Consider the following 56,395-nt stretch of genomic DNA (forward strand, 5'->3'; position numbering starts at 1 on the left):
CTTGCGATGAATTGACCACCAGCGAGCCGTCTTTGAGCGCCACGCGGGTGAGGCCGCCCGGCACCATCTGCACTTCCTTGCCGCTCAGCACAAAGGGCCGCAGGTCGATATGGCGCGGCGCGATGCCGCTCTCCACATAAGTCGGGCAGGTGGAAAGGCTCAGCGTGGGCTGGGCGATGTAGCCTGACGGGTTGGCCAGCAAGGCCGCGCGGAAGTCCTCAATCTCGGCCTTGGTGGCAGCCGGGCCGACCAGCATGCCGTAGCCGCCTGCGCCGTGCACTTCCTTGACGACCAGGTCCTTCAGGTTGGCCAGCGTGTACTGCAGGTCTTCGTTGTTGCGGCACATATAGGTCGGCACGTTTTTCAGGATGGGCTTTTCGCCCAGATAGAACTCGATCATCTTGGGCACATAGGGGTAGATCGACTTGTCGTCGGCCACGCCGGTGCCGATGGCGTTGCATAGCGAAACATTGCCGCTACGGTACACATTGAGCAGGCCCGCGCAGCCCAGGGTGGAGTTGGGCCGGAAGGCCAGCGGGTCGAGGAAGTCGTCATCAACGCGGCGGTAAATCACATCGACGCGTTTGGGGCCGCGCGTGGTGCGCATGTAGACGAAGTTGTCTTTGACAAAAAGGTCCTGGCCTTCGACCAGCTCAACACCCATCTGCTGCGCAAGAAACGCGTGCTCAAAGTACGCCGAGTTGTACATGCCGGGCGTGAGCACCACCACCGTGGGCTCGGCCGTGGCGGGCGGCGCCATGCCGCGCAGGGTTTCCAGCAACAGGTCGGGGTAATGCGCGACGGGCGCCACGCGGTTCTGGCTGAAGAGCTCGGGGAAGAGCCGCATCATCATCTTGCGGTCTTCCAGCATGTAGCTCACGCCGCTGGGCACACGCAGGTTGTCTTCCAGCACGTAGTACTCGCCCTCGCCCTGCGCATTGGGCGCACGCACGATGTCGATGCCGCTGATGTGCGAATAGATATTGCCGGGCACGTCCACGCCCATCATCTCGGGGCGGAACTGCGCGTTCTGGAAAATCTGCTCGGAGGGGACAACGCCAGCCTTGATGATGTCCTGGCCGTGGTACACGTCGTGGATAAAGCGGTTGAGCGCCGTAACACGCTGGATCAGGCCTTTTTCCATGCTGGCCCATTCGTGGGCCGGGATGATGCGGGGGATCAGGTCAAAGGGAATCAGCCGTTCGGTACCGGCGCCGTCTTCGTCTTTGGCGCCATAGACGGCAAAGGTGATGCCGACGCGGCGGAAAATCATCTCGGCTTCGGCGCGGCGCGCCTCCATCACATCGGCCGGCTGCTTGGCCAGCCAGCGCTGGTAGCCCTGATAGTGCTCACGGACGCTGGATTCCGTGGCGTTCATTTCGTCAAACATCGGTCGGCTCATTGGCTCGTTCTCCAGCAAGTGATGCGCATGGCATTGTTTTAACGTAGCTTAGCAAGTAATGCGCCAATATTGCGCCAAGGCGGTGTGCCCTGCTTTATTTTCAGCGCACAAGTACATGATGCCAGTAGCGCATACCCTCCTCCCGCTGGCAGCGAAAAATTTCCGGCTGCTGGCTTTGCCATGAAGCCGCCCCGCATTGCGGCGACTTCACCAGACGTATGCCGCGCTCTTCATAGCGCGCCACCACGGAATCCACCGGGTGGCCGAAGCGGTTGCGGTAGCCCGCCTGCGCCACCGCCCACTGCGGCTTCACGGCGTCCAGAAACACCGGGCTGGACGAAGTCTTGCTGCCGTGGTGAGGCACCAGCAGTACGTCCGCCTTCAGGCTGGCCGGGTTGGCTGTGGCCAAAGCCAGCTCTTGCGGCGACTCGATGTCGCCCACCAGCAAGGCGGTGCGCCGGCCATTGCTGATGCGCAGCACGCAGCTCATGGCATTGGGTTTGTTGCCGGCAATTCCATAGTCTGCCGCGGCCGGATGCAGCACCTCAAAGACCACACCATCCCACTCCCAGCGCTGGCCGGCCATGCAGCGGCTGGCCTTGCGCAAAGCCTGCAAGGGATGTGTTTCTTCGATCGAACTCATCAGGCGGGCCTGGGCTTGCATGGCCAGCACGGTGGCGGCCCCGCCAATGTGGTCGGTGTCGCGGTGGCTGATCATGAGCACATCCAGGCGGTCGCCCAGCGCCCGCAGCAGCGGCACCAGCACGCGGTGGCCGGCATCGCTTTCGCGCGAAAAGCGCGGCCCCGCGTCATAAAGCAGGCTGTGGCTTGCCGTATGCACCAGCACCGCATTGCCCTGGCCAATGTCGGCCGCCAGCAGCGCAAACTCGCCGGGCGGCACGCGCGCGGGCTGCCACAGCAGCACCGGCAGCAGCAGCGGAAGGCCCAGCGCGCGCCAGCTCCAGGGCAGCCGGGTGGCCAGCAAAGCGCCACCCGCCACGCCGGCCACGGCACACCACAGCGGGGCCGCGGCCACACTGATGGACGCCAAAGGCCAACTCGCCAGCCACTGAAGAAAGAGCGTCAGCACGCCCACCGCCCAGGCCGCCGCCTGCCAAACCGGCGCCCACAGCACGCCCAGCAAAGCCAGGGGCGTTACCACCAGCGTCACCAGAGGGATCGCCACGGCATTGGCCAGCAGGCCGACCAGCGACACCTGGTTGAACAGCAGCAGCGACAGGGGCGTGAGCGCCAGCGTGACCACCCATTGCTCCCGCAGGGCGCCGGCCAGGCCAGCCAGCCAGCCGGGCAGGCGCTGCCGCCAATAACCTTTTTTTACTGAATTCTGGCTGCCAAATTGCTCTTCAGCCCTTTGCTGATGAGCGTAAGCCGCTCCTGAATCTGTAGCAAACAAAACACCGACCGCCACAAAGGAAAGCCAGAACCCGGCCTGCATCAGGGCCCACGGGTCCAGCGCCACCACCACCGCCATGGCGAGCAGCCAGGTCTGCCCCCATGGCCACTGCCGCCCGCCCTGCCGCAGCAGGATCACGGTGGCCAGCATCCAGATGGTGCGCTGCGCGGGCACGCCCCAGCCGGAAAACAGCGCGTACAAGGTGGCGAGCAAAAGCCCGCCCACAGCCCCCGCGCCGCCGGCCGGCACAGCCAGGCACAAGCGGGGCGTGAAGCGCGCCGACCTTCGCCAGAGCCCGCTGATCAGCAGCGATGCCGCCCAGGCAAACATCGTGATGTGCAGGCCGGAAATGCTCATCAAATGCGCTACACCCGTCGCGCGGAACACATCCCAGTCGGCACGCTCAATCGCGTTCTGGTCGCCCACCACCAGCGCGGCAATAACACCCGCCATTTGCCGGTTCTCAATCCGCTGGTAGATCGCTTCACGCACCGCCTGCCGGGCGAGCTCAATCGGGTGCCGCCAGCTGCTGGAAAGCCTGACGGGGGGCGCGTCATGCACACCGGCGCGCACATAGCCGGTGGCTTGCAGGCCCTGCTCCCAGAGCCAGAGTTCGTAGTCAAAACCATGCGGGTTGCTGTTGCCGTGTGGCGCCTTGAGCCGAACCGTCATCCGCCAGCGCTCCCCGGCACGCAGGGTTTGCGGCTGGCGCTGCAGGGCCAACGCCGCCTCGAAGGGGTCGGCGTCCTGCGCGGGCGCGGCGGCTTCACGCCCGGCAAAACCCGAATACCAGCCAAGCAGGATTTGCGGCGGCAAGGTGACGGCCCGGCCATCCAGCCGCGCAGACTCAATGCCCAGACGAAAGCGCACGCCGTCTTCGCCGTGCTGTGGCATCGCCAGCACGCGACCGGTCACCTCGATGTCACGGCCTTCGAGGGCCGGGTTCAACGCGGCAGACTGGAAAACCCCGGCCCGCCAGCCTGCCATGCCAAAACCCAGCAAGGCGGTAACGGTGAACATCAGGCAAACACGGCGCCAGGACGCCGTTCGGCCACCAGCAGAGAACAGAAATACCCCTATGGGCATCCAAGCCAGCAGGGCCACAGCCACGTACCAGGCGGCGGGCCATAGCGCCGGTTGCTGAAGTTGCAGGGCGACGCCCGCGATGAAACCGGCACAGGCCGGCCCCGGGCTCATGGCGCTTTGCCACGGCCCGCTTGATGTTGGTCGCGCCAAGGCGGCCTCCCTTTTTTCGAGGTTGTTTATCCGGCCGCAACCCTGCCCGCAAGCGCCTTAAAGCGCCAGAGAAATATGCGTGGCGCAGCTCTTGCTTTCAGAACATCACCAAATGCGGGTAAGCTGCTCGCATCGTGTTTCCCCAGGCCGCAAGATGTGGCGGCCGTGTTGTCATTTTTTAAAGCGAGGCTGCCTTGTCCATCCACGTTGCCCTGAGCCACATCACGCATTACAAGTACGACCGGCTGGTCAAGCTCGGCCCACAGGTTGTCCGGCTGCGGCCCGCGCCGCACAGCCGCACCCAGGTGCTTTCGTATTCGCTCAAGGTCGAGCCCGCGGGGCATTTCATCAACTGGCAGCAGGACCCGTTTGCCAACTACCAGGCCCGGCTGGTGTTTCCGGAGCCGACGCGCGAGTTCAAGGTCACGGTGGACCTGGTGGTCGAGATGGCGGTGTTCAACCCCTTCGACTTCTTTCTCGAACCCGCCGCCGAGGAGTTTCCCTTTGCCTACAACGCGCTGCAGGCCCGTGAGCTGGCGCCTTACCTGGCCACCCAGCCGGCCACGCCGCTCTTCAAGCGCTACCTCGAAAAAATCGACCGCACGCCCAAGCGCACCATCGACTTCCTGGTGGGCCTGAACCAAAGCCTGCAGTCGGACATCAAATACTCCATCCGCATGGAGCCCGGCGTGCAGACGCCTGAAGAAACCTTGCGCCTGGCCTGCGGCTCCTGCCGCGACACTGGCTGGCTGCTGGTGCAATTGCTGCGGCACATGGGTTTGGCGGCGCGCTTTGTGTCGGGCTATTTGATCCAGCTCAAGGCCGACGTCAAATCGATCGACGGCCCCAGCGGCGCCGAAACTGACTTCACCGACCTGCACGCCTGGTGCGAGGTGTTTTTGCCTGGCGCAGGCTGGGTGGGGCTGGACCCGACCTCGGGCCTGATGGCGGGCGAAGGCCACATTCCGCTGGCCTGCACGCCCGAGCCTTCGAGCGCCGCGCCTGTAGAAGGCGGTGTCGACAAATCCGAAGTCGAGTTTGAACACCACATGGCGGTGCAGCGCATTTACGAGTCACCACGCGTGACCAAGCCCTATACCGAGGAGCAATGGCAAGAGGTGCTGGCGCTCGGCGAAAAAGTCGACAAAGACCTGGCCGCCGGTGACGTGCGCCTGACCATGGGCGGCGAGCCGACCTTTGTGGCCACCACCGACCGCGACGCGGCCGAATGGAACATCGATGCGCTGGGGCCCACCAAGCGCGGCTACGCCACCGAGCTGGTGCAAAAGCTGCGCGCCGAATACGGCGAAGGCGGCTTCCTGCATTTCGGCCAGGGCAAGTGGTACCCCGGCGAGCAATTGCCGCGCTGGGCGCTCAGCATTTTCTGGCGCAAGGACGGCCAGCCGATCTGGCAGAACCCGGACCTGTTTGCCGACGAACGCCAGCCCTGCAACTACACCAGTGCCGACGCACAGCGCTTTGTGCAAACGCTGGCGGGCAAGCTGGGCCTGGCCACGACTTACATCACGCCGGGGTATGAAGACACCTGGTACTACCTCTGGCGTGAACGCCGGCTGCCGGTCAACGTTGACCCCTTTGATTCGAAGCTGGATGACGCCATGGAGCGCGAGCGCCTGCGCCGTGTCTTCATGCAGGGCCTGGATTCGGTGGTGGGCTATGTGCTGCCGCTGCAGACCAAAGAGCAGCTCAAGCAACGCAACGCCGGCGCCTCGCCTTCGCTGGCCGGCCCGAAGTGGACGACCGGCCCCTGGTTCTTCCGCGATGAGCGCATGTACCTGATGCCGGGCGATTCGCCCATGGGCTACCGCCTGCCGCTGGATTCGGTGCCCTGGGTGTCGAAGACAGACTACCCCTACATGATCGAGGCCGACCCGTTTGCGCCGCGGCAGGAGCTGCCGTCGGCCTCGGCGATGGCTGCGCGCTACAACGGCAGCTTTACCGCAGCCCAGGGCGCCGCACCGGCAGCCCCGTCCGCCGGCGGCAGCGCCAGCTCACTGGCGCAGTACATGGCGCGCTACCTGACGGGCAATACCGCACTGTCGCAAGCCAGCCGAATCCTGCAGTTCCGCCCGCTGGGCAATGCTGGTGCGGATGGAAAGCCGGCAAGCGCCGCGGCAGAGACAGCCATGCCCAACAACGACCGCGCGCCCCAGCCTTTCGAGTCAGCCGCCTGGCTCACACGCACCGCGCTCTGCGTCGAAGTGCGTGACCCCTCCCGCGCCAACGGCCCCAAAGACAAACCCAAGGCCGACCCGGACAGCAAGGCCAACAAATCCGGCCGAGGCGAAGTGGGCGCGATTTATGTCTTTATGCCGCCCATGGAGCGGCTGGAAGACTACCTGGACCTGCTGGCCGCGGTGGAGGCCACGGCGCAATCACTGGGCGTGAGCATCGTGCTCGAAGGCTACCCGCCGCCGCGCGACCCGCGCCTGAAAATGCTGCAGGTCACGCCGGACCCGGGTGTCATTGAAGTCAACATCCACCCCGCCTACAACTGGGGCGAGCTGGTGGAGCACACCGAGTTCCTCTACAAGATCGCACATGAGACGCGCCTGTCAGCCGAGAAGTTCATGACCGACGGCCGCCACACCGGCACCGGTGGCGGCAATCACTTTGTGCTAGGCGGCGCCACGCCGGCCGACAGCCCCTTCCTGCGCAAGCCCGAGGTGCTGGGCAGCCTGATCGCCTATTGGCACAACCATCCTTCGCTGAGCTATTTGTTCTCGGGCATGTTCATAGGCCCAACCAGCCAGGCGCCGCGTGTGGACGAAGCCCGCAACGACCAGCTGTATGAACTCGAAATCGCCCTGCGCGAGATAGAAAACAACCGCAAAAAATACGGCGCCGACATGCCGCCATGGCTGGTGGACCGCACGCTGCGCAACATCCTGGTCGATGTGACCGGCAACACGCACCGCAGCGAGTTCTGCATCGACAAGATGTATTCACCCGACTCGACCACGGGCCGCCTGGGCCTGCTGGAGCTGCGCGCCTTTGAGATGCCGCCGCATGCGCGCATGAGCATTGCCCAGCAACTGCTGCTGCGCGCGCTGGTGGCGCGCTTCTGGAACAAGCCCTACCACGGGCGCGTCACGCGCTGGGGCACCGAGCTGCATGACCGCTTCCTGCTGCCCGGCTTTATCCGCATGGATTTTGAAGACGTGCTGACCGAGCTGCGCGAAGCCGGCTACGCCTTTGACATGGCCTGGTTTGAACCGCACTTCGAATTCCGCTTCCCGCTGATCGGGCAGGTCAAGTCCAACAGCATCGAGCTCACACTGCGCAGCGCGCTGGAGCCCTGGCATGTGATGGGCGAGGAAGGCTCGGCCGGCGGCACAGTACGTTATGTGGATTCGTCGCTGGAACGCATCGAGGTGCATGTGACGGGCCTGAACGACAACCGCTACGTGATCACCGTCAACGGCCGCGCGCTGCCGCTGCAAAGCACGGGGCGCGTTGGTGAATATGTGGCGGGCGTTCGCTACAAGGCCTGGAACCCGCCTTCGGCGCTGCACCCCTCCATCGGCGTGCATGCACCGCTCACGTTTGACATCGTCGACACCTGGATGGAGCGCTCGCTGGGCGGCTGCCAATACCATGTGGCGCACCCGGGCGGGCGCAACTACGACACGCTGCCGGTCAACTCATACGAGGCCGAAAGCCGCCGCCTGACCCGCTTTTTCCGCATGGGCCACACGCCCGGCAAGATGCGCGTGGCGCCGGCGCAGCCAAGCCGGGAGTTCCCGTTTACGCTGGATTTACGCTGAAGCTCAATCGGGGCGGGTTCTGCCCTGATTGCCTTCTACATTGCACTCATCTGCTTTAACCGTAAGGAATGCCATGAGTGCCGCCGCCCAACCCGTCATAGCCTCCGATCAAGGTCAGCATGACTTTGATTTTTTGCACGGCCACTGGCAGGTCCACAACCGCCGCCTGCGCCAGCGTTTGCTCGGCAGCACCGACTGGGAAAGTTTTGACGCCACGCAGTATTGCCAGCCCCTGCTAGGCGGTCTGGGCAACACCGACGAGTTGCGCCATGGCGCCGGGCCGGTTGGCATGTCGCTGCGATTTTTTGACCTGCAGGCGCGACAGTGGCAGATTTATTGGGTCGACCCGCGCGACGGCTTGCTGCAACCGCCGGTCCGAGGCACCTTTGCCGACGGCACGGGCGTGTTTGAAGGCGTGGACACGCACGAAGGCCAGCCGGTGCGGGTGCGCTTTACCTGGTCGGGCACACGAAGCGGCACACCGCAATGGGAGCAGGCTTTTTCGGCCGATGAGGGCAAAAGCTGGGAGACCAACTGGGTGATGTCTTTCACGCGCCTTGACGCCCCGCCGCCGGCGTACGAGCCGCTGCCCTCGGCCGATCACGGTTTTGATTTCTTTTTCGGGCGCTGGAAGGTCCGCAACCGCCGCCTGCTCACGTCACCGCTGAACGGAAATGACTGGGAAGTTTTTGAGGGCCGGCAAACCTGCGAACCGCTGCTTGGCGGCCTGGCCAACTACGACGAGTTGCATGATGCGCAAGGCGTGCCCTTGGGCCTGTCCATCCACCTGTTTGACCTGGCAGCCGGGCGCTGGATCGCCCGCTGGGTCTCGGCGCGCGACGGCCTGCTGCAGCCTCCTGTCACCGGTGGTTTTGACAAGGCCGGCGGCGTGTTTGAAGGCACGGACGCGGTCAATGGCCAGTCTGTGCGTCTGCGCTATATCTGGTCGTGCCTGGACACGCCTGAGCCGCGCTGGGAACAAGCCCATTCGGCCGACGCAGGCCAAACCTGGACCACCAACTGGGTCATGGACTACTCACGCGCAGGTTGAAGGATAGGAAGAGGCCTTCCGGGGCCCCGCCGGCAGCCCCTATCAGTCTGTCTTATGGGTGCAACATTTGCATGCCGAGGCGGCATAAATAGCGCTTTGCCAAGGCATTCGCCCTGCGCTGCGCCTTGAGAGGCGCGGGCCGCAGGCATACTTGCAAGACGTGGAAAATAACACCGAGTCACTTTTTGCCGCCCAGGCGCTTGAATCCCCCTGCGCCCTGGCCGCCGCGCTGGCGCCGCATGCGTCGGCGGGGCATTTCGACGAGTTGCGGGGCAGGGTTTCCGAAGGCCCTGCGGAAGCAGCCGCGCCGGCGCAACAACCCGTGCTGCGTGCGGCCGGCAGCGCGCCCGAAGCCCCCTCTCAGCAAGCCCATGCGCCATCCGCCGACGACGACACCCTGTCGCCCGAATGGACGCGCTTTTTTAACTTCCTGGGCGCCGACGGTTTTTATGACCTGAACCACCGCACCGCCAACCTGCGCCGCCAGATCCGCGACAACGGCGTGACCTACAACGTCTACGCCGACGCCAACGGCCCGCAGCGGCCCTGGGCGCTGGATCTCTTCCCGATGATGGTGTCGGCCGGCGACTGGGCGCACATCGAGGCCGGCATCCAGCAACGCGCCCGCCTGCTGGACCGTGTGATGGCTGACATTTACGGCCCGCAGGAGCTGCTCTCCAAAGGCCTGTTGCCCAGTGCACTGGTGCATGCCCACCCCGGCTATTTGCGCGGCATGCAGGGTGTGCAGCCTGCGGGCGGCACCTACCTGCACATTGCCGCTTTCGACATCGCCCACGGCCCTGACGGCCGCTGGTCGGTGGTGTCGCAGCGCACGCAGGCGCCTTCGGGCCTGGGTTACCTGCTGGAAAACCGCCTGACCATCTCCCTGCTGTTCCCTGAAGCCTTCCGTGAAATGAAAGTGGAGCGGCTGGCTGCGTCGTACAAGGCGCTGGTCGACGGCCTCAAGGCCATGAGCCCGGGCGACAGCCACGAAGAAAGCCGCGTGGTGCTGCTGACCCCGGGGCCCTACAACGAAACCTATTTCGAACACGCCTACCTCGCGCGCTTTTTGGGCCTGACGCTGGTCGAAGGCAGCGACCTGCTGGTGCGCGACGACAAGCTGTACCTGAAAACCCTGCGTGGCCTGGAACGGGTGCACGGGCTGCTCAAGCGGCTGGACGATGAATTCCTCGACCCGCTGGAGTTGCGCTCGGACTCCACCCTGGGCGTGCCCGGCCTGCTGCAGGTCATACGCGCCGGCAATGTGCTGGTGGTCAACACACCGGGCTCGGCCTTTCTTGAATCCAGCGCGCTGCTGGGCTTTTTGCCTGCGCTGTCGGAACATCTGCTCGGTGAAACACTGGCCCTGCCCTCGCTGGCCACCTGGTGGTGCGGCGAGCAGGCCGTCATGCAGGACGTGCTGGGCCAGCTCAAGAACTCGGTGATCAAGCCGACTTACCCCGGCTCCGGCATGGAGTCCGTCATTGGCCACACGCTGTCGCGCCGCGCGCTGGACGAGTGGGCCGGCCGCATCGTGCGCCGCGGCGAGGACTACACCGTGCAGTCCTACCTGCCGCTGCCGCAGACGCCCACCTGGCAGGGCGAGCGGATTTCGCCGCGCTCGGCCATGCTGCGCGTGTTTGCCGTGGCCGACGGCAATGGCTCCTGGCAGGTATTGCCCGGCGGCCTGGCACGGCTGGCCGGCAAGAACGAAAACATGTCGTCGATGCAGCACGGCGGCAGCAGCGCCGATGTGTGGGTGCTGGGTGACCCGTCTGAAAACAGGGCCGCCACATCCACACGTACTGAGCAACCCGCGCCCGGCTGGGCGGCGGCGCCGCTGCGCCATCGCCCGCCCGTCACCAGCCGCGCGGCCGAAAATCTTTTCTGGCTGGGCCGTTACACCGAGCGCTCTGAAAACTCCACGCGCCTGGCGCAAATCACGCTGCAATGCCTGGGCGGTGAAGACCAGACCTCACAACCCCTGCTCGCCTGGCTGACCAGCATGGCGGTCGGCAATGCACTGGTGCTGGACACCGTGCCGCCGGCCACGCAGGCGCGCCGTGTGTTCGAACGCGCCCTGATCGCCAACCTGGCGGATACCGAGCAGGCGGCCAGCGTGGGCTTTAACCTGCGGGCGCTCAAGAGCGCGGCCTCGGCCGTGCGTGAGCGCCTGTCGCAAGAGCAGTGGCACATGATCGTGCGCACCGAGGCCGACTTCTTTCAGCGCTGCGCGATTTTCAGCGCGGTCACTCCAGCCGGTGCGGCCAGTGCAGCCGGCCATAGCCAGCACCAGAGCCAGCATCAGGGCCACACACAAAGCCAGAGTCAAAGCCAGAGCCCGCTCGCCGCCTACCCGCTCGAATACTCGTCCGTTGAAGCCCTGCGCGCACTTGAATCGGCCAGCGGCTTTCTCTCGGCCATGACGGGCGCGCAAACCGACCGCATGACCCGCGACGACGGCTGGCGCCTCTTGAGCGTGGGCCGTCTCATCGAGCGGCTCAACACCCTGGCCGGTGCGCTGGTGCGCGGCTTTGAAACCGGATCGGTTTTTGAAGAAGGCGGTTTCAACGCCATGGTGGCGCTGTTCGACAGCACCATCACCTTCCATGCGCAATACCAGCAACGCCGCGACATCCCGGCGCTGCTCGATTTGCTGGTGCTGGACCGCGACAACCCGCGCTCACTGGGCTGGGTGGTGCAAACCTTGCGCGGGCGCCTGGCCAAACTCGCAGGCAGTGCACCCGGCGACCTGCCCGACCTGGCCATGGAACTGCCGGACCCCGGTAGCTGGGCGCTGGCGGACCTGTGCCAGGGTTCGTCCGCCTGCGAAGACGATAAGGGCGGTGAAGGCGATGAAGACTCCGCAAGCGGCAGCCGCCACTATGTGCATTTGATCCAGCTGCTCGACCAATGCTGCGACGCGGCGCTAGACCTGTCGGACACCCTGAGCCGCCGCTACTTCAGCCACGCGGCATCGGGCAGCCAGAGCCTGGGCGCTTAAGCACCCGGCCGGCGGAGTCATTCATGCTGCTTCATGTCGTCCACGAAACCCATTACCGCTATGCGCCGGCGGTGGAAAACGCGCACCATGTGGTGCACCTCAAACCCGCCAACCGCAACGGCCAAAGCCTCTTGAGCTACGACCTGCGCATTGACCCCGCGCCCGTGCAGTTGCGCGAAACCGTGGATGTGTACGGCAACACACGCAGCTATTTTTCGCTGCAAGCTGCGCATGAAAGCCTGACGGTGGTGGCCGACAGCGTTGTCTCCACCTCGGTGGCCAACCCGCTGCAATCAGAGGCATCGCTTTCTACCGGCAAGTCCGCGCCGCCGCCCTGGGAGCAGGTGCGGGAGCAGTTTCGCTACCGCGCAGGCGCGGCGTACGACAGCGCCTCCGAATTTCTTTTCGCCTCACCCTATGTGCCGCGCGACGAAGCTTTTGTCGAGTTTGCCCGGCCCAGTTTTTTACCCGGCAGGCCGCTGCCGGACGCGGCGCGTGACCTGATGGAGCGCATCCACAGCACGATGACGTACGAGAGCGAGAGCACCGAAGTCAACACACCGGCGCTTGAAGCACTCCAGCAAGGCAAAGGCGTGTGCCAGGATTTCGCCCACATCATGGTGGCCTGCTGCCGCGCAATGGGTTTGCCGGCGCGTTATGTCAGCGGCTATCTGCTGACCAGCCCGCCGCCCGGCCAGCCCCGCCTGGTGGGCAGCGACGCCTCGCATGCCTGGGCCTCGGTGTACTGCCCGGGCGTGGGCACCTGGCTGGACTTCGACCCCACCAACAACCGCGCGCCGGGCGAAGACTATGTGACGCTGGCCACCGGCCGCGACTTCCTGGATGTATCGCCGATGCGCGGCGTGATTCGCGGCGGGGCGCAGCACATCCTCGACGTAGCTGTGACAGTCGAGCCTCTGCCCGCCACTACGGGGAATTGAGCGCCGGCTCGCCGAGCAGCGAGCCTTCGGGCAGGCCGCGCGCCAGCCAGCGCCGGCACAGCCCCACAAACTCCTGTGCCGCCCCCGATTGCGCCTGCTTCGGCTTGAAAGCCAGCAAGGCACGAAACCACACATCAGCCGCCAGCGGCACGCTGCGCAGGCCCAGCGCCAGGTATTCACGCGCCACCAGCGGATTGGTCACCGCCAGCCCGGCGCCGGCCAGCACCAGCGCGCACTGCGTCGCGCTGTAAGGGGTTTCAATCACAAAGCGTGGCTGCACACCGGCCTGCGCCAGCGCGGCCTCCAGCCGTCGCTGTGCCGGATCGGTTGCCGACAGCCCCACCAGCGGCGCCTCCTGCAGATCCTGTGGGTGCAGCAGCTGCTTGCGTGCCAGCGGGTGGGTGGCGGGCATCACACAAACGGCGGGCGCCTGGTAGAACATTGAAGACACCAGCCCGCTGGTGTCGGCCTCGTCCCCCAGAAAAGCCAGGTCCACCGCGCCCTGGAACAAGGCCTCTCGCAGCACCTTGGAGCTGTCGACCATGAGCAGGCAGCGCGTGCGCGGGTAGCTGCGCTGAAACTCCGCCAGCGCCCAGGGCATGACGCTGGCCGCCATGGCGTGCAGCGAACCGATGCGCAGCACCGTGTCTTCATGCGATTGCAGGGCGACGATTTTGCGCTGCACGGCTTCCAGCCCTTCGTAGACCCGCTCAACCTCTTCCATCAGCGCATGCGCCTCGGGCGTGGGCGTGAGCTTGCCCTTGGGCCGGTCAAACAGCTTGAGCCCGGCGCGGGCCTCGAGCTGCTGCAGCAGCTGCGTCACCGCCGGCTGGCTGACATGCAGGGCAGCCGCCGCACGGTTGGCCGTGCCCAGCCGCATCACCATGCGAAACACCTCGATCTGGCGTGCGCTTGCGTCTGCCATGGCCGTCTCCTATAAGTTTTACTTATTTTAAATCGCGAACTGGGCACACACGGCGGCCCTTGGCCTTCATACCATCTGCCTCATGAATTCCGCTTCTTTCGAATCCCCTAAAAGCCCGGCCTCGGTCAGCCGCAACCCCCGGCTGGCGCAGCTGCGCTGCATCCACTGCGCCCGTGAATACCCGCTGCAGGACCTGCCCGCCGGCTGCCCGAATTGCGCGGCAGAAGGCACGCCGGCCAGCCTGGAAGCCGTTTACACCCGACTGCCCACAAGCCTGAAAACCGCCAGCGAAGGTTATAAGTGGGGCGACTGGCTGCCTTACTCAAAAGGCGCTTCCCTGGGCGAAGGCAGCACGCCCTGCCTGGACCTGCCGCGCCTGGCGCGTGAACTGGGCGTGCGCCAGCTTTCAGCCAAACATGAGGGCATGAACCCCACCGGCTCGCACAAGGACCGCATGTCGTCACAGGCCGTCAGCCGCGCGCTGGATGTGGGCGCGCAGACGGTGGTGCTGGCCTCCAGCGGCAATGCGGCGGTGTCGGCGGCGGCCTATTGCGCGGCCGCCGGGCTGCGCTGCGAGATTGCGACCTATCACGACATGCCGGTGCCCTATGCGCGGGCGCTGCATTACCTGGGCGCGCAACGTGTGGTGTTCGACCGCGGCTTCGGCCGCTGGGACCATGTGCGCCGCCGGGTGGAGCAGGACGGCGCTTTCGCGCTGACCAACTACACCGTGCCCGCCGTCGGCAGCCCGGTGTTTGGCGTGGAAGGCTACCGCGCCGTGGCGTTTGAATGTGTGGCCGACGGCTGTGTGCCCGACCACGTGCTGGTGCCCACCGCGCGCGGTGATCTGCTTTGGGGCCTGTACAGCGGCTTTCGCGACCTGCTGCACGGCGGCCTGATCGAGCGCATGCCGCGCCTCTGGGCAGTGGAGCCCTTTGCACGCCTTTCCAGGGTGCTGGAGGGCGCACCGCTGCAGTCCGAATTCAGCGGACAGACGGCGCAGTTCTCCATCAGCGGCAGCACCGTCACGCTGCAGCAGCAACGCGCGGTGCGGCAATCGGGCGGCGGCGCTGTTGTGGTGGATGACGCCGGCGCCATTGAAGGTTTGTCAAAGCTCGCCGCGCAGGGCCTGTGGGTAGAGCTTTGCGCCGGCGCCTGCGTGACCGCGCTGGCCCGGCTGCGCGAGCGGGGCGAGGTTGAGCCCGCGCACCACGCCTTGCTGCTGCTGACCGCCAAGGGCGACCGCGACGCGTTTGAAGCCCTCGCCTGATTTCATCCATCCCCTCCCGCCTGCGAAGGAATTTCCCATGATCTCCCTGAAGACCCGATTGCTCACCCTCCTCTTTGCCTCTACCTGCCTGATCGCCGGCGGCGCCCACGCGGCTTACCCTGACAAGCCCCTGCGCCTGATCGTGCCCTGGGCGCCGGGCGGCAGCACCGACGCGATTGCACGCGCCGTCGCGCAGCGCATGAGCGAGACCATGGGCCAGACCGTGGTGGTGGACAACCGCTCCGGCGCCTCCGGCCGCATCGGCACTGAGGCTGCCGCCAAGGCGCCGCCTGACGGCTATACCTTTGCCATCGTTGAGTTGCCGCATGCGATTGCGCCGGCAGTCTTCAACAAAATGCCCTATGACCTGCTGCGCGACTTCACGCCGATTTCCATGGTCGGCACCTCGCCGCTGCTGCTGTTTGCCAGCGGCGCGCAGTACAAGAACGGCGACATCAAAGGCTTCCTGAAAAACTACCGCGGCAGCAAGGTGCCGCTGACGCTGGCCCACAGCGGCAACGGCTCCATCAGCCACCTGTCGGGCGAGCTGTTCTCCAGCGCCGCCGGCATCCAGGTCAACGCCATCCCCTATCGCGGCTCCGCCCCCGCGCTCACCGACGTGGCGGCCGGCCAGGTCGATGGCCACTTCGCCACGATGGCCAGCGGCAGCGCGCTGCTGGGCGCAGGCAAGATCTCCGCGCTGATGGTGACGGGCAGCGCCCGCCTGGCCGGCTTGCCCGGCGTGCCAACGGCGCGGGAAGCCGGCATGGAGGGCATGCAGTTCAACCAGTGGTGGGCCCTGGTGGCGCCCGCCACCACGCCCATCGAGATCGTCGAGCGGCTGCGCGCCGAAGCCGTGGCGGCGCTGGCCCATGCGTCGACGCGTGAGCGGCTCACCACACTGGGCATTGATCTGAAGGGCTCGACCCGCGACGAACTGCGCGCCTTTATGCGCAGCGAAGTCGACCGCTGGGGTGCGGTGGTTCGCAAGGCCGGCATCAAACCCGAATAAACGCGCTGGCAGCGAAGCGCCTTCCATCACTTCCTTTCATGCCGCTACAGGCCCCGCAAGCCGGGGGCCTGTCCTACAATTCCCTGCACCGCCGGCCTTCTCTGCCCCGCAACCGCTATAAAAGCTATAGCTGATTGCGCAGGTGGTTACCGGGCTGACAGCCTTTTTCATCATCAAGGGAACCCTCATGAGCGCCTATGACAAGCTGAAAGCACTGAACATCACCCTGCCCCCCGTGGCCATCCCCGTCGCCGCCTACCTGCCCTTTGTGCAGACCGGCAAGCTGGTGTTCCTGAGCGGCCACATCGCCAAGAAAGACGGCAAGCCCCTCGTCGGCCAGCTGGGCAAAAACATGACGACCGAAGAAGGCAAGGCAGCGGCACGCTCCATCGCCATCGACCTGATGGGCACGCTCGAAGCCGCAGTAGGCCTGGGCAAGGTCAAGCGCATCGTCAAGCTGATGAGCCTGGTCAATTCCACCGGCGACTACACCGAGCAGCACCTGGTGACCAACGGCGCGAGCGAGTTGTTTGCCGAAGTCTTCGGCGATGCCGGCAAGCATGCGCGCAGCGCCTTCGGCGTGTCGCAGGTCCCGATGGGCGCTTGTGTTGAGATCGACCTGATCGCCGAAGTCGAGTAAGCGTGAGCACCCTGCCCCGCCCCGCTCACATCACGCGCCGGGCCGTGGGTCTTGCCCTTGCCTCGGCGAGCTTCATTGGCGCGTCGTACGCGCAGTCGCCCTCGCCGTCGCCCTCGCAGGAAAGCGTTGCCGGCGACTACATGCTGCAAGGCGTGATGGAAACCGGCTCCGGCCTGCGCTTGAGCACCGACGGCAGCTACCGGTTTTTCCTGATGGTTGGTTCGGTGGACGAAATCGACCAGGGCCGCTGGTACATCGAAAATTCGAATGTGGTGCTGGAGTCCACGGCGCCACCGCAAGTCCCCACATTTACCTTTCTGCGCTCCAGCAGGGAGCCCGGCGGCGCCGCCAAAGTGAGCTTTGAAGGCCCGGATGCGGAAAAGGTGCCCGGGCTGGCGCAAGTCGATTTCACGGTCAACGGACTTGCCGTCCCGGCACGCAGGGCGCGCTCTGCCAGCCTGGAGGCGGAGATCTTCGATGTGCCGATCAGCAAAGTCAGCCTGTTTTACCTGGGCGTGATGCGCAACTACGCCGTGGTGGTGCATCGCCCCCAGGATCCCAGCCACAACCATTTTGTGTTTGGCGCCGTTTTGGGCAACTACGGTTTCGTGCGTTTCGACAAACAGAGCCTGGCCATTGACGGCGACAGGCTGCGGATGAAGCCGCCGGGCATGGCGTTTGGGCCAGACCGCGAGTTTCGTTATGCCAAGGTGAAGCCCAAATCGCCTTGACGTCCTTGAGGCTCTTCACCGTGCAGTGTTCCCCCTGCGCGCAGCAGGGCGGCTCCGGCAGACCGGCGGCAGCGTCCGCCAGCGCCCATTAAACTCAACCCGTCCCGGCCATTTTGCCGGGGCAGCGTTCTCAGGGCGGGGTGAAATTCCCCACCGGCGGTGTTTGCAGGCAACTGCATCAGCCCGCGAGCGCCCGGCCTTCCTCACGGCAGGCCGGGGTCAGCAGATTCGGTTCAACTCCGAAGCCGACGGTCACAGTCCGGATGAAAGAGAGCGCGATGCAAACGGCTGTACCGTGGGCGTTTACGACTGGGCGCGTTCTGCGCTGCGGTCGTTCGCGTTTCCACGAGTAAAGCCGCAGGCTCGTGCGCCCTGATTCTGGTAACACCTAACAGAGGCCATCCATGAGTCAGTCAACCAAGTCCCCAGCTTCCGCCACCCAATCCGGCGGCTCCCCTTCCAAGGCGCGTTTTGCCTTTATCCAGTCGTCCTGGCACGAAGACATCGTGGACCAGGGCCGCGGCGCCTTCCTGGCCGAAATGGCCCGGCAAGGCGTGGGCGCCGAATCCATAGACACCTTTGAAGTGCCCGGTGCGTTTGAAATCCCGCTGCACGCCAAAAAGCTGGCGCAATCGGGCCGCTATGCGGGCGTCGTCTGCTGCGGGCTGGTGGTGGACGGCGGCATTTACCGCCATGAGTTTGTGGCCGACGCGGTCATCAGCGCACTGATGGGCATCCAGCTGGAAACCGGCGTGCCGGTGTTTTCAGCGGTGCTGACGCCGCAGCATTTTCATGAGCATGAGGAACACCGCAAGTTCTTCACCGCCCACTTCCTGACCAAGGGCAAGGAAGTGGCGCAGGCCTGCCTGGAGACGGTGGCGGGCCTGAAGAAGCTGGATTCGCTGCTCGCGGCCTGAAATCAGCGCCCTGGAGGCTTCATCGCCTCCAGCGGTCTCGCTATTAATTCAGGAGCTTCTTACGCCCGCCCTTAAAGGGCTTCAGCCGTATTTGGCACTCAAACTGTTATTCAACCCGGGTGATCCCGGTGGGTTTGAAGCCCAGATCGGCTGCCTTGCCTTTGCGCGCGCGCGCAGCACGTGCGTTGTTCAAGCTGCGGATTTCCAGCGTCTCTTCACGCTCCTTGCCGCCGCGGCCTATGCCTTCGATCTTCACGCTGCGGGTGTAGGCCGCCGCGCCCGCCAGGGTGTCTTTGGCTTCCAGGTCAATCAACATCAGGCCGCGCCCGCCGGCGGCTTGCATCTTCAGCTCACCGATCTCAAACGTGAGGATGCGGCCGGCCGTGGAGGCGCAGGCCACATGCGTGGCAGGCACCATGGGCGTTGCACCGCTGTTGAAGGCGGCGTGCGACGGCCGGCAGATGGTTTCTCCCTCACCGCAGCTGATGAATGCCTTGCCGGCCTTGAGGCGCGACGTCATGTTCTCTACGGTGGCAAGGAAACCGTAACCGCCGCTGGCGCTGAGCAGCAGCGCCGCGTTGGCCGGGCCCGCGAAGTAATGCACCAGTTGCGTGCCGGACTCCAGGTCAATGAGCGTGGTGAGCGGCTGGCCGTCGCCACGCGCGCCGGGCAGCGAGGACACCGGCACCGAATAAATCCGGCCGCGCGAGCCGAAGGCCAGCAGCGTGTCGACGGTGCGGCATTCAAAAGTGCCGTACAGGCCATCGCCGGCCTTGAAGGCAAAGCCTGCCGCATCGTGCCCGTGGCCGCTGCGGGCGCGCACCCAGCCCTTGTCGCTGATGACGACCGTCACCGGCTCGTCCAGCACCTTGACTTCGAGCACGGCTTTTTTCTCGGCCTGGATCAGCGTGCGGCGCGCGTCGGCGAACTGCTTGGCGTCGGCCTCGATCTCCTTGATCAGCAGGCGGCGAAGCGCGGCCGGGCTGCCGAGAATTTCTTCCAGCCGGCCCTGCTCTTCGCGCAGGTTTTTCAGCTCCTGCTCGATCTTGATGGCTTCAAGCCGCGCCAGCTGGCGCAGGCGGATTTCAAGAATGTCTTCGGCCTGGCGGTCGCTGAGCTTGAAGCGCTCGATCAGCGCGGCCTTGGGCTCGTCCGACTGGCGGATGATGGCGATCACTTCATCGATATTGAGCAGCACCAGCTGGCGCCCCTCAAGAATGTGGATGCGGTCCAGCACCTTGTCGAGCCGGTATTGCGAACGCCGCTGCACCGTGGTCTGGCGGAACTCGATCCATTCCGTCAGCATTTGGCGCAGGTTTTTCTGCGTGGGCTTGCCGTCCAGCCCGACCATGGTCAGGTTGATGGGCGAAGAGCTTTCCAGGCTGGTGTTGGCCAGCAGGGTGTTGATGAGTTCGGACTGGCTGATCTTGCTGGTCTTGGGCTCGAACACCAGGCGCACTGCGGCGTCTTTGCTGGACTCGTCGCGCACCACGTCGAGCACGGCCAGCACGGTCTGCTTGAGCTGGACCTGCTCCTGGCTCAGGGCCTTTTTGCCGGTCTTGATTTTCGGGTTGGTGAGCTCTTCAATCTCTTCGAGCACACGCTGCGTGCTGATGCCGGGCGGGAGCTCTTGCACCACCAGTTGCCACTGGCCGCGCGCCAGTTCTTCGATCTTCCAGCGGGCGCGCACCTTGAGCGAGCCGCGGCCCGTGCTATAGGCGGCCGCGATTTCCGCGCTGCTCGAAATGATCTGGCCGCCGCCTGGGTAGTCGGGCCCGGCGATCAGCGCATAGAGCTCCTCGTCGGGAAGTTTGGGCGTTTTGATGAGCGCGACGCAGGCGTCGGCCACTTCACGCAGGTTATGGCTGGGGATTTCAGTGGCCAGGCCCACGGCAATGCCGCTGGCGCCGTTGAGCAGCGTGAACGGCAGGCGCGCCGGCAGCTGGCGCGGCTCTTCGAACGAGCCGTCGTAGTTCGGCACAAAGTCGACTGTGCCTTCGTCGAGTTCGTCCAGCAGCAGCGTGGTGATGCGCGCCAGCCGCGCTTCGGTGTAACGCATCGCGGCCGCACCGTCGCCGTCACGCGAGCCGAAATTGCCCTGACCGTCGACCAGCGGGTAGCGCTGGCTGAAATCCTGCGCCATGCGCACCATGGCGTCGTAGGCCGCCTGGTCGCCGTGCGGGTGGTATTTACCGAGCACGTCGCCGACCACGCGCGCGCTCTTGACGGGCTTGGCACCGCTGGCGCCATTGGCGCCGCCAAAGCCCAGGCCCATGCGCTGCATGCTGTAGAGAATGCGGCGCTGCACCGGTTTCTGGCCGTCGCAGACGTCGGGCAGGGCCCGGCCCTTGACGACGCTCAGCGCATATTCAAGGTAGGCCCGCTGCGCGTACGCGGCCAGCGAGTCCTGGTCTGCGGGTTCGGGGATGGGGGCAACGGCGTCGGGGGTAAAGAGGTCCATCGTGGAATTGCTTTGCGTGATTGACGGATAAGTAAGTCGAAAATTGTGCGGCAGCGCGGATTATCAGGCGCTGCCTCAGCGGCTCATGGGGGGCAGGAAGGAAAAGATGGAATCACCCTTGGGGCCCTTGGGGCCGTTCGGGTCATTCGGACCATTGGGGCCATCTGGCCTGGCCAGGGTGTCTTCAGTCACCACCAGAATGCTGCGGCTGCGGTGGCTACCAGGCCAGCGCTTGAAAGATTCGGCCATGCGGCCCAGCCATTCGTGGGTCTCGGGCAGCGTCATGGGTTTGCTGGTTTTGAGCAGGCTCACGATCACTCGGAACTTGAATTCCACGCCCGCCAGCAACGGGCTGTCAATGCGCAGGCCGCTGACCACCAGCCGGGTGGCCATGCTATTGACTTCCTCGGCGCCCTGCAGGCCCTGCGCCACCACGGCGAAGTGCCCGCCGGCAATACGGGCGGCCAGGTCGTTGTCGCCCACGGTGCGGCGCAGGCGCATGGCTGCTTCAAGCAGCATTTTTTCGTTGAACTCGGCGCCCAGCTCATTGAGCAGGCCTTGCCAGTTTTGCACCTCGATCAGGAACAGCGCGTTGCTGCCCGGCGTCGTGTGCACACGCGACATCACACGCATCAGGCGCTCGACCAGCACGCCGGTGGTGGCCAGGCCCGTCAACGGGTCGGTGACATGGGCCGAAAAACTGCGCAGCCGGCTTTCATTGAGCAGGCGGCTGCGCCAGACCAGCGACAGGTAAATGGGCGGCACCTGGAGCAGCAGCATCAACACCACGGGCCAGTAGGGCTGCCGGGTATCTGTCCATCCGGCGAGGGAGGAAACGGAAACCACAAGCCCCCCCAGGATGCCAAACAGCAGCCACCACTTCCAGGGCCCGGCCGAGTCCCAGGTTTGCTGCATGAGGTACGCATGAAACGCCAGCAACAAGACGGCCCACACCAGCGCGGCGATTTGCGAAATGGAAGGCGATGCCAGGCCGGCGAAAAGGCCCAGCAATACCAGGCTGGCCAAGGCGACGACGGCGATGATCACTTTGGCCGCGGTGGTGAAATGCCGGTTTTTCAGGAGCCAGCCCTGGAGCCCCGCCAGCACGGCGGGGCCGGCCACCAGCAAGAGGTCTTCCACCCGCCCGGTGCCGTCCGCAAATTGCTGGCCGGCAATGACCGCCGCCACCATCAGCGACACGTAGGCAGCCAGCGCGAGCAGCGTGCGCTCGTCGTAGGCAAAAGCAATGATCAGGCTGAGCAGCAGCACCAGGCCCAAGACCCCGACCGCTACACCCAGCGCAAACATTCCGGGATTGAACACCAGAGGCATAGAGGCTCAGTTCCGCTCGGGCAGGACCTCTGGCGTGGCGGTGGAAGCCACCGTGGTGGCGGGCACCATGTTGCTGCGGCCGGAGACGCCGCCCATCATCTCCATGCGCACCCGGCCGCCGGACGACGCCATCATGCTGGGCGGCTTGAGGTGGTTGTAGAGCTGCATCACGGTCTTGACGTAGTTTTTGGTTTCGGGGTAATTGGGGATCTTGTTGCCCGCACGCTGCACAGCGCCCTCACCGGCGTTGTAGGCGGCGATGGCCAGCTCCAGCTGGCCGGGGAACATGGCAATCAAATCGCTGAGGTAGCTGGAGCCGGCCCGGATGTTGGTCTTGGGGTCGGTAAGCCTTTTATGGACAGTGGAATCCTTGGTGGCCCGCACGCCATAGCGTTCCGCCGTGGGCGGAATCAGCTGCATCAGGCCGACCGCACCCTTGGGCGACACCGCTTGGGTGTTGAAACCCGACTCGGTGGCGATCAGCGCCTGCAGCAGCTCATAGTCGATGCCGTGCGTGGCCGAAGCCTCGCGCAGCAGATGTTTGACGGCCTTGTAGTTGGGCGACACATCAAAGTAGGCCAGCAGCTTGGGCGGCGCGGCGGCCACACCGGTGGCGCGGCTGGCGCCGCTGCCCACGGCCTTGCCGCTGCGCCCGGTGTTGCCGTCGGCGCTAAAGCTTTCAGCCCCACGGAAGAAGAGCTCATAGCGTTCATCCAGCCGGACGGCCGAGAAGTGCGCAATGCCGTCCTTGTCGACATAACCCCAGATATCGGCATAGGCCGGCGCCGAAAACAGTGCGGCCAGGCCCATGACCATGGCGGGCAGGCCGAGGGCACGCAAAGGCCTGCGCAGCAGTGAAAGAAAAGGGAGGCGCAAGGCCAAAGGCAGTTTCATCAAATGTCAATTTCCACGGCGTCGCCGTGCAGCTCCATCAGTTCGCGGCGCGCCGCAGCTTCGCCTTTGCCCATCAGCTTGGTGATGAGCGTCTCGGTTTGCAGGAAATCCTGGTTGCCCAGTTGCACGGGCAACAAGCGGCGGGTATCAGGATTGAGCGTGGTTTCCCATAATTGTTCCGCACTCATTTCGCCCAGCCCCTTGAAGCGGCTGATGCTCCAGGCCCCTTCACGCACGCCATCCTTGCGTAACTTGTCCAATATGGCGGTCAATTCGCCTTCATCAAGGGCGTAAACCTTGGAGGCCGGCTTTTTGCCCCGCGCCGGCGCGTCCACCCGGAACAGCGGCGGCCGGGCCACATAGACATTACCCGATTCGATCAATTTGGGGAAGTGGCGGAAAAACAGGGTCAACAGCAGCACCTGGATGTGCGAGCCGTCCACATCGGCGTCGCTCAGGATGCAGACCTTGCCGTAGCGCAGGCCGGAGAGGTCGGGCGTGTCGTTGGGGCCGTGCGGATCGACGCCGATGGCGACCGCGATGTCGTGGATTTCGGTGTTGGCAAAGAGGCGGTCGCGCTCGACCTCCCAGGTGTTGAGTACCTTGCCGCGCAGGGGCAGGATGGCCTGGCTTTCCTTGTCGCGGCCCATCTTGGCGCTGCCGCCGGCCGAATCGCCCTCGACCAGGAAAACTTCGTTGTGCGCCAGGTCCCGGCTTTCGCAGTCGGTCAGCTTGCCGGGCAGCACAGCCACGCCGGAGCCCTTGCGTTTTTCGACCTTCTGGCCGGCTTTCTGGCGGGTTTGGGCGGCCTTGATGGCCAGTTCGGCCAGTTTGCGGCCGTAGTCGACGTGCTGGTTGAGCCAGAGCTCCAGCGTGGGGCGCACAAAGCTGGACACCAGGCGCACCGCGTCGCGCGAATTGAGGCGTTCCTTGATCTGGCCCTGGAATTGCGGGTCCAGCACCTTGGCGCTCAGTACATAACTGGCGCGGGCAAAAACGTCTTCGGGCAGGAGCTTCACGCCCTTGGGCAGCAATGAATGCAGATCGACAAAGCTTTTGACCGCATTAAACAAGCCGTCGCGCAGGCCGCTTTCATGCGTGCCGCCGGCGCTGGTCGGGATCAGGTTGACGTAGCTCTCGCGCACCGGCTGGCCTTCTTCGGTAAAGGCCACGCACCACTGCGCGCCCTCGCCTTCGGCAAAGCTCTCGTGCGAGGCATCGGCAAAACCTTCGCCCTCAAACATCGGGATGACCGGGTCGCCGGTCAGCGTCTGCATCAGGTAGTCGCGCAGGCCGCCCTTGTAGAGCCAGGTCTGGGTGTCTTTGGTTTTCTCGTTGGTCAGCGTGACCGTGACGCCTGGCATGAGCACCGCCTTGCTGCGCAGCAGGTGCGTGAGCTCGGCCATGGGCAGCGCGGCCGATTCGAAGTATTTGGCGTCGGGCCAGGCGCGCACGGTGGTGCCGGTCTTGCGGTCGCCTTCGCCGTTTTTGCGCAGGTGCAGCTTCTCGATGACGTCGCCGCCGGAAAACACCAGGTGGGCGACCATGCCTTCACGGTAGGAGGTCACTTCAAGGCGTTTGGACAGCGCATTCGTCACGCTGACGCCCACGCCGTGCAGGCCGCCCGAGAAGCTGTAGGCGCCGCCCTTGCCCTTGTCGAACTTGCCGCCGGCGTGCAGCCGGGTGTAGACGATCTCGATGACCGGCACTTTTTCTTCGGGGTGCAGGCCGAAGGGGATACCGCGGCCGTCGTCTTCCACGCTCACCGAGCCGTCGGTATGCAGGGTGACCTTGATTTTTTTGCCCTGGCCGGCCAGGGCCTCGTCGGCGGAGTTGTCCAGCACCTCCTGGATGATGTGCAGGGGGTTATCGGTGCGCGTGTACATGCCCGGGCGCTGCTTGACGGGCTCCAGGCCCTTGAGCACGCGGATCGAGCCTTCGGAATATTCGGTGGGTAGTTTGTCAGCCATGGCAGATGAAAGAATTGCGGTAATTGTAGTCGGGGCCGCCAAAGTCACTGTACAAACATACAGCTCTTCGTTTTCCGCCCTATTTTGAACCCCGTTTTGAGCTTGCAGGAACCGGCGGCCCGGCGGCAGCGATTTGCCATTTTCGTTACAGTGAGCGGATTGGCCCTTTCCGGGCTTTCCAGGCCTTCGAGGCTTGCCAGGCTGCTCAGCTCCCCTCATTGCCGCGACACACCTCAAGACATGACCACCGAAACCCAAAAACTCTCCATGCAGCAGGTGCTGATCTGCGGCGCCACCATCGTCACGCTCTCCATGGGCATACGCCACGGCTTTGGCCTCTGGCTGCAACCCATCACACAAGCGCAGGGCTGGACGCGTGAGACTTTTGCCTTTGCGCTGGCGGTGCAAAACCTGTCATGGGGCGTTTTCGGCATCTTTGCCGGCATGGCGGCCGACCGGTTCGGCGCCTTCCGCGTGATCGTGGTCGGTGCGCTGCTGTATGCGCTGGGCCTGGTGGGCATGGCGCTTTCACCCACGGGGCTGCTCTTTACCCTGACGGCCGGCGTGCTGATCGGCGCGGCGCAGGCCGGTACCACCTACGCGGTGATTTACGGCGTGATCGGCCGCAATATCTCAGCCGAGAAGCGATCGTGGGCCATGGGTGTGGCCGCGGCGGCCGGCTCTTTCGGCCAGTTCCTGATGGTGCCGGTCGAAGGCTTCCTGATCAGCGGCCTGGGCTGGAAGGAAGCGCTGCTGGTGCTCAGCGGCGCGGTGCTGCTGATTGCACCGCTGGCGCTGGGCCTGCGCGAAGGCGGCTTCACCGGCGGCCAGCCCGCCAAGCGCGAGCAAACCATCGCCCAGGCGCTGCGCGAGGCCTTCAAGTACCCGAGCTTTCAACTGCTGATGGCGGGCTACTTTGTCTGCGGCTTCCAGGTGGTGTTTATCGGGGTGCACATGCCCAGCTACCTCAAAGACAAGGGCCTGTCGCCCCAGGTGGCGAGCTACGCGCTGGCGCTGATCGGCCTCTTTAATGTGTTCGGCACCTATATTGCCGGCTCACTGGGCCAGAAAATGGCCAAGCGAAAAATCCTGGCGACGATTTATCTCTCACGCGCGGTGGTGATCGCCGTGTTCCTGGCTGCGCCGCTCAGCCCGCTGAGCGTGTACATCTTTGCCAGCCTGATGGGCCTGCTGTGGCTGTCGACTGTGCCGCCGACCAACGCAGTGGTGGCGCAAATCTTCGGCATCCAGCATTTGTCGATGCTGGGCGGCTTCATCTTCTTCAGCCACCAGATCGGCTCCTTTATGGGCGTCTGGCTGGGCGGCTATTTATATGACCGCACCGGCAGCTACGACATCGTCTGGTACATCGCCATCGCGCTGGGCGTGTTTGCCGCGCTGGTGAATCTGCCGGTGCGCGAGACGCCGATTGTTCGCGGCGGGCTCGGCAAACTGCCGCAAGGGGCCTGACATGGCCAAAAGAATCGGCCTGTGGGCGCTCGCGATCATCGCGTCGCTGGGGGTGTTTGCCCTCTACACACGGCCCGATTTCCTGGTCACACTCGCCAACCAGATCTGGGCCTGCTTCTAGCCTTTTAGCCTCCCGCACTCCTGCCATCTGCGCAGAGCCTGCCCAGGATTTTCAAAACGATTTTGGGCTGTAGCCCAATGAACACGAGCGCAAGCAGCTATGAAAACAATAGTAATCACGGGAGCCTCTGACGGCATAGGCGCCGAGATGGCGCGGCAATTGGCCGCCACCCACGGCGCCGGCGTGGCGCTGGTGCTGGCCGCGCGCAATGAGGCGCTGCTGGGTGAAGTCGCCGGCCAATGCGCCGCCCACGGCGCGCAAACGCTGGTTGTCAAAACCGACGTCTCCATCGAGGCCCAATGCCGCCACCTGGTGGATGCAGCCGTCGGGCGCTTCGGGCACATCGACGCCCTCATCAACAACGCCGGCATGTCGGCGCAGGCCCTGCTCGAAGACGTCAAGGCCGAGGACCTGGCCTGGTACGAGCAGCTGATGCGCATCAACCTCTGGGGCAGCGTCTGGTGCACGCACGCCGCCTTGCCGCACCTGAAGCTGCGCCACGGCAGCATCGTGGCCGTGTCCAGCCTGGCGGGCCTGATCGGTGTGCCGGGCCGCACCGCCTACAGCGCCACCAAATTTGCGATGGTGGGCTTTTTTGAAGCGCTGCGCGCCGAAATGAAAGGCGCCGGTGTCAGCGTGACCACGGCCTACCCGGGCGTGGTCGCCACCAACATCCGCCACCGCGGCTTCAATGCGGCCGGCGTGGCGGCGGGCTCGAGCGGCCTGAAAGAAGACGATGCCATGAGCGTGGAGGAATGCGCCCGCCTCATCCTGCAAGGGATGGAACGCCGTGACCGCGAAGTCGTGATGACGGCCAAGGGCAAGCTGGGCCGCTGGCTCAAGCTGATCGCGCCCGGCCGGGTCGAGGCGATGGCGCTGGCTGCTCTCAAAGACGACGTCAAGCCAACATGACCGGTACTGTTCATGGCATGGAACCGCCCTCCGCCTGGGTGCAACGCTGGTCGCACCTGGTGCCCGAGCGCGGCGTGGTGCTGGATGTCGCCTGCGGCCACGGGCGCCACGCTCGCTGGTTTTACGAACGAAATCACCCTTTAGCCCTTGTAGATAGAGCGCAAGAAGCTATCGAATTTATAGCGACTTCACTTCCGGCCCGTCCGGCGCAGGCGATTGAAACCGTGGTCGCCGACATTGAAGAAGGCCCCTGGCCGTTCGCGGGCCGCCAGTTTGACGCCGTCGTCGTCACCAACTACCTCTGGCGCCCGCTAATGCCGGCCCTGTTGGCCAGCCTGGCGCCCGGCGGCGTGCTGATTTACGAAACTTTTACCCAAGGCAATGAAACGGTGGGCAAGCCCTCACGGCCTGATTTTTTGCTGCAGCCCGGCGAATTGCTGGAGGTTTGCCAGGGCCTGCGGGTGGTGGCTTTCGAGGAGGGCTTTCACGAAAACCCGCCGCGCTTCATCCAGCGCATTGCCGCCGTGCGTGAAGCCGCCGCGACTGCGGGTTTGCCCGCCCCGCCGCGTTATTTACTGCCTTAGGCTCTGGGTAGAATGCAGGATTGGCTTTTTGGAGCCGGCCGGCGGTATTGCGGCCGGGGCCTCCCCGGGCCGCGAACGTTTACAAGCAAAGCATGAAACCCATTACTGGCAGCATCGTTGCACTGGCAACGCCCTTGCACGACGACGGCAGCGTAGATTACCCCACACTGCGCAAACTGGTCGACTGGCACATCGCCGAGGGAACCGACTGCATCGGCGTGGTGGGCACCACCGGCGAATCACCCACCGTTAACGTCGAAGAACACTGCGAAATCATCCGCGTCTCGGTGGAGCAGGCCAAAAAACGCGTGCCTATCATGGCCGGTTGCGGCGCCAACTCGACCGCCGAAGCGATCGAACTCGCCAAATTCGCCAAGGGCGTCGGCGCCGACTGCCAGTTGCAGGTTGTCCCCTACTACAACAAGCCCACCCAGGAAGGCCAGTACCGCCACTTCAAGGCGATCGCCGAAGCCGTGGGCGACCTGCCGACCGTGCTTTACAACGTGCCCGGCCGCACCGTGGCCGATATGGCGCATGCCACCGTGCTGCGCCTGGCCCAGGTGCCCGGCATTGTCGGTATCAAGGAAGCCACCGGCAACATCGAGCGCGCGCAGTGGCTGATCAAGGAAGTGCCCAAGGGCTTTGCCGTGTATTCGGGCGACGACCCGACGGCCGTGGCGCTGATGCTGTGCGGCGGCCAGGGCAATGTCAGCGTGACAGCCAACGTCGCCCCCCGCCTCATGCATGAGCTGTGCGTGGCTGCAGTGGCCGGCGACGCACGGCGTGCCATGGAGCTGCAACTAAAACTGCTGCCGCTGCATCGAAACCTCTTTGTCGAAGCCAACCCGATTCCCGTGAAGTGGGCCATGGCCCGCATGGGTCTTTGCGGTGGCACGCTGCGCCTGCCGATGACGCCGCTGGAAACATCGAACGAAGCCACCGTGGAAAACGCCCTGCGCGCCTGCGGCCTGATTTGACTTGCCTGATCTGATTTTTAAGGGAACCCAAGTGAAGATATCGTCAACACGTCCTGCATTTACCCAAGCCCGGAGCGCCGCAACCGTGTCCGCACTGGTTGCCCTCAGCCTGCTCGCCGGCTGCTCTTCCCTCAAGGAGGTCATGGAGGGTGAGCGCGTCGACTACAAGAGCAGCGGCGCCAAGGGTCCTTCCCTGGATATCCCTCCCGACCTGACGCAGCTCACCCGCGAAACCCGTTATGTGGTGCCCGGCACCGCCGTGTCTGCCAGCAGCTACCAGGTGGGCCAGCCCACCCAGGCGGTGCAGACAGCCGCTGTGACCGTCGGCGACGTGCGCATCGAGCGCGCAGGCACCCAGCGCTGGCTGGTGGTGAATCGCCCCGCCGACAAGCTCTGGGGCCCGGTTCGTGATTTCTGGCTGGAGAGCGGTTTCCTGCTGTCGCAAGACGAGGAAAACCTCGGCATCATGGAAACCGACTACGCCGAGAACCGCGCCAAGCTGCCGCAGGACTTTATCCGCAGCGCCCTGGGCAAGGTCTTTGACGGCCTTTACTCCACCGGCGAGCGCGACAAATTCCGCACGCGTCTGGAGCGCCGCCCCGACGGCAGCACCGAAATTTATGTCAGCCACCGCGGCATGGTGGAAGTCGTCACCGGTGCAAAAGCCGGCAATGCCGCCACCACCGGCGACAGCACGCTGTGGCAACCCCGCCCCGCCGATCCGGAACTCGAAGCCGAATTCCTGCGCCGCCTGATGGTCAAGCTGGGTGTGTCGCAAGAACAATCCAAGGCACTGGTGGCGGCAGGCGCGGCCAAACAGAGCTCCCGGATCGCCACGGTCAACAACCAGCCCGTCGTGCAAATCGATGAAGGCTTTGAACGCGCCTGGCGCCGGGTCGGCCTGGCACTGGACCGCACCGGCTTTACCGTAGAAGACCGCGACCGCAGCCAGGGCACCTACTACGTGCGTTACGTCGAGCCGGTCGTGAACAAGACCGAGCCCGGCTTCTTCAGCAAGCTGTTCAGCGGCTCCCCGGCCGCTACGCCGCCGCTGAAGTACCGCATCGCCGTCAAGAGCCAGGGCGAAAGCACCACGGTATCGGTCCTCAATGCCCAAGGTGCGCCTGAAGCGTCGGCCAATGCGCAGCGCATCGTGCAGGTCATCGCCGACGATCTGAAATAAACCCGGACTTGCGGCCCGATCTTTCCAGCTCCGGTCTTGCAGGCCGTTCAGGTCACATACGCCGGTGTTAAGGTTCAAAAGCCTGGGCAGCGGCAGTTCGGGCAATGCCACACTGGTCGAAGCGATAGGAACTGCGCCCTTGCGCATCCTTGTCGATTGCGGGCTTGGCCTTAAGCACCTGCTCTATCGCCTCGGCCAGGCCGGCCTGCAACCGGAAGACATCCATGCCGTGTTCGTGACGCATGAACACGGCGACCATATCGGCTGCGCCCGGTCCCTTTCACTGCGCTACCGCATCCCGGTTTGGATGAGCCGCGGCACTCATGCCGCTATTGGTGCGCCGGATTTCGACGGATTGCTGCACATAGCCCGCGACAACCAGGTCATCGACCTGGGCGGCATGCAGCTCACCCCTTTCACCGTGCCCCACGATGCCAGGGAGCCCCTGCAACTCAGTTGTACCGACGGCTCTGCAAAGCTGGGCATCCTGACAGATCTTGGGCACGCTACCGCGCATGTGACGGCCCATCTCGCGGCTTGCGACGCCTTGCTGCTGGAATGCAACCACGATACGGACATGCTGGCCCAGTCGTCGTACCCGGCATTCCTGAAGCGGCGGGTGGGCGGCCAATACGGCCATCTCTCCAACGTCGCCGCGTCAGAGGTCTTGCGGGTGGTCGCGCATCAGGGGCTGAAGCACCTGGTGGCCGCGCACCTGAGCGTGCAAAACAACCGCCCCGCGCTGGTTCAAAGCCTGATGGCTGAAACCCTGTCCCGCGCCGCGCAAGACATCATCGTGGCAGGCCCCGACAACGGCACCCCCTGGCTTCATATCTGACGGCCGGCAGGCCGCGGACACGCCGAGAAACAGACGGGCATAAAAAAGCCGCCTTTCGGCGGCTTTCTCAATTCACTGAAGAATTTACTTCTTCGCGGCGCTGGCAGCAGCGGTGGTAGCGGCAGCAGCTGCGGCGTCAGCCGAAGGAGCAGCGGATGCGGCGGCAGCTGGTGCGGATGCGTCAGCAGCTGGTGCGGAAGCGGCAGCAGCTGGTGCCGATGCGTCGGCGGCTGGTGCTGGTGCAGCGGCTGGTGCGGGTGCTGGTGCAGCGGCTTCTTCTTTCTTGCCGCAAGCAGCCAGAGCAACAGCGGCAACGATAGCTGCCAGGACGAGTGACTTGTTCATTTTTACGATCCTTGATGATATTTAAGAAAACAATTTCCGGAAATTGTCAAAAAAACCCAAATCTGGATTCAGATTATTTTTGACCGGGGAAAGGACTCGAGCTCTTTCTACCCAGCTTTAAATTATATGCCGGATATCAGAAAGACGATTGCAAGCCTGAAAACCCTTAGTCGGGTTATCGCTACCGTACAACGGACAAATAGCGGCCAGACACAGGCTACAGCCCAAGCGTGGTTGCGGGAAAAGCCGGCGAGCTTTTCAGCAACCGCTCATTCAGGCGTTCCCGCAGCGCCACCCGCCTGCCGACCTCTGAGCCGGCAACGCCCGTGCAGCGCTGAATATCCAGCCGCTCAAACACCCACTGGGGGCCCAGCAAGGCACTGGGCATTTCCTCGGCCGGAGCCGATGTGTTGGCGCGGCATTCCACAATGTGAGCCCAGGTACGCCGCCAGGTGACGAACCTCGCGTGCCGGCGAATGATTTCGTCGTAATTTTTAGCCAGCATGGTGAATTTCCGCCCGGTCATGGACCAGTCGTTCAAGGCTTCAATCACCGCGCGCTCGCCCAGGGGCCAGTCGCCAAAATCAGAATCGGAGACCACAATTTCCCGCCATCCCTGCGCGGCCGCTGCGGCAAAAGCCTGGCGTATCAGTTGCGTAAAGTCGCTGAGCCCGCTGAAACGGCCCTCCAGCAACAACGGGGGTTGGGGACTTGGGTTTTCAGGGGCCATGAGACTTCTCCCGGGGCAAGATCACAGAAAGTCAGGAATCGGCTTGCAACAGCTCCTGGCGCAGCCAGCCGGCGTCGTGCCAGTCGCCCAGCAGGGCCATCGCGGATACACCGGCCTTTCGCAACTCCCGCGGCGCCAGGCTGCGCTGATCGGCCAGCCGGCGCATGAGCGCCGCATCCGCACCTTTGGCCAGGTAGCTTTCACCGTTGATGAACACATGATCGCTGTCATACATCATCCGGGTGCGTGCATCAAGCTGGACACCGGCTTGCCCTGCCCGCGCGGCGTCGGCATCCCATTCGTCGGCAGCCTCGTCAAACCACACCGAGGGTTTTGGCTCGGTCATGTATTCGCCCAGGGCGCAGGCCAGCGCCAGCGGGTCTTTCAGCGCCTCTTCAAGCGCCTGGCTGGCAAAGGCCGTCAGGCTTGCGGGCAAGGCCGCAGGGTTGGCTGTTGCGGCCTGCTCCGGATCACGGTACAGCGCCGGCGTCTTTGTCTTTACCTTGCCGTTGCGGCCGGTCGCATCCGCATCGCCATCGTCTTCGCTGAATTCAGCCAGGCGCTGCAGCAATTCGGTGGCCAGTTCACGGCTCCCCGGCGACCTGAAGCCGATGGAGTAGGTCATGCAGTCCGCTGCTTTACCTCCTGAATCCGCCGCCTCGGCAATGCCGTCGTGCGCATAGCGCGGCGGCAGGTAAAGCATGTCGCCGGCCTCGAGCACAAACTCTTCTTCGGGTTCGAAATTCTGCAAAATCTTCAGTGGCACGCCGTCCTGAAGGGTCAGGTCTTTTTGGCGCCCGATCTTCCAGCGCCGCCGGCCGCTGGCCTGCAGCAAGAACACGTCATAGCTGTCGAAATGCGGCCCCACGCCACCGCCCGCAGTGGCAAATGAAATCATCAGGTCGTCGAGCCGTGCGTCGGGCACAAAGCGAAACTGCTGCAGCAATGCGTGCGCCCCGGGCTCATGCAGATCCACACCCTGCACCAGCAGCGTCCAGCCCTTCTGGCTCAAGGGCGGCAGCCCCGACGCGGTGATCGGCCCCTGCTTCATGCGCCAGCCCTTGGGCTGCTGCACGATCAGGCGTGACTCCACATGCTCGCGCGCGGCCAGCTTGAACAGCTCGGGACGGCTCAATACAGGCCGCATTCCGGGGATGGCCTGGCGTACGAGCAGCGGCTTTTTTTGCCAGTGCCGGCGCATGAATTGCGCGGGGCTCAGGCCGGCGAGAAGCGCTAGAGGTTGATTTACATCCATGGGACAATTGTCGGATGAAAATCACCCCGCAATGCGTCGTAGCCCTCACATGGACGCTGAAAGACACCTTGGGCGATGTGCTGGACGAACTCGACGAGCCCATCGAGTTTTTGTTGGGCGGCGACGACCTGCTGGCCAAAATCGAAGAAGCGCTTCAGGGCCATGAAGCAGGCGACAGGCTTGAGCTGCACCTGGAGCCCGAAGACGCTTTTGGCGACTACGATGAAAACCGCGTCTTCCTGGAGCCGCGCAAGATTTTCCCGGCAGAACTCGAAGAAGGCATGACTTTTGACGGCGCCGCGCTTCCCAAGGGCGGGAGCGGACAGGTGCCTTCAGAACATATCTACACCGTGACCGAGATTTACCCCGACCACGTGGTTCTGGACGGCAACCATCCGCTGGCGGGCATTGCCATCCGGCTGGCGGTGAAAGTCGAATCGGTGCGAGAAGCTACCGAAGAAGAAATCGGCCAGGGCTCCCTGGGCACCGGCTTCTTCAAGCTTGAGCCGCTCACGCCCGGAAGCGGCACCCTGCACTGAATAAACGAAGCAGGGGCGGCGCGGTATCACCGCCGCCGCCCCTTGCGTTTTCAGCGCCCTGCTTACATGCGGTACAGCAGGCCGTTCTCAATCCTCACACGGTCGCCGATGCGCAGGTCACCCGTGGAAGGCACGTCATAAGCGCGGCCGCTGCCGTTGTCGAGCTGGACGGATACACGATAGGTTTCACGCACATTGGCGGCATTGCGGTTTTTCTCGATGGCATTGCCGGCAACGGCGCCGCCTACAGCGCCGACAACGGTTGCCACGTCCTTACCGGTTCCGCCGCCGATCTGGTGGCCCACCACAGCACCGGCAACGCCGCCGAGGATGGCGCCTACGCCTGAACCCCTGGCTTGCTCCTGGGTACGAAACACTTCCACGTTGCTCACGCGTCCGTATTCGATGTAGCGGTTCTGCTGGTTGGTCGGGTAGGTGCCGGCCGGATAGGTGCCGGCAGGGTAGGTCTGGTTGGGGTAGCTGGCGGTGTTCGGATTTGGATAGGTCGCGGGGTAGTTGGCATCGGACACCGGCGGGCTCATGGGAGCACAGGCTGCCAGGCCGGCCAGCACCAACACCACGGAAGCCGATGAAATAAAGCGGGATGTGTTTCGCATGAGTCTCTCCTGTTAATAAGTTTCATGAGATCCCGGCACCAGGTGCACGGGGACTCTCATGGCTTATTAAGGACACACTCACACAAATCCCGGGTGGGGATTGGGCCTGTCGCAACGTGGGAGCCTTGTTGCAGGGGCTGTAGGAAAAGCCCCACCCCTGCTTCACTGCCGGCGCGCGGCAGCGGAAGAAAATTCAGGCCTTGCCGGTGGAGCCGTAGCCGCCCTCGCCCCGCTCGCTGGCGGGGAACTCGGAGACCACATTGAACTGCGCCTGCACTACGGGCACGATCATCAGCTGCGCGATGCGTTCCATCGGCTCAATGGTGAATGGCACGTCGCTGCGGTTCCAGGCGCTGACCATCAGTTGCCCCTGGTAGTCGCTGTCGATTAAACCCACCAGGTTGCCGAGCACGATACCGTGCTTATGGCCCAGACCCGAGCGCGGCAGGATAAGGGCCGCGTAACCGGGGTTGTGCAGATAGATCGCAATGCCGGTAGGCACCAGTTGCCAGGCATTGGCCGCCAGCGTCAGGGGTGCATCGAGGCAGGCCCGCAGATCAAGGCCGGCGCTGCCGGGTGTGGCATACGCCGGAAGGTTGCCCTGAAGCCGTGGGTCGAGAATTTTGACGTCAATTTGCATGAACTACTTTTTCCTGGATTGTTGATTCTTTTGGGCTTCTTCCGCCGCCTGGCGAGCCAGCTCACGCAAGCGCTGCACCAGCGCCCCCGATGAATTGCGATTGACCTTGAAGATCACCCAGGCCGCATACACCAGCAAGGCAGGAATAAACAGGAAACCGGCGCCCGGCACAAGCCTGGCCAGCGCCTGGGTAGCAATCCACAAGCCCACCACCCACTTGATGTGCGTCAGGAGAGACATGCCGGCCAGAGGCGCAGCAGCCGCTTTCACGGAAGGTGTGCCCGAACTCGCCGAGAACCGGGACGGCGCCTGGGATGGAGATGACGGCGACACATCCTTGGCCCCCTGGGGCTTGAACAGGTCTTCGCGAGCGCCCGCTGCCGCATTGGCGCCGGTCAGGCGCTCTACATAACTCGCGAAATCGCCATCCGGCGGCGTGTCCGAAGGATGAATCATCATCGCCCCGCCTTCCGGTTTGCCGGGGCCATCCTGCCTGCAATCTCCTGCACAAGCCGGCGCGCAAGCGAGAGCTTGGATGCCCGGGGAAGCTCGGTGCGGCCTTTTTCGTCAATGAGCAACAGGGCGTTATGGTCTTGCCCAAAAGTGTCGGGGCCAATATTGCCGACAAGCAGCGGCACCTTCTTGCGCAGACGTTTGGCCTCAGCGTTTTCAACCAGGTCATGGCTCTCCGCCGCAAAGCCCACGCAAAACAGCTTTCCAGACTGGGCCGCCGCTGACTGGGCGACCGTGGCCAGGATGTCGGTGTTCTCAGTGAACGCCAGCTGCGGGGTCTGGCCGGAGCCGTCTTTCTTGATTTTCTGGCTCGAAGGCGCGGCGGGCCGCCAGTCGGCAACCGCGGCTGTCGCTATAAAAACAGTAGCTGCTTGCGCCCGCCCTGTAACGGCTTCAAGCATATTTTGTGCGGAACGAACGTCGATGCGCGTCACCCCGCGTGGCGTGGGCAAGCCCACCGGGCCGGCCACCAGGGTGACCTCGGCACCGGCCTCATGGGCCGCACGGGCGATGGCAAAACCCATCTTGCCGCTCGACAGATTGGTAATGCCGCGCACCGGGTCAATGGCCTCGTAAGTGGGGCCGGCCGTGACCAGCACATGCTGGCCGGCCAGCACCTTGGGCGTAAAGAAGACGATCACGTCTTCAAGAATCTGTTCCGGCTCCAGCATGCGGCCGTCGCCGGTTTCGCCGCAGGCCTGAAAGCCGCTGCCCACGCCCAGCACCGTGGCGCCGTCGGCATCCAGCTGAACAAAGTTGCGCTGCGTGGCCGGATGCGCGTACATCTCGCGGTTCATGGCCGGCGCCACCAGCAGCGGCACCTTGTCGATGGGGCGGGCCAGGCACATCAGGCTGAGCAGGTCGTCGGCACGGCCGTGCAGCAGCTTGGCCATGAAGTCGGCGCTCATGGGCGCAATCAGTATGGCGTCGGCTTCGCGCGACAGGTTGATATGCGCCATGTTGTTGCTCATCCCGCCGGAAGGACGGCTGTCCCACTGGCTGGTGTAGACGGGGCGCCCGCTCAGGGCCTGCATGGTGACGGGCGTGATGAACTGCTCGGCCGCCTCGGTCATGACCACCTGCACCGCGGCGCCTGCCTTGATCAGCGCCCGGCAGAGCTCGGCCGCCTTGTAACAGGCAATCCCGCCCGACAGGCCCAGCACGATGTGTTTGCCGGCCAGGTCCAGCGCGCCATCACCACCTGCCCCGCTTTCCAGAGGATTCACTTGATTCGTCATGCCCCGCAATGTATCAGCCTGTGGGGCGCCATGCGGGCCTGAATGCCTTTGGGCCGAAATTCAGTAGCCCTGCGCGGGGTATCCCGGCAAGCAACCCGTATAATCTCCGTTTACCACCTCTACGAACTTGCGGTTCGTACCTGACATGACCAAATTTGTCTTCGTCACCGGCGGTGTGGTGTCTTCCCTGGGCAAGGGAATCGCCTCAGCCTCCTTAGCTGCGATCCTGGAATCGCGAGGCCTCAAAGTCACTCTCATCAAGCTCGATCCCTACCTGAACGTGGATCCGGGCACGATGTCGCCCTTCCAGCACGGTGAGGTTTTTGTGACCGACGACGGCGCCGAAACCGACCTGGACCTTGGCCACTATGAGCGTTTCATCGAAACGCGCATGCGCAAGGCCAACAACTTCACCACCGGCCAGATTTACAAAAGCGTCCTTGAAAAAGAACGCCGCGGCGACTACCTCGGCAAGACCGTGCAGGTCATCCCGCACGTCACCAATGAAATCCAGGAGTTCGTCAAACGCGGCGCGGGTTACGAAACCGCCGACGCGGTCGACGTCGCCATCGTCGAAATCGGCGGCACCGTCGGCGACATCGAATCGCTGCCTTTCCTGGAGGCCGTGCGGCAAATGAGCCTGCGCATGGGCGCCAACAACACCGCTTTTGTGCACCTGAGCTACGTCCCCTGGATCGCCGCCGCCGGCGAACTCAAAACCAAGCCGACCCAGCACACCGCCAAACAACTGCGCGAAATCGGTATCCAGGCCGACGTGCTGCTGTGCCGGGCCGACCGCCGCATCCCCAACGAAGAGCGTGAAAAGATCTCCTTGTTCTCCAACGTCCCTGAATGGGGCGTGATCTCGATGTGGGACGTCGACACGATTTACAAAGTCCCCCGCATGCTGCACGAGCAGGGACTGGACGGCCTGATCTGCGACAAGCTGCGGCTCAATACTCCGCCGGCCAACCTTCGCCGCTGGGACGACCTGGTTTACGAGACCGAGCACCCGCAGACCGAAGTCAATATCGCCATGGTCGGCAAGTACGTCGATCTCTCCGACAGCTACAAATCGCTCAACGAAGCCCTGCGTCACGCCGGCATGAAAAACCACGCCAAGGTGGTCATTGAGTATGTCGACTCGGAAACCATCACACCCGACAACGTCTCGCGCCTTTCCCGCTTCGACGGCATCCTGGTGCCGGGCGGCTTCGGCGTCCGCGGTGTTGAGGGCAAGATTTGCGCCGCCCGCTTCGCCCGTGAAAACAAGATGCCTTACCTCGGCATCTGCCTGGGCATGCAGGTCGCCACCATCGAATTTGCGCGCCACGTCGCCGGCCTGAAGGACGCCAACAGCACCGAGTTCGATGCGGCCACGCCGCACCCCGTGATCGCGCTGATCACCGAGTGGAAGGACGCCGACGGCACCATCAAGACGCGCGACGCCAAGTCCGATCTGGGCGGCACCATGCGTCTGGGCGCCCAGAGCTCCGACGTTGCCCCCGGCACGCTGGCGCACAAGATTTACGGCGACGTGGTGACCGAGCGCCACCGTCACCGCTACGAAGCCAACGTCAACTACCTGGACGCCCTGCGCACCTCAGGTCTGGTGATTTCCGCACTCACCCAGCGCGAGCAACTGACCGAGATCGTCGAGCTGCCCCAGAACGTCCACCCCTGGTTCGTGGGTGTCCAGTTCCACCCTGAATTCAAATCCACGCCCTGGGACGGCCACCCGCTGTTCAACGCCTATATCGCGGCCGTGCTTCAGCACCGCGCCACGGCGGGACAAGACGGCAAACCAGCAGCCAAACCCCTGAAAGCGGTGGCTTGACCATGAAACTCTGCGGATTCGACATTGGCCTGAACCAGCCCTTCTTCCTGATTGCCGGCCCCTGTGTGGTGGAGTCCGAGCAACTGCAGATGGACGCCGCCGGCACGCTCAAGGAGATCACCTCCTCGCTGGGCATTCCCTTCATCTTCAAAAGCAGCTTCGACAAAGCCAATCGCACCAGCGAAACAGCCTTTCGCGGACTGGGCACGGAGAAAGGACTGGAGATTCTGGCCAAGGTCAAAAAGGACATCGGCGTGCCGGTGCTGACCGACATCCATTCCGAAGACCAGATCGCCCAGGTCGCGAAGGTCGTCGATGTGCTGCAAACGCCGGCCCTGCTGTGCCGCCAGACCGACTTCATCCACGCCGTCGCGCTGTCCGGCCTGCCGGTCAATATCAAGAAGGGCCAGTTCATGGCCCCGGGCGACATGAAAAACGTCATCATCAAGGCGCGTGCGGCCGTCAAGGCGGCCGGCCTGCCGGAAGACAACTTCATGGCCTGCGAGCGCGGTGCCAGCTTTGGCTACAACAACCTGGTCAGCGACATGCGCAGCCTGGCCATCATGCGTGAGACCAACGCGCCGGTCGTGTTTGACGCGACCCACTCGGTGCAACTGCCCGGCGGCCAGGGCACCAGCAGCGGCGGTGTACGCGAAATGGTGCCGGTGCTGGCGCGTGCCGCAGTGGCCGTCGGCGTCTCCGGCCTGTTCATGGAAACCCATCCGGACCCGGACAAGGCCCTGTGCGACGGCCCCAATGCCGTGCCGCTCAAGCACATGAAGGCTTTGCTGGAAACGCTGCTCGAGCTGGATCGGGTCACCAAACGCAACGGCTTCCTTGAAAACAATTTCGCCGCCTGAACCCGGGCAAGCCATGCAAGGGCGCGCGATCCCGCGCCCCGACTTGCCGGCCCCGCTGCGCTATTCGACCGAAGCAAGATAACAAGCGCCTTTAACCCGTTTCGGAGCCCCACATGCCCAGCGCCTACATCATCGCCAACGTCACAGTTACGAACCCCGAACAATACGAACAGTACAAAAAACTGTCTAGTATTGCCATGCAGGCGCATGGTGCCGAGGTCTGCGTACGGGGCGGCAAGGTTGAAGTGCTGGAGGGCGACTGGACGCCCAACCGCATCGTGGTGCTGAAGTTCCCCAGCATGGAGCAGGCCCGGGCCTTCAACCAGTCCGCCGAATACGACGCGGCCCGCCAGTCGCGCCAGGACATCGCCGTCATGCGCATGGTGCTGGTCGAAGGTGTGTAGCAGCCAGGTTTTTATTTGTAGTTTTTTATCTTTTATCTTCTGATTTGAAAGAGCCTAAATGAGCGCAATTGTTGATATCGTCGGCCGCGAAATTCTCGACAGCCGTGGCAACCCTACCGTTGAATGCGACGTGCTGCTGGAGTCCGGCGTCATGGGCCGCGCGGCGGTTCCTTCCGGTGCTTCCACGGGCTCGCGTGAGGCCATCGAGCTGCGCGACGGCGATAAGTCGCGCTACCTCGGCAAGGGCGTGCTCAAAGCCGTTGAGCACATCAACACCGAAATCTCCGAGGCCGTGCTGGGCCTGGACGCCAGCGAGCAGGCTTTCCTGGACCGCACGCTGATCGACCTGGACGGCACCGACAACAAATCGCGCCTGGGCGCCAATGCCACGCTAGCCGTCAGCATGGCCGTGGCACGCGCCGCCGCTGAAGAAGCTGGCCTGCCCCTGTACCGCTATTTCGGCGGCAGCGGCGCCATGCAAATGCCTGTGCCCATGATGAATGTGGTCAACGGCGGCGCGCACGCCAACAACAACCTGGACCTGCAGGAGCTGATGATCATCCCGGTGGGTGCGCCCAGCTTCCGTGAAGCCGTCCGTTACGGCGCCGAAGTCTTTCACGCACTCAAGAAAATCCTGCACGACAAGGGCATGAGCGTGGCTGTCGGTGACGAAGGCGGCTTTGCCCCCAACGTGACCAACCACGAAGCCGCAATCCAGATGATTCTGGAAGCCATCGATGCCGCCGGCTACGTCGCCGGCGAGCAAATCGCCCTGGGCCTCGACTGCGCGGCGTCGGAGTTCTACAAGGACGGCAAATACGTCCTGGGCGCGGAAGGCCTGAGCCTGGACGCCACCGAGTGGACCAACATCCTGGCCACCTGGGTCGACAAATACCCCATCATCAGCATCGAAGACGGCATGGCCGAAGGCGACTGGGACGGCTGGAAGATTCTCACCGAGCGCCTGGGCAAAAAAGTGCAGCTGGTCGGCGACGACCTCTTCGTCACCAACACCAAGATCCTCAAGGAAGGCATCGACAAACAGATCGCCAACTCCATCCTGATCAAGATCAACCAGATCGGCACGCTGACCGAAACCTTTGCCGCCATCGAAATGGCCAAGCGCGCCGGCTACACCGCCGTCATCAGCCACCGATCGGGTGAAACCGAAGACTCCACGATTGCCGACATCGCCGTGGGCACCAACGCGGGCCAGATCAAGACCGGCTCGCTCTCGCGCTCGGACCGCATGGCCAAGTACAACCAGCTGCTGCGCATCGAAGAAGACCTGGGTGACATCGCGTCCTACCCAGGCCGCGCGGCTTTTTATAACCTTCGCTAAAAAAGGCCTGCCCGCACGTGGGAAACCGACTCGTCCCCGCCGTCCTGATTGCGCTGCTGGCCATATTCCATGCGCAACTCTGGATTGGCCGGGGCAGCATTCCCAGCGTGCGTGAGATGCAGCACCGCCTGACCGAGCAGCTCGCCAAAAACACCCAGTCCCAGGCCGCCAACGACCAGCTCGCGGCGGAAGTCAGGGACCTGAAAGAAGGCCTTGAGATGGTGGAAGAAAAGGCCAGAACGGAGCTGGGCATGGTCAAGCCCAACGAAATCTTCGTGCAGATCACCAAATAAGAGGCCGTGGTAAAGATCGCCATCGCGGGCGCTCCGTCTACCGGAAAAAGCCCCCTCGCCGCCTCATTGGGGCAAGCCCTGCATGCATCGGGGCGTCAGGCTGTGGTGACTGTAGCCACCCTTCCCTTTCCACCTGATCTGAACAGCCACGACCTGGTGCTGCTGACCGGCCTGGAACCCGCGCCCCAAGCCCATAGCGCAGCCGCTTCCATGGCTGCAGCGGCCCAACTGGCCGCAGACGAGGCCATTCGCACAGCCCTCACATCGGCCGGCATTGCCTACCGTGTGATGTACGGCAGCGCAGACCAGCGCCTGGCGCAGGCGCTGGATGCCGTGAACCCACCTTCACCCACCCCACAACGCGCAAGCGGAACCCGCCGCGGCGGCAAAAGCGCCTGGACCTGGGTGTGTGACAAATGCAGCGACCCGGGCTGCGAGCACCGCATGCTCAGCGACTTGCTGGCACAGCGCAATAACGCAGCGGCCTGACGGCGGGGTTTTGTCCCCGCCCCAAGCGCCGCTTACTGAACCGTCGAGCTGGGTGGCTGCTGGCTGGTCTGGCTGGTGAAGAGCTGCGCGGCATCCACCGGGTCGAAGTCATACTGCGCGCCGCAGAACTCGCAGCCCACCGCCACCTTTCCACGCTCCGAAATAATGCTTTCAATTTCGTCCGTGCCCAGGCTGCGCAGCATGCTGCCCACCCGGTCGCGCGAGCAACTGCAGGCAAAGCTGGGCGCCAGCGGCTCAAACCGCGTCACCTGCTCTTCCCAGAACAGGCGGCGCAAGATCGTGTCGGCATCCAGGGTCAGCAGCTCTTCACGCTTGAGCGTGCCGGCCAGCATGGCAATGCGTTTGTAGTCCTCATTCACACCGATCTGGTCTTCATTGGCATCCCGGTCAATCGTGCCTTCCAGGTTGCCCTGGCCCTTCACCGGCAGGCGCTGGATCAGCAGGCCCGCCGCAACCTTGCCGTCGGCGGCCAGGATCAGCTTGGTGTCGAGCTGCTCGCTCTGCAGCATGTAGTGCTCCAGCACTTCCGCCAGGTTCTCGATTTTTTCGTGATGGTCGCCAAAGAGCGGCACCACGCCCTGGTAAGCCTGCTGTCCCGGCAGCTTGTCTTTCGGGTCCAGGGTGATCGCGCAGCGGCCCTGGTTGCTCACGTTGACGAGCTGGCTTAGGGTGCTGCCCGGGTCCACCGCACCGGTGACCGTGGCTGTAGCGCGCAGGGTCAGGTCGGGTTGCACCTCGGCCACGGCCAGCTTGACCGGGCCATCGCCGAAGATTTGCAGGATCAACGCGCCGTTGAACTTGATGTTGCTTTGCATCAGCGCGCCCGCGGCCGTCATTTCCCCCAGCAGGTGCATTACCTCGGCCGGATAGCCGCCACCGGCCTGCCGGCGTTTCAGGATTTCCTGCCAGGAGTCGGTCAGGCGCACCAGAATGCCGCGAACGGGGAGCCCGTCAAAGATGAATTTATGCAATTCAGACATTGAGGCCCCTTGGTGGGATGGAAGCACCGACGCTAGCGCTCAGTGTGTACGTATTAGGTTTGGTCATTCTTGGGGTTTCAGGCAATCTTCTTGAGACCGGTCTTATAACGGCCGGCATTCTCAATATAGTGCTTCGCGATCATTTTTAAACCCTGGATCTGCTCGGGGGAGAGCTGCCTGACCGCCTTGGCCGGGCTGCCGATGATCAGCGAGCCGTCCGGAAACTCCTTGCCCTCGGTGACGACCGAGCCCGCACCGACCAGGCAGTTCTTGCCTATCTTCGCGTGATTGAGCACCACCGCCTGGATGCCAATCAGCGAGCCGTCGCCGATGGTGCAGCCATGCAGCATGACCTGGTGGCCGACCGTGACGTCTTCACCCAGGGTGAGTGGAACGCCCATGTCGGCATGCAGCACGCTGTTGTCCTGCACATTGGTGCCCCGGCCCACGGTAATCGTTTCGGTGTCACCCCGTATCACCACGCCAAACCAGACGCTGCAATCCTCACCCAGGCGCACATCACCAATCACCTGCGCGTTGTCGGCCACCCAGGCAGACGCGGGAACGGCGGGGGTCAGCTTGTCGAGTTGGTAGATGGCCATGGGTTTGATTTGGAGATTAAAGGGCAATTGGGAAAAACAGGCAATGAAAGGGGCGGAACCCGCTCGCAGGCCTCATGCCTCGATTGTAAGTAGGCCCCTGCCCAGCCCCGTGGGATCGCCGACAATTCCTCCCATGACGCCCACATCCCCTCCTCCAGAACTGCGCCAGCAAGCGCTGCAGGCGCTGCTGGAGTCAGATCCAGGGGAAAAAGTGCTTCAAACCCAGGCACTGCGGACGCAAGCCGCTAGCTTTCTGATAGCAAGCGATCTGGCGCTCCAGGCGCCTGCCGGCCTGCCCGGCTGCCCAGAGAGACCCGAGCTGCTCTCCCACCTCGACGTCCCCAAGCGCTCGCCCTTCACGCACGAAGGCCTGGCCGCCCTGCTGCATGCCGTGACGCATATCGAGTTCAACGCCATCAACCTCGCCCTGGACGCCATCTGGCGCTTTCCCGCCATGCCCAAGGCCTACTACCTCGACTGGCTCCAGGTCGCCGCCGAGGAGGCCCACCATTTCAGCCTGCTGCGCGCCCACCTGCAAACCATGGGCTACGACTACGGCGACTTCCCGGCCCACACAGGCCTGTGGGACATGACCGCCAAAACCGAAGGTGACGTGCTGGCCCGCATGGCGCTGGTGCCCCGCACCCTCGAGGCCAGAGGCCTGGACGCCACCCCGCCCATGCAGGCCAAGCTGCGCAAGGTCGGCACACCCGAGGCGCTTCAAGCCGTCGGCATCCTGGACATCATCCTGCGCGACGAGATCGGCCATGTCGCCATCGGCAACCACTGGTACCGGCACCTGTGCAACCAGCGCGGGCTGGAGCCGGTGGCGACTTACGCGTTGCTGGCCCGGCAATATGAGGCGCCCCGGCTCAAGGGCCCGCTGAACCTGGACGCCCGGCGGCAAGCGGGCTTTGACGAGGCCGAATTGGCCTTCCTGAATTCCTAGGCTTATACGGGGAAACGTCCTACATTCAGCGGCAACAGGGTTTTTCGAAGCTCGCTAGACTGCAAAAGCACTTGAAAAAGGAGTTTGCGCATGATCAGGCACCTGGTTCCAGACATCCCGCCGCAAATGCCGCGCCTGCCCGCGGACATCGCCCTTCAGCTGCCTCAAGGCCAGCGTCTGGGCTCGGCCAACGCACCCGTCAAGCTGGCGTTCTCCCATTGGTCCAGCATCGCCCGCCTCAAGGCCGGCCAGATAGGCGCCCTGGCGGAAGAATATGTGGAAGGCAAGCTCCAGCTTGAAGGCGCCATGCGCGACGTGATGCGCGCCGTCACCAAGCTGCTGCCGGGCAACCCGGTCCATAGCGACACCGGCTGGTGGTCCGGCCTGCTGCACCGCGCCAAGTCCCTGGCCGCCCACACCCACGCGCGCGATGCGGCGCAAATCCAGTTTCACTACGACGTGTCGGATGCCTTTTATGCGCTGTGGCTGGACCCGCGCCGGGTGTATTCATGCGCCTACTACAGCGACAACGCCATGACGCTGGCCCAGGCCCAGGAAGCCAAGCTGGACCACATCTGCCGCAAGCTCATGCTCAAGCCCGGTGAACGTTTTCTCGACATCGGCGCGGGCTGGGGCGGGCTGCTGCTGTGGGCCGCCGAGCATTACGGCGTGGACGCCACCGGCATCACGCTGTCTAAAAACCAGCATGCACATGTGCAGCGCCTGATCGAAGAAAAAGGCCTGGGTGGGCGCGTGCGCATGGAGTTGCGCGACTACCGCGACATGCCGGAAGACCAGCCCTTCGACAAGGTGTCGTCTGTCGGCATGTTTGAGCACGTGGGCCACGCCAACATGACCGCCTACTTCCAGAAAATCATGCGCCTGCTGACGCCCGGCGGGCTGGTGATGAACCACGGTATCACCGCAGGCGGGCTGGAAAACCGCCAGCTCGGCGCCGGCATGGGCGACTTCATCGAGAAGTACATCTTCCCGGGCGGCGAGCTGATGCATGTCAGCGCGGTGCTCGAACACATGTCGCGCGCGGGCCTGGAGATGGTGGACACCGAAAACCTGCGGCCCCACTATGCGCGCACGCTTTGGAACTGGTCGGATGCGCTGGAAGCGAAGCTCGACGACGCACGTCAGGTGCTGGTTGCAGACGGCGGCGCCGAGCGCGCTGAAAAAACCCTGCGCGCCTACCGCTTGTACCTTGCGGGCAGTGCCATGAGCTTTGAGCAGGGATGGATCTCGTTGCACCAGATGCTGGCGGCACGGCCTTCGGGCGATGTGCACAACACGACGGTGACTGGCGCTCAGTCGAGTTATCCCTTCACCAGAAAATACATGTACAACGCCACGTCCTGAGGGCGTTAAGGCCGACCTCAACCTCTCGGGTGATGCTGCGCGTGCAAGGCCTTGAGCCGCTCACGCGCCACATGCGTGTAAATCGTGGTGGTAGAGATATCGGCATGCCCCAGCAGCATCTGCACCGCGCGCAAATCGGCGCCGTGGTTCAGCAGGTGCGTGGCAAATGCGTGGCGCAGGGTATGCGGCGACAGCGGCGAATGGATGCCGGCCAGCCGCGCATATTTCTTCACCAGCATCCAGAACATCACGCGGCTCATGCCCTTGCCGTGGCCGGTGACAAACAGGTCGTCGGTCTGCTGACCGCCCAGGATGGCCGGGCGGGCGTCGGCGAGGTATCTCACGATCCATTCCCGCGCCACCTGACCGAAAGGCACCAGCCGCTCCTTGCTGCCTTTGCCCATGATGCGCAGCACGCCTTCATTGAGGCTGACGTGAAAGGTCTTGAGCCCCACCAGCTCGCTCACGCGCAGGCCGCTGGCGTACAGCAGCTCCAGCATGGCCCGGTCGCGCTGGCCCAGCGGAGTGTCCACATCAGGCGCGGCCAGCATGGATTCGACCTGCGCTTCACTCATGACCTTGGGAACACGCAGCGCCTGCTTGGCCGACTGGAGTTTGAGTGTCGGGTCAGCCGTGATGAAACGCTCACGCAACGCCCAGCGGAAGTAGCGCTTGAACACCGTCAGGCGACGGTTGGCCGAAGTCGCCTTGGTCGCCGCGTGCCGCGCTGAAAAATAGCTGTTGAGATCGGTCTCGGCCGTCTCGTCTAGCTTGCGCCCGCCCTGCTCTTTGGCGGCCAGCCAGGTGGCATAAAGCGAGAGGTCGCGCCGGTAGGCCGCGAGCGTGTTTTTCGACAGGCCGTCTTCCAGCCACAAGGCGTCGATAAACCCATCAATGCTGGACTGGCTTTCTGGCTGCATGGGGTGACCATAACAAAAAAGCCGCCGTGCATTGAGATGCAGGGCGGCCGGTTCGCTGTCAGTCCGGCAAAAACCGGCCCTGGAAGCTATTGACGATCGGGAATTACTCCAGCTTGAGCTTGGCGGAATCCACAACCTTTTTATAGACCTCGTACTCGGCCTTGATCTGCGCCGTGAACTGCTCAGGCGTGTTGGCCACGATCAGCGAGCCCGTGTCTTCGATGCGCTTGCGCACGGCCGGGTCTTCCAGCGACTTCTTCACGCCCGCGCTGACCTTGTCGACCACTTCCTTCGGCAAGCCCTTGGGGCCGATCACGCCGTAGTAAGCCATGCGGTTCACCGGCTCCAGACCCACTTCCTTGAAGGTCGGCACATCAGGCAGCACAGCCAGGCGCTGGGGCGCGGCCACCACGATGGGGATCAGGCGTTTTTGCTGGATGAAAGGCAGCGCGGAAGGCAGGTTGTCAAAAATCATCGGGACCTGGCCGGCCACCGTGTCATTGAGGGCCGGGCCCGCACCGCGATAGGGAATGTGGGTCACAAAAGTGCCCGACATGCTCTTGAAGAGCTCCATCTGCAGGTGGCCGATGCCGCCCGTACCCGACGACGAGTAGGAGTACTTGCCGGGGTTCTTCTTCAGCTCGGCCACAAACTCCTTGTAGTTGCGCGCCGGAAAGCTCGGGTGCACCGCAATGATGTTGGGCGTGGCGGCAATGTTGATGATGGGCGTGAAATCCGTCAGCGTGTTGTACGGAATCTTGGGGTTGATGGCCGGGTTGGCCGCCGTGGTGGACACCGTGGCCACACCCAGCGAATAACCGTCCGGCACCGCGCGGGCCGTTTCGGTCGCGCCCACCACGCCGCCGCCGCCGGCCTTGTTTTCAACGATCACGCTCTGGCCCAGGGCCTTGCCCAGCGGCTCGGAGATCACGCGGGCGACGATGTCGGTGGTGCCGCCGGGCGCGAAAGGCACCTGCAGCTTGACCACCTTGTTGGGGTATCCCTGTGCCAATACAGGGCTTGCAGCGGCGCCGAGCACAAGCGCAGACACCACAGAGTAGGCAAACAGATAACGACGTTGCATGTTCAGGTCCTTCCGATAGAGAAACAGCAGGAATGGTAAACGCAAGCGCCGTGCCCGCAGCTTGTGGATTACGCATAAGGGCAAACCCGGAGGGATTGCGGTTATTCTCGGCGGGGTGAACTACGCGCAGCTTCTTTTCCCCGACTTTTCCCTCATTGTTTGCGGCTACCTGGTGTGCCGTTACACCGCCCTCAACCGCACCGTCTGGGAGCAGGTGGAGAGCCTGGTTTATTACTTTTTGTTTCCGGTCCTGCTCTTTCACTCCATCGTGAAAAGCCCGCTGGACCTGGGCGCCACCTCCAGCCTGATCAGCGCTGGTGTCTTGATGGGGCTCGCGGGCATTGCCATGGCCTACAGCCTGCCGCACCTGCCCTGGCTGCGCCGGCACATCGATGCACGCGAACACGCCGCCGCCGCGCAGGTGGCCTTTCGCTTCAACTCCTTCATCGGCCTGGCCATCGCCGACCGCCTGGCCGGTCCCCAGGGCCTGCAACTCATCGCCGTGCTCATCGGCGTGTGCGTGCCGCTCTTTAACGTGGCCGCGGTATGGCCCATGGCCCGGCATGCCCAACGCGGCTTCACGGGCGAGCTGCTGCGCAACCCGCTGATTCTGGCCACCGCCACCGGCCTCGTCGCCAACCTGCTGGGTTTCACCATCCCCATCTGGCTGGAACCCACCGTGACACGCATAGGCGCCGCCTCACTGGCCCTGGGCCTGATGGCCGCCGGCGCCGGCATGCAGTTCGCCCACTTGACCCAGGCCAAGACCCTGGCCATTGCCGTTCTCTCGATACGGCACCTGCTGCTGCCGCTGGTGGCGCTGGGCTTGTCCAGGGTGTTTGGGCTGTCACCGACGCAAACCACCATCCTGCTCGCCTTCTCGGCATTACCCACAGCCTCCAGCGCCTACGTACTGGCGGCTCGTATGGGCTACAACGGCGGGTACGTCGCGGGGTTGGTCACGCTCTCGACCATGCTGGGCGTGGTAAGTCTGCCGTTTGCACTAGGGGTACTGCGTTAGGACAAGTCCGCAGATATTCGGCTGCCCGGTATTCGGTTCCCGCTCCCGATTGCCCCTTCTGGCTGCGCCGAGGAGCGGAGGTCCAGACGGATCAGGGCAAAAACTTGTTTGAGCGAAGCGAGTTGTTTTTGACCCCGTCTGGACCGAGCACCGCAGGTTGCCCGGAGCGAAGCGCAGGGACGCAGACAGTAGGGTCGCCTTTTCTTTGCTTACTTTCTTTTGGCGAAGCAAAAGAAAGTGAGTCGCCGCCGGGCGACCCCGGCCAGCAGGAGTCAGAGGAAGGCACGCCGCTGGAACAAGACCAGCCTCAAGAAGCACTCTTCTTAGCGATGTATTCATCCATCCGGCTAAGCAACCGCCACCACTCCGACCCATCCTCCCGAAAAGTCCGAATCGCCCCCGCCCGCACAAGAATCTTGCGCAGCTCGTCCTCATCAAACCCGCCCAGATGCATCTGCAGGGTTTCAAACGAGCGGTCGGTGTAGCCCTTGTGACTGAGGAAATGGCGCGCGGTTTCTTCCGCCATGAACTCGGTCTTGTTCTGCTCGTGCGCCAGCGCGAGCTGGTGTTTATGCAGCTGGCGGTTCAGGAAGAAGGTGATGCTGCCGCCTACGACCGCGCCGACTAGCGAAGCCAGCGCGCCTGAGATGGTGGGGTCCATGGGGGTGTCCTTTCATGCACAGGCATATTACAAGCTACAAGCGAAGGGGTTTCATTGGGCAAGCGCCCATTCGACATGCTCGGTGACCAGTTCGCCGCAGCCCGAGGCGCGTGCCAGCAGCGCCTCACGCAGGGGCTGCGCCTGCGCCGCGTCCAGTACGCGCAAGGCATTGCCCATCGCCACCGCAATATTGCGCAGCCAGCGCTCGTGGCCGATACGCCGGATCGGGCTGCCCTCGGTGAAGCGCAAAAAGCCTTCCTCCGTCCAGCCGAACAGGGTCACCAGCTGCTGCCCCGTCAAACCACGGCGCTCATCAAAATCCGGCAGTGCGCTGCGCTGGGCGAACTTGTTCCAGGGGCAGATCAGCTGGCAGTCGTCACAGCCGTAGATGCGGTTGCCCATCAGTGGGCGCAGCTCCAGCGGGATGGCGCCGGCGTGCTCAATGGTCAGGTAAGAGATGCAGCGCCGCGCGTCCAGCTTGTGCGGCGCAATGATGGCGCGCGTGGGGCATACGTCGATGCAGGCCTGGCAGGTGCCGCAGTGCGGCGTGACAGGCTCGCTGTGCGGCAGGGCGATATCGACATAAATCTCACCCAGGAAAAACATGGAGCCCGCTTCGCGGTTGAGCAGCAGCGTGTGCTTGCCGCGCCAGCCCTGGCCGCTGCGCGCCGCCAGTTCGGCCTCCAGCACCGGGGCCGAATCGGTGAAAGCGCGGTGGCCCAGCTGTCCCACATGCCCGGAGATGCGCTCGCTGAGCTTTTGCAGGCGTGAGCGCAATATCTTGTGATAGTCGCGGCCGCGGGCGTAGACCGACACGATGCCTTCCGCAGGCCGCTCCAGCCGGCTGAACTCCAGGGCCTGCCATTCGCCAGGTACGGCGGCTGTCGAAGCTGGCAGGTAGTCCATGCGCGCCGTGATGACGCTCACCGTGCCGGGAATCAGTTCGGCCGGCCGCGCACGCTTGAGGCCATGGGCGGCCATGTAATGCATGTCGCCATGAAAGCCTGCCGCCAGCCAGGCCGATAATCCGGACTCAGCCGACGATAAATCGACGCCGGCAATGCCAATTTGCGAAAATCCAAGCTCGCGCGCCCAAGTTTGAATTTGAGAAACGAATTGATGACTGTTCAAAGAGTTGCCGGCGGACACCCGCTGATTGTAAAAAACATTGCCTGGCCCGACGAGGCGGCCACGGCAGCGTTTGCAAAAGCGCTGGCGAATCACCCCGCCGTCGGCCGCGCACTGATTGAGCTGCAGGGCGATCTGGGCGCCGGCAAAACCACCTTTGTGCGCCATTTGCTCAAGAGCCTGGGCGTCGAGGGCCGCATCAAAAGCCCCACCTATGCGGTGGTCGAGCCCTACACTCTGCCGGAGATGAACATCTGGCACTTCGACTTCTACCGCTTCAACGACCCGCGCGAGTGGGAAGAAGCCGGCTTTCGCGACATCTTTGCCGCCGCCGGCCTCAAGCTGGTTGAATGGCCCGAAAAAGCCGGCCCGCACCTGCCGCAGCCCGATCTGCTCCTGCACCTTGAAGTCCTGCCGGACGACAGCCGCACAGTCACCCTGACAGCCCACACGCCCACCGGCGCGGAGCTGCTGGCATGAAGCGCAGCTCCATCAACCGCCGCAGCGCCCTGCGAATAGGCAGTGTCGTGCTGCTGCTGGGCGTGCAGCACATCGCACGCGGCGCCACCATCGTGGCGGTGCGCGTCTGGCCTTCCAAAGACTACACGCGGCTCACCATCGAGTCCGACGGTGAAATCAAGGCGCGCCAGTTCTTTGTCGCCGAACCGCCGCGGCTGGCCGTCGACATCGAAGGCATAGACCTGATCCCGGCGCTGCGTGAACTCGTGGCCAAGGTGCGGTCCGACGACCCCAACATCTCCGGCATCCGCGTCGGACAAAACGCGCCCGGCGTGGTGCGCCTGGTGATAGACCTCAAGCAAGCCATTCTTCCGCAGGTGTTCACCCTGCCCCCTGTGGCGGCGTATCAATACCGGCTGGTGTTCGATCTTTACCCCACACAGGTCGCCGACCCGCTGGAGGCGCTCATCGCCGAGAAACTGGCGGACAAGCAGGCCGGCACCGCCGCCGCGCCTACACCCGCGCCCGGCAGCGACCCGATCGCCGACCTGATTGCCAAACAGTCGGGCAAGCAAACCGACAGCAAACCGCCGCCGGCAGTCGTCGCCGAGAAGGACAAGGACAAAGCTCCCTCGCCGACCACTACCCCTAATCCGGCTATCCCGGGCAATGCCAGGCCGGCTCCCGAAACAGCCCCCGTCGCCAAAAGCAAGACTGACCGCCTCGTCATCGTCGCGCTGGACCCAGGCCACGGCGGTGAAGACCCAGGCGCCATCGGCCCCGGTGGCACACGCGAGAAAGACGTGGTGCTGCAGATCGCGCACCGCCTGCGCGACCGCATCAACCAGCAGCCGAATATGCGCGCCTACCTCACGCGTGATGCCGACTTTTTTGTGCCGCTGCACATCCGCGTGCAAAAGGCGCGGCGCGTGCAGGCTGATCTGTTTATCAGCATCCATGCCGATGCCTTTTTCACCGCACGGCCACAAGGCGCCAGCGTGTTTGCGCTCAGCGAAAAGGGCGCGTCCAGCAGCGCCGCACGCTGGATCGCCGACAAGGAAAACTCCGCAGACCTGGTGGGCGGCATCAACGTCAAGGCCAAAGACGCGCAGGTGCAAAAAGCCCTGCTCGACATGAGCACCACGGCGCAAATCAACGACAGCCTGAAGCTGGGCAGCGCCATGCTGGGCGAGATCGGCAATGTCGGCAAGCTGCACAAACCCAAGGTCGAACAAGCCGGCTTCGCGGTGCTGAAGGCGCCCGACATCCCCAGCGTGCTGGTAGAGACCGCCTTTATCAGCAACCCCGACGAGGAGGCCAGACTGCGCAGCGAGGCCTACCAGATCCAGCTGGCCGATGCACTGATGCGCGGCATCTCGCGTTACTTCGCGCGCAACCCGCCGCTGGCGCGCAACCGCGCCGTCTAGGGCACCGCATAAAGCCTGCGAACCACCGCAGGCCCGGAAAACACCGCCTGAGCGCCGGGATTACCACTTAAGACTGCAGCGGGCCGACAGTCTGCGGCGACCTTCTCCTACAGCCCCGTAACGGTTGACCACATACATTGAGGTCACAGGCAGGGCCGGGACTTCACAGTGAATGTCATCAGCAAGAGCCTGAAACTCTTAGCAAAGGTAAACAACCATGAACACGAAACTTATCCTGTCGACAGCAGCAGCAGCGGCACTCATCGGCCTCGGCGGTTGCAGCACCAGTCCCACGAATGCACAAATCGGCACCGGCGTGGGCGCAGTAGCCGGCGGCGTGTTGGGTAACGCCGTATTCGGCAGCACGCTCGGCACCGTGGGTGGTGCAGCAGCGGGCGCCCTGATCGGTAATGAAGTCGGCAAAAAACGCTGAGCTTCGGTAAAAAAAGGTAAGTAACTTCGCAGAGTGGTTCGAACCACTCTGCAAGTCAGTTTTGCACTGTTCCGTCCGCTTAAGATCCGCCGGTCAGTAACAACATCAACAACTATCGGGCTTCATCATCACGAAGTCCGCAACCGGTAAACCCAATGATTTCAAAATTCTCGATGACAGCTGCGGCTTGTGTTTTGGCTCTCACAACCATGACGGGTTGCGCCAACCGCCCGACCAACGCCCAGATCGGCACTGCGGCCGGCGCTGTTGTAGGCGGTGTTGCCGGCAATGTTTTGCTCGGCGGGCCACTTGCCACTATTGGCGGCGCGGCAGCCGGTGCGTTGATCGGCAATGAAGTCGGAAAGAAGCGCTAAACGGGATAGATCAGCGAGTTGAGGATCATCTCGCTGTCATACACACAAAGACGGCTCCTGAATTTCAGGAGGCCGTCTTTTTTAATGAGCTCGTCGACATAGCGGCCCACGGTGTAGACCTCGCTCACGCCGCCCGGCTTGGTGCGAAAGACCGCGTAGTTCGCCTCGGCGCCGACAAGCTCGCCCTCCTCCACAAGCTCGTGCGACACAATGCGCGCCGGGCTGATGATGTGGCGCATGTAATAAGGCCCGTGGTAAATGGTCTGCGTGACGCCGTAGACACGGTCTTTCATCATGCCGCGGCTTTCCAGCGCCATCAGAGCCAGGGGCAGGCCGCGGTCAAAGTTCTCGCGGGCCTGCACCTTGTAGCGGCCGTCTTCCACAAAAAATTCGGGCCACTCGTCAAAGCGTTTTCCATCCAGCGCCGCCGCGTAGGCCGCATTGAGCTGGTCCACCTCCTGTTGCAGCATCAGGCGCTGCAATCCTTGCTCACTTGCCGTCATTTCGGTCGTCTCGCTCATAAGCCCATGACTTTCTTCCAGTAGGCGTACATGCTGCGGATCAGTGTCTCGGTGACCATGTGCTCGGTCATCTCGGTGCCGGTGCCGCCCAGCTCGCACAGGGTGGCGCCGCTGTCGCCGGCCTGCGCAAAGCCGGCCTGGCTGAACTCGATCACTTCGCCGTCGTCGGCACTCACAAAGCCCGCCGGGCCGAACAGGTTGGCCTGGCGCAGGCGGCGCTGCGTCATCTCGGGCGTGTCGTCGGCAAAGCCGAAATGCGTCCAGATGAAATCAAACTCGCCCTGCCCACGCGGCACGATGTGGCGGGTGCTCAGCGAGTTGACCTGCTGCTGGATGATCAGGCTGGGGAACAGCGTGATCATGGTCACGGTGGGCATGATGTCGCTGCCCGGATTGGAGGGGTCTGCTACCCGCCACCAGGGCTCGGGCACCACGTCCAGCAGACGGTCGTCATTCAGCGCCATATTGGCCTTGAACGAAGTCACGCCCTCGGTGACGGCGGCGTTTTGCCCGCCTTCGTTGCGACGCGAGATCATCACGGCGTGGCGGCCTTCACCGTCCATCACCATGCGGCTTTTCTGGTCGGCCCGCCAGAGCCCGAAAGTGACGAACCAGGTGTGCAGCAGGCCCGGGTGGTAAGGGTCCTTGATGTTTTCCATCATCAGCTTCCAGTTGCCCGGAATGCGCTGACGGTTGTAGCCCAGCAGCGTCAGCTTGCGCGCGCCTTCCGGGCCTTTGAAGATGCGGTCGAGCCAAGGCATGATCTGCGGGCCCAGGTAGTCTTCCAGCGGCTCGGTGTCTGCGCTGAAGGTGGCAAACACCAGGCCGTGCAGCACCGCCACACGCAGCTTGGTCAGGCCGTGGTCCTTCAGGTCAAAGCCCTCGGGCATGCCGCCGTTGACGCAGTCGCCCTCTTTCACACCGTCCTTGAAGGGCAGGCCCGCCAGGTCGCCGTTGAGCTTGTAAGTCCACTGGTGATAGGGGCACACAAAGCTGCGCGCATTGCCCTGCGGGTTCTGGCAAAAGCGCACGCCGCGGTGGGCGCAGCGGTTTTCGACCACACGTATGCCGTGGTCGGTAGCGCGATCCTTGGGGGCGATGCGGTCGCGCACCATGAGCACCTGGCGTTCGCCCACATGGGTGAGCCTGTAGTCGCCCACATTGGGAATTTCGGCTTCCAGCCCCACATAGCACCAGTGCGCGCCGTAGAAGATTTTCTCCAGCTCGCGCTGGTAGAGCTGGGCGTCGGTATAGGCCCAGAAAGGGACGCGGCTGGAGCCGGGCTGTGTCCAGCGGGAAAACTCAGTGCTTGAAAGAGGCGGCGCGTTCATGGGTTCTCGCACAAAAAATGGGATGCGGAATAAATAATACGCTTACTTATCAACTCCTACCCACCGGGTTTCTCCCCGGCGCCACCTGGCGTCTCTTGGTGCTTCTTGACACTCAGGCCGGAGGCATCGCGGACATGGCCTTGCGCCTGGCCTTCCAGGCGCCAAAAATCACAATCAGGCCGGGGACCAGGATCATGGCCCAGATAATTTTGTCGAGGTGGGTTTTGACAAACGGAATGTTGCCGAAGAAGTAGCCCACCGTCACAATGCCGCCCACCCACAGCGCGGCGCCCGCCACGTTGTAGAGCGTGAACTTGCTGCGCGTCATGTCCGACACACCCGCCACGAAGGGCGCGAAGGTGCGCAGAAACGGCATGAAGCGCGCGGCGATGATGGTGACGCCGCCATAACGTTCGTAAAACGCATGCGCCTGGTCAAAGGCTTTTTTGTTGAACCAGCGGGAGTTTTCCCACTGGAAGACCTTGGGCCCCAGGGAGCGGCCTATCGTGTAGTTGCACTGGTCGCCCAGCACGGCCGCCACAAACAGCAGGCCGACCGCGACCGGGAAACTCATCAGGCCCACGCCGCACATCGCGCCCACCACAAACAGGAGTGAGTCGCCCGGCAAAAACGGCATGACCACCACGCCGGTTTCGACAAAAATGATGATGAAAAGAAGTGCGTAGACCCAGGCGCCGTAGCTGGTGACAAAGGCTTCGAGGTGCTTGTCGACGTGAAGGATGAAATCGATGAAAAAGGTGGCTAGTTCCATACCGCCGATTTTGACAGGTGAACGCGTGCTTTCCAGAATGCCCGTGCCGGACTCAGGCCATGCGGCCTGGCATCCGGTCGTCAGTTTGTCCGCTCACCAGTCCGTCAGTTCGCGCGCACCCGGGTCATGACGTGTACCAGGCCCTTGCCGGGCGCGTAGACGTAGCCGTAGC

The 56,395-nt window shown here is 63.7% G+C and carries 53 protein-coding genes and 1 riboswitch (2 of these 54 cut by a window edge); of the genes, 29 read left to right on the top strand and 24 right to left on the bottom strand.

The annotated features are described in order from the left end of the window. Both BM408_RS02690 and BM408_RS02695 read right to left on the bottom strand, forming a co-directional pair. Positions 1-1,402, bottom strand: partial view of a circularly permuted type 2 ATP-grasp protein gene (locus BM408_RS02690; protein WP_092126599.1) — the 5' portion only. Its footprint begins 95 nt before the window's first position; the window shows 1,402 of its 1,497 coding nt (coding positions 1-1,402); its start codon is at positions 1,400-1,402; its stop codon lies off the left edge, out of view. A 100-nt stretch (positions 1,403-1,502) separates the two neighbouring features. After that, positions 1,503-4,013: a DNA internalization-related competence protein ComEC/Rec2 gene (locus BM408_RS02695; protein ID WP_092126601.1), complete on the bottom strand. Its 2,511-nt coding sequence runs from the start codon at positions 4,011-4,013 to the stop codon at positions 1,503-1,505. A gap of 233 nt (positions 4,014-4,246) precedes the next feature. Here BM408_RS02695 and BM408_RS02700 point away from each other — a divergent pair, with 233 nt between their 5' ends. The 4 genes from BM408_RS02700 (at position 4,247) to BM408_RS02715 (ending at position 12,836) form a co-directional block, all read left to right on the top strand. Further along, on the top strand, positions 4,247-7,840 hold the full coding sequence (locus BM408_RS02700; RefSeq protein WP_092126603.1) for a transglutaminase family protein: 3,594 nt from the start codon (positions 4,247-4,249) through the stop codon (positions 7,838-7,840). Positions 7,841-7,913: 73 nt separating this feature from the next. Then, complete coding sequence (locus BM408_RS23130) at positions 7,914-8,891, top strand: hypothetical protein (RefSeq protein WP_254774683.1); 978 nt, start codon at positions 7,914-7,916, stop codon at positions 8,889-8,891. 160 nt (positions 8,892-9,051) lie between these two features. Beyond that, a complete protein-coding gene (locus BM408_RS02710; protein ID WP_254774684.1) occupies positions 9,052-11,895 on the top strand; it encodes a circularly permuted type 2 ATP-grasp protein in 2,844 nt (947 codons plus the stop codon). 23 nt (positions 11,896-11,918) lie between these two features. Next, a complete protein-coding gene (locus BM408_RS02715) occupies positions 11,919-12,836 on the top strand; it encodes a transglutaminase family protein (RefSeq protein ID WP_092126607.1) in 918 nt (305 codons plus the stop codon). Here BM408_RS02715 and BM408_RS02720 read toward each other — a convergent pair. Next, entirely contained in the window at positions 12,823-13,761 is a 939-nt protein-coding gene (locus tag BM408_RS02720; protein ID WP_092126609.1) for a LysR substrate-binding domain-containing protein, read from the bottom strand. The genes BM408_RS02715 and BM408_RS02720 overlap by 14 nt on opposite strands. Before the next feature lie 82 nt (positions 13,762-13,843). Here BM408_RS02720 and BM408_RS02725 point away from each other — a divergent pair, with 82 nt between their 5' ends. The 5 genes from BM408_RS02725 (at position 13,844) to BM408_RS02745 (ending at position 18,331) form a co-directional block, all read left to right on the top strand. Next, positions 13,844-15,031 (top strand): pyridoxal-phosphate dependent enzyme, encoded by a 1,188-nt coding sequence (locus BM408_RS02725; RefSeq protein WP_092126611.1) that lies wholly within the window; start codon positions 13,844-13,846, stop codon positions 15,029-15,031. 37 nt (positions 15,032-15,068) lie between these two features. Then, a complete protein-coding gene (locus BM408_RS02730; protein WP_175541660.1) occupies positions 15,069-16,043 on the top strand; it encodes a tripartite tricarboxylate transporter substrate binding protein in 975 nt (324 codons plus the stop codon). Between the two features lie 187 nt (positions 16,044-16,230). Further along, a complete protein-coding gene (locus BM408_RS02735; RefSeq protein ID WP_092127327.1) occupies positions 16,231-16,683 on the top strand; it encodes a RidA family protein in 453 nt (150 codons plus the stop codon). A gap of 2 nt (positions 16,684-16,685) precedes the next feature. Continuing rightward, complete coding sequence (locus tag BM408_RS02740) at positions 16,686-17,414, top strand: hypothetical protein (protein ID WP_092126613.1); 729 nt, start codon at positions 16,686-16,688, stop codon at positions 17,412-17,414. Between the two features lie 122 nt (positions 17,415-17,536). Continuing rightward, a riboswitch (FMN riboswitch) is annotated at positions 17,537-17,693 on the top strand. A 125-nt stretch (positions 17,694-17,818) separates the two neighbouring features. Next, on the top strand, positions 17,819-18,331 hold the full coding sequence (locus BM408_RS02745; protein WP_092126615.1) for a 6,7-dimethyl-8-ribityllumazine synthase: 513 nt from the start codon (positions 17,819-17,821) through the stop codon (positions 18,329-18,331). Between the two features lie 106 nt (positions 18,332-18,437). Here the strand turns inward: BM408_RS02745 and parC are convergent, their stop codons facing one another. The 4 genes from parC to BM408_RS02765 form a co-directional block, all read right to left on the bottom strand. Continuing rightward, entirely contained in the window at positions 18,438-20,792 is a 2,355-nt protein-coding gene (parC, locus tag BM408_RS02750) for a DNA topoisomerase IV subunit A (RefSeq protein WP_092126617.1), read from the bottom strand. A gap of 75 nt (positions 20,793-20,867) precedes the next feature. Next, the gene (locus tag BM408_RS02755) at positions 20,868-22,115 is read right to left on the bottom strand and encodes a GGDEF domain-containing protein (protein ID WP_175541661.1); all 1,248 of its coding nucleotides are present in this window, start codon (positions 22,113-22,115) and stop codon (positions 20,868-20,870) included. 15 nt (positions 22,116-22,130) lie between these two features. Beyond that, complete coding sequence (locus BM408_RS02760) at positions 22,131-23,018, bottom strand: lytic transglycosylase domain-containing protein (RefSeq protein WP_254774685.1); 888 nt, start codon at positions 23,016-23,018, stop codon at positions 22,131-22,133. Continuing rightward, complete coding sequence (locus tag BM408_RS02765) at positions 23,018-24,988, bottom strand: DNA topoisomerase IV subunit B (RefSeq protein WP_092126621.1); 1,971 nt, start codon at positions 24,986-24,988, stop codon at positions 23,018-23,020. The genes BM408_RS02760 and BM408_RS02765 overlap by 1 nt, the downstream gene beginning before the upstream one ends. Positions 24,989-25,228: 240 nt before the next feature. Here BM408_RS02765 and BM408_RS02770 point away from each other — a divergent pair, with 240 nt between their 5' ends. The 6 genes from BM408_RS02770 to BM408_RS02795 all read left to right on the top strand — a co-directional run bounded on the left by BM408_RS02770 (position 25,229) and on the right by BM408_RS02795 (position 31,073). Further along, a complete protein-coding gene (locus BM408_RS02770) occupies positions 25,229-26,458 on the top strand; it encodes an MFS transporter (RefSeq protein ID WP_092126623.1) in 1,230 nt (409 codons plus the stop codon). 220 nt (positions 26,459-26,678) lie between these two features. Continuing rightward, on the top strand, positions 26,679-27,491 hold the full coding sequence (locus tag BM408_RS02775; protein ID WP_092126625.1) for an SDR family oxidoreductase: 813 nt from the start codon (positions 26,679-26,681) through the stop codon (positions 27,489-27,491). A 17-nt stretch (positions 27,492-27,508) separates the two neighbouring features. Then, the gene (locus BM408_RS02780) at positions 27,509-28,075 is read left to right on the top strand and encodes a class I SAM-dependent methyltransferase (protein ID WP_092126627.1); all 567 of its coding nucleotides are present in this window, start codon (positions 27,509-27,511) and stop codon (positions 28,073-28,075) included. A gap of 92 nt (positions 28,076-28,167) precedes the next feature. Continuing rightward, the gene (dapA, locus tag BM408_RS02785) at positions 28,168-29,052 is read left to right on the top strand and encodes a 4-hydroxy-tetrahydrodipicolinate synthase (protein ID WP_092126629.1); all 885 of its coding nucleotides are present in this window, start codon (positions 28,168-28,170) and stop codon (positions 29,050-29,052) included. A gap of 85 nt (positions 29,053-29,137) precedes the next feature. After that, positions 29,138-30,235 (top strand): outer membrane protein assembly factor BamC, encoded by a 1,098-nt coding sequence (gene bamC / locus BM408_RS02790; protein ID WP_092126631.1) that lies wholly within the window; start codon positions 29,138-29,140, stop codon positions 30,233-30,235. A 64-nt stretch (positions 30,236-30,299) separates the two neighbouring features. Then, positions 30,300-31,073 (top strand): MBL fold metallo-hydrolase, encoded by a 774-nt coding sequence (locus BM408_RS02795; protein ID WP_092126633.1) that lies wholly within the window; start codon positions 30,300-30,302, stop codon positions 31,071-31,073. 84 nt (positions 31,074-31,157) lie between these two features. Here the strand turns inward: BM408_RS02795 and BM408_RS02800 are convergent, their stop codons facing one another. From BM408_RS02800 to BM408_RS02810, 3 genes are all read right to left on the bottom strand, one after another. Next, a complete protein-coding gene (locus BM408_RS02800; RefSeq protein ID WP_092126635.1) occupies positions 31,158-31,418 on the bottom strand; it encodes a hypothetical protein in 261 nt (86 codons plus the stop codon). 217 nt (positions 31,419-31,635) lie between these two features. Beyond that, positions 31,636-32,148 carry a hypothetical protein gene (locus BM408_RS02805; RefSeq protein WP_092126637.1) on the bottom strand — a complete coding sequence of 171 codons (513 nt, stop codon included), beginning with the start codon at positions 32,146-32,148 and terminating at the stop codon, positions 31,636-31,638. 31 nt (positions 32,149-32,179) lie between these two features. Further along, positions 32,180-33,403, bottom strand: coding sequence for a cupin domain-containing protein (locus tag BM408_RS02810; RefSeq protein ID WP_092126639.1), 1,224 nt, complete (start codon positions 33,401-33,403; stop codon positions 32,180-32,182). A 14-nt stretch (positions 33,404-33,417) separates the two neighbouring features. On the opposite strand from BM408_RS02810, the gene BM408_RS02815 reads away from it, so the two are divergent. Continuing rightward, complete coding sequence (locus BM408_RS02815) at positions 33,418-33,942, top strand: FKBP-type peptidyl-prolyl cis-trans isomerase (protein WP_092126641.1); 525 nt, start codon at positions 33,418-33,420, stop codon at positions 33,940-33,942. A gap of 62 nt (positions 33,943-34,004) precedes the next feature. On the opposite strand, the gene BM408_RS02820 is transcribed toward BM408_RS02815, so the two are convergent. The 4 genes from BM408_RS02820 to coaBC all read right to left on the bottom strand — a co-directional run bounded on the left by BM408_RS02820 (position 34,005) and on the right by coaBC (position 36,950). Next, positions 34,005-34,559, bottom strand: coding sequence for an outer membrane lipoprotein (locus BM408_RS02820; protein ID WP_092126644.1), 555 nt, complete (start codon positions 34,557-34,559; stop codon positions 34,005-34,007). 193 nt (positions 34,560-34,752) lie between these two features. Beyond that, positions 34,753-35,199: a dUTP diphosphatase gene (gene dut, locus BM408_RS02825; RefSeq protein ID WP_092126646.1), complete on the bottom strand. Its 447-nt coding sequence runs from the start codon at positions 35,197-35,199 to the stop codon at positions 34,753-34,755. A 3-nt stretch (positions 35,200-35,202) separates the two neighbouring features. Next, positions 35,203-35,658, bottom strand: a complete 456-nt coding sequence (locus BM408_RS02830; protein ID WP_092126648.1) for a hypothetical protein — start codon at positions 35,656-35,658, stop codon at positions 35,203-35,205. Further along, complete coding sequence (gene coaBC / locus BM408_RS02835) at positions 35,655-36,950, bottom strand: bifunctional phosphopantothenoylcysteine decarboxylase/phosphopantothenate--cysteine ligase CoaBC (protein WP_092126650.1); 1,296 nt, start codon at positions 36,948-36,950, stop codon at positions 35,655-35,657. Before coaBC ends, BM408_RS02830 begins: the two co-directional genes overlap by 4 nt. Positions 36,951-37,095: 145 nt before the next feature. Between coaBC and BM408_RS02840 the strand changes: the two genes are divergently transcribed. From BM408_RS02840 to BM408_RS02865, 6 genes are all read left to right on the top strand, one after another. Then, positions 37,096-38,787 (top strand): CTP synthase, encoded by a 1,692-nt coding sequence (locus tag BM408_RS02840; RefSeq protein WP_092126652.1) that lies wholly within the window; start codon positions 37,096-37,098, stop codon positions 38,785-38,787. 2 nt (positions 38,788-38,789) lie between these two features. Next, a complete protein-coding gene (kdsA, locus tag BM408_RS02845) occupies positions 38,790-39,647 on the top strand; it encodes a 3-deoxy-8-phosphooctulonate synthase (protein ID WP_092126654.1) in 858 nt (285 codons plus the stop codon). A 113-nt stretch (positions 39,648-39,760) separates the two neighbouring features. Then, positions 39,761-40,051: a DUF1330 domain-containing protein gene (locus tag BM408_RS02850; protein ID WP_092126656.1), complete on the top strand. Its 291-nt coding sequence runs from the start codon at positions 39,761-39,763 to the stop codon at positions 40,049-40,051. A gap of 58 nt (positions 40,052-40,109) precedes the next feature. Beyond that, on the top strand, positions 40,110-41,393 hold the full coding sequence (gene eno, locus BM408_RS02855; RefSeq protein WP_092126658.1) for a phosphopyruvate hydratase: 1,284 nt from the start codon (positions 40,110-40,112) through the stop codon (positions 41,391-41,393). 17 nt (positions 41,394-41,410) lie between these two features. Then, positions 41,411-41,686: a septum formation initiator family protein gene (locus tag BM408_RS02860; protein WP_092126660.1), complete on the top strand. Its 276-nt coding sequence runs from the start codon at positions 41,411-41,413 to the stop codon at positions 41,684-41,686. Positions 41,687-41,791: 105 nt separating this feature from the next. Then, positions 41,792-42,175, top strand: coding sequence for a hypothetical protein (locus BM408_RS02865; protein ID WP_139237290.1), 384 nt, complete (start codon positions 41,792-41,794; stop codon positions 42,173-42,175). Positions 42,176-42,207: 32 nt separating this feature from the next. Here BM408_RS02865 and BM408_RS02870 read toward each other — a convergent pair whose 3' ends face one another. Both BM408_RS02870 and BM408_RS02875 read right to left on the bottom strand, forming a co-directional pair. Then, entirely contained in the window at positions 42,208-43,176 is a 969-nt protein-coding gene (locus BM408_RS02870; RefSeq protein WP_092126664.1) for an Hsp33 family molecular chaperone HslO, read from the bottom strand. A 77-nt stretch (positions 43,177-43,253) separates the two neighbouring features. Then, positions 43,254-43,778, bottom strand: a complete 525-nt coding sequence (locus BM408_RS02875; RefSeq protein WP_092126666.1) for a gamma carbonic anhydrase family protein — start codon at positions 43,776-43,778, stop codon at positions 43,254-43,256. A 133-nt stretch (positions 43,779-43,911) separates the two neighbouring features. Between BM408_RS02875 and BM408_RS02880 the strand changes: the two genes are divergently transcribed. Then, on the top strand, positions 43,912-44,727 hold the full coding sequence (locus tag BM408_RS02880) for a ferritin-like domain-containing protein (protein ID WP_092126668.1): 816 nt from the start codon (positions 43,912-43,914) through the stop codon (positions 44,725-44,727). A gap of 90 nt (positions 44,728-44,817) precedes the next feature. Continuing rightward, on the top strand, positions 44,818-46,092 hold the full coding sequence (locus BM408_RS02885; protein ID WP_175541662.1) for a class I SAM-dependent methyltransferase: 1,275 nt from the start codon (positions 44,818-44,820) through the stop codon (positions 46,090-46,092). Between the two features lie 17 nt (positions 46,093-46,109). Here BM408_RS02885 and xerD read toward each other — a convergent pair whose 3' ends face one another. Both xerD and BM408_RS02895 read right to left on the bottom strand, forming a co-directional pair. Then, positions 46,110-47,012 (bottom strand): site-specific tyrosine recombinase XerD, encoded by a 903-nt coding sequence (xerD, locus tag BM408_RS02890; RefSeq protein WP_092126670.1) that lies wholly within the window; start codon positions 47,010-47,012, stop codon positions 46,110-46,112. A 103-nt stretch (positions 47,013-47,115) separates the two neighbouring features. Beyond that, positions 47,116-48,096 (bottom strand): tripartite tricarboxylate transporter substrate binding protein BugE, encoded by a 981-nt coding sequence (locus tag BM408_RS02895; protein ID WP_092126672.1) that lies wholly within the window; start codon positions 48,094-48,096, stop codon positions 47,116-47,118. A gap of 115 nt (positions 48,097-48,211) precedes the next feature. Here BM408_RS02895 and BM408_RS02900 point away from each other — a divergent pair, with 115 nt between their 5' ends. Beyond that, complete coding sequence (locus BM408_RS02900) at positions 48,212-49,117, top strand: AEC family transporter (protein WP_092126674.1); 906 nt, start codon at positions 48,212-48,214, stop codon at positions 49,115-49,117. Between the two features lie 307 nt (positions 49,118-49,424). Here BM408_RS02900 and BM408_RS02910 read toward each other — a convergent pair whose 3' ends face one another. Both BM408_RS02910 and queG read right to left on the bottom strand, forming a co-directional pair. Continuing rightward, positions 49,425-49,778 (bottom strand): hypothetical protein, encoded by a 354-nt coding sequence (locus BM408_RS02910; RefSeq protein ID WP_092126676.1) that lies wholly within the window; start codon positions 49,776-49,778, stop codon positions 49,425-49,427. 51 nt (positions 49,779-49,829) lie between these two features. Continuing rightward, positions 49,830-50,882, bottom strand: coding sequence for a tRNA epoxyqueuosine(34) reductase QueG (queG, locus tag BM408_RS02915; protein ID WP_175541685.1), 1,053 nt, complete (start codon positions 50,880-50,882; stop codon positions 49,830-49,832). Between the two features lie 15 nt (positions 50,883-50,897). Between queG and tsaE the strand changes: the two genes are divergently transcribed. From tsaE to BM408_RS02935, 4 genes are all read left to right on the top strand, one after another. Next, positions 50,898-51,386, top strand: a complete 489-nt coding sequence (gene tsaE / locus BM408_RS02920; protein ID WP_175541663.1) for a tRNA (adenosine(37)-N6)-threonylcarbamoyltransferase complex ATPase subunit type 1 TsaE — start codon at positions 50,898-50,900, stop codon at positions 51,384-51,386. Continuing rightward, positions 51,383-52,792 carry an N-acetylmuramoyl-L-alanine amidase gene (locus BM408_RS02925; RefSeq protein ID WP_092126678.1) on the top strand — a complete coding sequence of 470 codons (1,410 nt, stop codon included), beginning with the start codon at positions 51,383-51,385 and terminating at the stop codon, positions 52,790-52,792. The genes tsaE and BM408_RS02925 overlap by 4 nt, the downstream gene beginning before the upstream one ends. Before the next feature lie 217 nt (positions 52,793-53,009). Then, entirely contained in the window at positions 53,010-53,225 is a 216-nt protein-coding gene (locus BM408_RS02930; protein WP_092126680.1) for a glycine zipper 2TM domain-containing protein, read from the top strand. Between the two features lie 155 nt (positions 53,226-53,380). Further along, positions 53,381-53,599, top strand: coding sequence for a glycine zipper 2TM domain-containing protein (locus tag BM408_RS02935; RefSeq protein WP_092126682.1), 219 nt, complete (start codon positions 53,381-53,383; stop codon positions 53,597-53,599). On the opposite strand, the gene BM408_RS02940 is transcribed toward BM408_RS02935, so the two are convergent. The 4 genes from BM408_RS02940 to BM408_RS02955 form a co-directional block, all read right to left on the bottom strand. After that, positions 53,596-54,120, bottom strand: coding sequence for an aromatic-ring-hydroxylating dioxygenase subunit beta (locus BM408_RS02940; protein WP_371326982.1), 525 nt, complete (start codon positions 54,118-54,120; stop codon positions 53,596-53,598). The two genes, BM408_RS02935 and BM408_RS02940, sit on opposite strands and share 4 nt — an antisense overlap. Next, positions 54,117-55,451, bottom strand: a complete 1,335-nt coding sequence (locus BM408_RS02945) for an aromatic ring-hydroxylating dioxygenase subunit alpha (protein ID WP_092126684.1) — start codon at positions 55,449-55,451, stop codon at positions 54,117-54,119. Before BM408_RS02945 ends, BM408_RS02940 begins: the two co-directional genes overlap by 4 nt. Positions 55,452-55,563: 112 nt before the next feature. Beyond that, entirely contained in the window at positions 55,564-56,223 is a 660-nt protein-coding gene (locus tag BM408_RS02950; protein ID WP_092126686.1) for a DedA family protein, read from the bottom strand. 104 nt (positions 56,224-56,327) lie between these two features. Next, positions 56,328-56,395, bottom strand: partial view of a hypothetical protein gene (locus BM408_RS02955; protein WP_139237291.1) — the 3' portion only. It continues 598 nt past the right edge of the window; 68 of the gene's 666 nt are visible here — the last part of the coding sequence; its start codon lies off the right edge, out of view; it ends in the stop codon at positions 56,328-56,330.

Origin of the sequence: Polaromonas sp. YR568, from assembly GCF_900116715.1 — a bacterium.
Taxonomy (GTDB): Bacteria; Pseudomonadota; Gammaproteobacteria; order Burkholderiales; family Burkholderiaceae_C; genus Polaromonas.

What these genes read in the sequence shown, in the direction of transcription:
- BM408_RS02695 (WP_092126601.1), bottom strand. Translation starts at nt 4,013, where the DNA reads ATGAGCCCGGGGCCGGCCTGTGCCGGTTTCATCGCGGGCGTCGCCCTG.
- BM408_RS23130 (WP_254774683.1), top strand. Translation starts at nt 7,914, where the DNA reads ATGAGTGCCGCCGCCCAACCCGTCATAGCCTCCGATCAAGGTCAGCAT.
- BM408_RS02715 (WP_092126607.1), top strand. Translation starts at nt 11,919, where the DNA reads ATGCTGCTTCATGTCGTCCACGAAACCCATTACCGCTATGCGCCGGCG.
- BM408_RS02720 (WP_092126609.1), bottom strand. Translation starts at nt 13,761, where the DNA reads ATGGCAGACGCAAGCGCACGCCAGATCGAGGTGTTTCGCATGGTGATG.
- BM408_RS02725 (WP_092126611.1), top strand. Translation starts at nt 13,844, where the DNA reads ATGAATTCCGCTTCTTTCGAATCCCCTAAAAGCCCGGCCTCGGTCAGC.
- BM408_RS02730 (WP_175541660.1), top strand. Translation starts at nt 15,069, where the DNA reads ATGATCTCCCTGAAGACCCGATTGCTCACCCTCCTCTTTGCCTCTACC.
- BM408_RS02735 (WP_092127327.1), top strand. Translation starts at nt 16,231, where the DNA reads ATGAGCGCCTATGACAAGCTGAAAGCACTGAACATCACCCTGCCCCCC.
- BM408_RS02745 (WP_092126615.1), top strand. Translation starts at nt 17,819, where the DNA reads ATGAGTCAGTCAACCAAGTCCCCAGCTTCCGCCACCCAATCCGGCGGC.
- parC (WP_092126617.1), bottom strand. Translation starts at nt 20,792, where the DNA reads ATGGACCTCTTTACCCCCGACGCCGTTGCCCCCATCCCCGAACCCGCA.
- BM408_RS02760 (WP_254774685.1), bottom strand. Translation starts at nt 23,018, where the DNA reads ATGAAACTGCCTTTGGCCTTGCGCCTCCCTTTTCTTTCACTGCTGCGC.
- BM408_RS02765 (WP_092126621.1), bottom strand. Translation starts at nt 24,988, where the DNA reads ATGGCTGACAAACTACCCACCGAATATTCCGAAGGCTCGATCCGCGTG.
- BM408_RS02770 (WP_092126623.1), top strand. Translation starts at nt 25,229, where the DNA reads ATGACCACCGAAACCCAAAAACTCTCCATGCAGCAGGTGCTGATCTGC.
- BM408_RS02775 (WP_092126625.1), top strand. Translation starts at nt 26,679, where the DNA reads ATGAAAACAATAGTAATCACGGGAGCCTCTGACGGCATAGGCGCCGAG.
- BM408_RS02780 (WP_092126627.1), top strand. Translation starts at nt 27,509, where the DNA reads ATGGAACCGCCCTCCGCCTGGGTGCAACGCTGGTCGCACCTGGTGCCC.
- dapA (WP_092126629.1), top strand. Translation starts at nt 28,168, where the DNA reads ATGAAACCCATTACTGGCAGCATCGTTGCACTGGCAACGCCCTTGCAC.
- BM408_RS02800 (WP_092126635.1), bottom strand. Translation starts at nt 31,418, where the DNA reads ATGAACAAGTCACTCGTCCTGGCAGCTATCGTTGCCGCTGTTGCTCTG.
- BM408_RS02805 (WP_092126637.1), bottom strand. Translation starts at nt 32,148, where the DNA reads ATGGCCCCTGAAAACCCAAGTCCCCAACCCCCGTTGTTGCTGGAGGGC.
- BM408_RS02810 (WP_092126639.1), bottom strand. Translation starts at nt 33,403, where the DNA reads ATGGATGTAAATCAACCTCTAGCGCTTCTCGCCGGCCTGAGCCCCGCG.
- BM408_RS02815 (WP_092126641.1), top strand. Translation starts at nt 33,418, where the DNA reads ATGAAAATCACCCCGCAATGCGTCGTAGCCCTCACATGGACGCTGAAA.
- BM408_RS02820 (WP_092126644.1), bottom strand. Translation starts at nt 34,559, where the DNA reads ATGCGAAACACATCCCGCTTTATTTCATCGGCTTCCGTGGTGTTGGTG.
- dut (WP_092126646.1), bottom strand. Translation starts at nt 35,199, where the DNA reads ATGCAAATTGACGTCAAAATTCTCGACCCACGGCTTCAGGGCAACCTT.
- BM408_RS02830 (WP_092126648.1), bottom strand. Translation starts at nt 35,658, where the DNA reads ATGATGATTCATCCTTCGGACACGCCGCCGGATGGCGATTTCGCGAGT.
- coaBC (WP_092126650.1), bottom strand. Translation starts at nt 36,950, where the DNA reads ATGACGAATCAAGTGAATCCTCTGGAAAGCGGGGCAGGTGGTGATGGC.
- BM408_RS02840 (WP_092126652.1), top strand. Translation starts at nt 37,096, where the DNA reads ATGACCAAATTTGTCTTCGTCACCGGCGGTGTGGTGTCTTCCCTGGGC.
- kdsA (WP_092126654.1), top strand. Translation starts at nt 38,790, where the DNA reads ATGAAACTCTGCGGATTCGACATTGGCCTGAACCAGCCCTTCTTCCTG.
- BM408_RS02850 (WP_092126656.1), top strand. Translation starts at nt 39,761, where the DNA reads ATGCCCAGCGCCTACATCATCGCCAACGTCACAGTTACGAACCCCGAA.
- eno (WP_092126658.1), top strand. Translation starts at nt 40,110, where the DNA reads ATGAGCGCAATTGTTGATATCGTCGGCCGCGAAATTCTCGACAGCCGT.
- BM408_RS02870 (WP_092126664.1), bottom strand. Translation starts at nt 43,176, where the DNA reads ATGTCTGAATTGCATAAATTCATCTTTGACGGGCTCCCCGTTCGCGGC.
- BM408_RS02875 (WP_092126666.1), bottom strand. Translation starts at nt 43,778, where the DNA reads ATGGCCATCTACCAACTCGACAAGCTGACCCCCGCCGTTCCCGCGTCT.
- BM408_RS02880 (WP_092126668.1), top strand. Translation starts at nt 43,912, where the DNA reads ATGACGCCCACATCCCCTCCTCCAGAACTGCGCCAGCAAGCGCTGCAG.
- BM408_RS02885 (WP_175541662.1), top strand. Translation starts at nt 44,818, where the DNA reads ATGATCAGGCACCTGGTTCCAGACATCCCGCCGCAAATGCCGCGCCTG.
- xerD (WP_092126670.1), bottom strand. Translation starts at nt 47,012, where the DNA reads ATGCAGCCAGAAAGCCAGTCCAGCATTGATGGGTTTATCGACGCCTTG.
- BM408_RS02895 (WP_092126672.1), bottom strand. Translation starts at nt 48,096, where the DNA reads ATGCAACGTCGTTATCTGTTTGCCTACTCTGTGGTGTCTGCGCTTGTG.
- BM408_RS02910 (WP_092126676.1), bottom strand. Translation starts at nt 49,778, where the DNA reads ATGGACCCCACCATCTCAGGCGCGCTGGCTTCGCTAGTCGGCGCGGTC.
- tsaE (WP_175541663.1), top strand. Translation starts at nt 50,898, where the DNA reads ATGACTGTTCAAAGAGTTGCCGGCGGACACCCGCTGATTGTAAAAAAC.
- BM408_RS02925 (WP_092126678.1), top strand. Translation starts at nt 51,383, where the DNA reads ATGAAGCGCAGCTCCATCAACCGCCGCAGCGCCCTGCGAATAGGCAGT.
- BM408_RS02930 (WP_092126680.1), top strand. Translation starts at nt 53,010, where the DNA reads ATGAACACGAAACTTATCCTGTCGACAGCAGCAGCAGCGGCACTCATC.
- BM408_RS02935 (WP_092126682.1), top strand. Translation starts at nt 53,381, where the DNA reads ATGATTTCAAAATTCTCGATGACAGCTGCGGCTTGTGTTTTGGCTCTC.
- BM408_RS02940 (WP_371326982.1), bottom strand. Translation starts at nt 54,120, where the DNA reads ATGAGCGAGACGACCGAAATGACGGCAAGTGAGCAAGGATTGCAGCGC.
- BM408_RS02945 (WP_092126684.1), bottom strand. Translation starts at nt 55,451, where the DNA reads ATGAACGCGCCGCCTCTTTCAAGCACTGAGTTTTCCCGCTGGACACAG.
- BM408_RS02950 (WP_092126686.1), bottom strand. Translation starts at nt 56,223, where the DNA reads ATGGAACTAGCCACCTTTTTCATCGATTTCATCCTTCACGTCGACAAG.